This is a genomic window from Commensalibacter sp. Nvir (genome assembly GCF_963921845.1).
GTDB lineage: Bacteria > Pseudomonadota > Alphaproteobacteria > Acetobacterales > Acetobacteraceae > Commensalibacter.
Genome location: NZ_CAWUGZ010000040.1, coordinates 1 through 52,417 on the forward strand (window position 1 = coordinate 1; position 52,417 = coordinate 52,417).

A 52,417-nucleotide genomic window follows, 5' to 3' on the forward strand; every position below is an offset into this window, starting at 1 on the left:
ACATAATGTTTAGTTTTTCTGTAGGTATTAACCCCCCAAAAACCACTCAACGCGCTGACAATTGCACCTAAGACTGAGCCCACAAAACACCATATGGCGATCCGGGCAACAGCTTGGGCTGCTTGGTCCATTTTTTCTTTGAGCTTGGACTTAAAGTCAGCAAAATCTTGTTTTGCTTGGTTAATTTTATCTTTAAGTTGATCAATTTTTTGATTAGTTGTGTCGACTGCCTGTTGACGATAATACATGAAATTATCAACGATTTGTCTAGCTTCTTGAGCATTGTAAGACGTATTAGAAGCAATTGCTTTGGCAACATCGTCACGATTTATAGCTTGATTAATTTTTTCTGAACGTTGTTTGATTTGGTTCATTAAGTCAGAGAGGATACGATCGCTATCATTAGGAGAAACAGCAATATCCTTTAACGCTTGCATTGCATCGTTCTTCGTATGTTCAAATTGGGATTTTAGGTAATTCGGTTGCAATGTAGGAATATTGGTGTCTCTAAGGGCTTGTAATGCTTTGCTATCCAAATTCATGTTTGGCAGATCAAGATTTATATTAAATTGCTTTAATATATCACTACCTGCACCAAAAGTTTCTTTAAGCCCTTTTGCAGAAACAGAGCCAATTCCCTCGGCGGCACTTCCAGTTGCAGAAGCAATCGATCCGATTGTATTCCCAACCATGCCAACCATGCTTCCTGCAGAAATCAATCCCAATACCGTTGCAATGACTAAAGAGGTTGCCCAAACCAATACACCGTGTATCATGCCGTCATACCCTGCCAAACGACCAGCTATGAAAGCCCCGCAAACAAGGCTGATCATAACGGACACAATCCACCAAACCATAACGAGGGTATGAGAGCCGCTAAGCACATCATCTGATTGAAAGGACATCATTGATATTCCAAGACCCGTGCCCAATACAGATAATAACAGGGACACCGCCATTACAATAAATAGTCCTGCAATGACGCTTCCCCAAGATATACGATTTTTTAAATGATGCTCATTTAAAGGTTCCATTATTATCTCCGCTATTATTGTAAATACAACTTATAAAATAATATAAATAGCGAAAATTTACTGTTTTATTTAATATTAAAATATTCAATTTTTTAAATTGTGTTTGTTTTACCACGAATTGTTAATAATTAATTAATAATTTTAATATTTTTTTAATAAAATTGCTGTTTTTATTATAAATAAACCTTATGGAACAGACAAATGTTTTTTTATTTTCAGCGAATACTTTAAGTATTATTATTTTTCTAATTTTTAAAAATAAAATAAGGAAAAAAATAAAAAAAATAAGCTGTGTTGAAATTTCTTTCCCCACAATTTCAACCCATAATGGTGCCCAAAAGAAGAGTTGAACTTCCACGATCTTCCGATCACAGGTACCTGAAACCTGCGCGTCTACCAATTCCGCCATTTGGGCATATTTATATTTTGCAAAGGATATTACTACTGTTGAATATAAAAATGTCAATATATTATAGTTCTATTATTTATTTCGTACTGTGTTAAAGAAGTAATTATTATAAAATAGAATTTTTAGCTCTAGGAGCCTTCTTGTGGGTGAAATACGTAAAATAGCAACTGTAATTGGTATGAATTCATTTGTTGAGGACTATTTAATTGAGCGATTAGCAAAGGAAAATTATAGTATTCGTTTTGCTGTTCCACAACCTAGTAAAATAAAAAGGCAAAAAATTTTTGGCAAGGTTGGACAAATTACTCCGCTTTTTTTATCGCCTAGCAAAGAGCGGACAATTGTTCGGGCTATTGAAGGTGCAGAATTGGTTATTAATTTATTCGAAGCAAACCGCAGCGATACCTATAACTTAATGCACGAAAAAAATGTAAATTTTGTCAAACAACTTGCTAAGTTGTGTTCAGCATCTGGCGTACGTAAAGTGTTCCACTTTTCAGTTTTAGGTGCTTCCGAGAATAGTAAATCTACGTATTTGTCAAGCAAATTTGAGGGAGAACAAAATGTTATCAAAGAATTTGAAAATGCCTTTATTTTGCGTCCTAGTATTATATTTGGCCCAGGAGATAGTTTTTTAAATAAATTATGTCAAATTATTAGTTATTTACCAGTCGTGCCTGTTTATAATGTTAATACAAGACTACAACCAGTTTATGCCGGTGACATTGCCGATGCAGTTTGTCAACTATCAAAAAAAAGCAAATTAAATACCCAAATATTGAACTTAGCAGGTTCTGAAACGTATACTAATAGAGAGCTGGTGACTTTGCTGATCCATTGGTTGCATCGATCAAATAATATAAGTGGATTAACACCAACTTTTATAAGGCTAATGTCATATTTTTTACAATATATGCCAGGAAAACTTATTTCTCCTGAACTTTTAAATATGATGGAATATGATTCTTGTCTTGATAATTTGAAAAATGATTTAATACAATTAAGAATTGTACCCAAATCCTTAAATCTTATTATACCTACCTATTTAACTTGCTATAGACCCGATAATGATTTGAAAAATATGAAAAAACTACTTCATTAGATTGAACAATAAATAGGTTACATCAAATTACTAATGTAAAAGAGTCTAATAGGTCAGTACTACTGTCTTTTTTTTTAACTTAAGATAAAATAAATATTAGACATAATCTATTTATTTAGTATCGGTAGAAGTATGTCTAATAAAATGTTAAAATTCATTTTCCTTAAACAGCGTCAGCCAAAAAAGCGTCCTGCTGAACAGCGAAAACGTGATTTTTTCGAAATCTACCGTCGTTTTACTAAAAAACAAGCTATGGAGCAGGCAAGTCGATGCTCACAATGTGGAGTGCCCTATTGTTCAACTAAATGTCCAGTATCAAATTACATACCTAATTGGTTAAAATTAACTACAGAGGGTCGCTTCGAAGAAGCGTTTGCGATTTCAAGTGAAACAAATAGTTTTCCTGAAATTTGTGGACGCATTTGTCCTCAAGACCGTTTATGTGAGGGAAATTGTGTTATCGAATCTGGTTTTAACAGCGTAACCATAGGAGCAGTGGAGGCGTTCATAACCGACAATGCTTTTAAACATGGTTTAATAAAGCCAATTATCCCCCAAAAAGAACTCAATAAATCAATTGGTATTATTGGTGCAGGGCCTTGTGGCATGGCAGCTGCCAACATATTAAGGCAAAAAGGTTATAGAGTTGCTATCTACGATCGTTATGATCGTGCTGGTGGATTAATGACCTATGGGATACCTACATTTAAATTAGAAAAAAATATCGTTCAGCGTCGACAAAAACAGCTCGAACAATCTGGAGTAGATTTCCATTTTAATACCGTAGTCACAAGTAAATCAGGGATTGGAAGTATATCGTTTAAAGAGTTGTATGGAATATACGATGCAGTTTTCATTGCTACGGGAACTTATAAAAAAAAGGATATGTGGGTACCAGGTTCTAAATTACCAGGTGTTGTTCAAGCTCTAGATTATCTGATAGCGTCTCAAAAAACTCAATTATCAACGGACATGAATGCTAAAAATAAACATGTGATCGTCATAGGTGGTGGCGATACTGCTATGGATTGCTTGCGTACAGCCATTCGACAAGGAGCTAAATCGGTTAAATGCATGTATCGTCGCGATGAGGCGACTATGCCAGGTTCCAAAATGGAGGTAAAGAATGCCAAAGAGGAAGGTGTAGAGTTTATTTGGCAAGCAATACCTGAGACATTTATTGGGGGAAACTGTGTACAATCCATTACAGCGTTAAGAACGGAGTTAGAAGTTTCCGAATTAGATAATCAACAGACCGTTAAACCTATCGAAAATACTTCGTTTAACTTGCCTGTTGATATGGTTATCAAGGCTTTGGGCTTTGCTCCTGAACCTATATCCGATCTATGGGATATCAACGATTTATCGTTGAATAAATATGGAAATATATTAATTACTAACCCCCCTTGCATGACGTCTATACCAGGTGTCTTTGCTGGAGGCGATATTGTTAGAGGCGCTAGTTTGGCGGTATGGGCTATAAAAGATGGGCAAGATGCAGCACATCAAATAAGTCAATGGTTAGAAAATCCGACCTTTAAAAAAAGTAAACTACTTTAACTCTAATAAAATTAGGTGAAAACAGAAATTAAATGGATACATATTTTACCCCTGGGCGAGAATAAATGATGCATGAAAATTTTATAAACAAAAGGTTGAAAAACGAAAAAATACTTAAAGAAGTATATTCTGTTAATCAGGAGCATGATGCTTGCGGGGTCGGACTGATAGCTGCATTGGATGGAAAAAAAAGACGCACAGTTGTTGAGGCTGGAATAACTGCGTTGAAGGCTCTGTGGCATCGTGGGGCGATTGATGCCGATGGCAAAACAGGTGATGGGGCAGGGATACATATTGAAATATCTCAAGATTTTTTTTCAAATTCTATTCGAAATGGACATAATCCTGTTCACCATGGTAGTTTGGCAGTCGGAATGGTTTTTTTGCCCAAAAACGATCTTGACAGTCAGGAATGTTGTAGACAAATTATTGAAACAGAAATCATCTCTTTTGGTTATTCTATTTATGGGTGGAGGCAAGTGCCCATCAATACAGAATGTATTGGCGAAAAAGCAAATGCGACACGACCTGAAATTGAACAAATCTTAATTAATAATATCAAAAATCACTCTGAAGACGAATTTGAACAAAATCTTTATATTATTCGTCGAAAAATTGAAAAAAAAGCAATTGAAAATTATGCAGATCTTTACATCTGTTCGTTATCTTGTCGATCAGTTATTTATAAAGGGATGTTTTTAGCTGAAAATCTTACTGATTTTTATCCAGATCTTTTAGACGAACGCTTTGTTAGTCGTTTTGCCATTTACCACCAACGTTATTCAACCAATACATTTCCTACTTGGAAACTGGCTCAACCTTTTAGGAAAATTGCTCATAACGGAGAAATCAATACGTTATCAGGTAATATAAATTGGATGAAAAGCCATGAAACTCGGCTTTCTTATCCCACTTTAGACCCTTATATCAAAGCTCTTAAACCCGTTATACAATCCAATGGCTCAGACACAGCTGCTTTGGATAATGTTTTTGAATTGCTAACCTTCGCTGGAAGAGATGCGCCCACTGTCAAAGCATTACTTATTCCCCCTGCTTTAACAACACAAGAAGATTTAAGTCAAGATGTTCAAGATATGTATGGCTATTCCAATGCAGTTATGGAACCATGGGATGGACCTGCAGCTTTGTGTGGCACTGATGGAAATTGGGTGATTGCTGGGCTTGATAGAAACGGTTTGAGGCCACTAAGGTATACTATAACTACTGATAATTTATTAATACTGGGTTCAGAAACAGGAATGATTCGAATACCTGAACATAAAATAATTGAAAAGGGTCGATTAGGACCCGGTGAAACAATGGGTTTTGATATGCGAACTGCAGAGCTATTCAAACCTAAAGATATAACGCAATATTTGATAAAAAAACAAAATTATGGGGAATGGGTAAAAAATATACAGCCTATCACGGATATTGTTAAAACAATTATCACAAAAGACCAACTCATTCCCAGTGATGAATTGCATAGGAGGCAACTTGCAGTAGGCATTACCATTGAAGATTTAGAAATGATATTGCAACCTATGGTTGACAATGGTCAAGAAGCGATTGGTTCTATGGGAGATGATACGCCTTTGTCTGTTTTAAGCGAACGGTATAGAGGGTTGTCTCATTATTTTCGCCAACGATTTAGTCAAGTAACGAACCCCCCCATTGATAGCTTACGGGAAACCCCTGTAATGTCATTAAATACAAGACTTGGCAATTTAGGAAATATCTTAGACCAGTCTTCAGAACAATGTCGTATGCTCAAATTGCCCAGTCCTGTCCTAAGCACAGGAGAATTTAAAGCCTTACAAAATTTCTGTGATACATCAGGTTTTACGATTAATTGCAATTTTAGCGTAAATGGAGGAGAAGCAGAATTAAGACAAGCCTTGAAACGTATCTGTTTAGAGGCTGAGGTCGCGGTGAGATCGGGATGTACCCACGTTTTTTTAACCGATGAAAAACAAACAAAGGAAATGGCGCAGGTTCCGATGATTTTGGCGACTGCTGCTGTTCATACCCATCTTGTCCGACAATCTCTTAGAACATTTACTTCTTTGAATGTTAGATCTGCAGATACATTAGATGTTCATTCTTTTGCTGTTTTAATTGGCGTAGGTGCAACGACAGTAAACGCTTATTTAGCACAAGAGTGTATTATAGAAAGACACAAAAAAGGTATTTATGGCAGTAAAACATTAGAAGAATGTTTTTTGAATTACCGTAGTGCTATAAATAAAGGTTTGTTGAAAATTATGGCCAAACTCGGTATTTCTGTAATTGCTTCTTATCGAGGAGGATATAATTTTGAAGCCATCGGCCTTTCTAGAGCATTAGTGGCTGAATTTTTCCCTGGAATGTCATCTCGTATTTCAGGTATCGGACTTTCGGGAATTGCCTATAATGTAGAAACTTTTCATAAAAAAGCTTGGGATTTAAATAGAAAAATGCTTTCTATTGGTGGGCTTTATACTTGGAGGAAACAAGGTGAAAAGCATATTTTAAGTGGCAATGTTATTAAGTTAATACAAGAAGCAGTTAAAAAAAATAGTTGGTCCATTTATCAAAAGTATCTCGAAGAAATACAAAAAATTTCACCTATAGCGTTACGGGATTTATTAGATTTTAGATCATTAGGTCAACCTATTCCAAACGAAACAGTCGAAAGCATAACACAATTAAGAAAACGCTTAATATCCCCTGGCATTTCTTTGGGAGCGCTAAGTCCCGAAGCTCATGAAACTTTGGCTATTGCCATGAATCGTATGGGAGCTCGATCCAATTCAGGTGAGGGTGGTGAAGATGTCAGTCGATTCAAACCACGCATGAATGGAGATAATGCTTCTTCTGCGATAAAACAAATTGCATCGGGAAGGTTTGGCGTTACGGCTGAATATTTAACTAACTGTCGCGAAATTGAAATTAAAATTGCACAAGGTGCTAAGCCGGGTGAGGGGGGACAATTACCGGGTTTTAAAGTTACAAGTTTAATTGGTAATCTTAGGCATGCCGTGCCTGGTGTAACATTGATTTCACCCCCTCCTCACCATGATATCTATTCTATAGAAGATTTAGCACAATTAATTTACGATTTAAAACAAATTAATCCTGAGGCTACAGTAACTGTCAAACTTGTTGCAGCTTCAGGTATCGGTACAATTGCTGCCGGTGTGGCAAAAGCAAAAGCGGATACTATTTTAATTTCGGGTCATAATGGAGGCACGGGTGCATCTCCTCTGTCATCTATTAAATATGGGGGTATTCCCTGGGAAATGGGATTAGCTGAAACCCATCAAGTTTTAATGCTGAATAATTTGCGTCATCGAATTACTTTACGGGTGGACGGTGGTATTCATACAGGGAGAGATGTGGTAATAGCGGCAATGCTTGGGGCTGAAGAATTTGGTATTGGAACCCTTAGTTTAATCGCTATGGGATGTATGATGGTTAGACAATGCCATTCAAATACCTGTCCTGTAGGCATCTGTACTCAAGATGAAAATTTGCGTAAAAAATTCGTTCACGATGGTGTTGAACGAGTTATGAATTTATTTTCCTTTATCGCCGAAGAGATGCGCAATATTTTAGCTTCTTTAGGATTTTCATCGTTAAATGAGATTATTGGCCGCACTGATTTGTTGAGTCAGGTTTCAAGAGGAGGGTCATTTCTTGATGATTTGGATCTTAATTCTTTGTTAGCTAAAGTTGATCCAGGACCTTATAAAACGTATTGTACCCGTAAAGGTAGAAATGAAGTACCTGAGAGTTTAGATGCTCAGATGATTGTAGATGCTAATCCATTGTTCGAACATGGGGAAAAAATGCAATTACGCTATAATGTAAATAATACTCACCGAGCAATAGGAACGAAAATCTCTTCAATGATTACCCGTCGTTTTGGAATGAAAGGATTAGCACAGGATCATTTAACCATACAATTAAGCGGTTCTGCTGGACAGTCGTTAGGGGCATTCGCTGTTCAAGGGATCAAATTAAAAGTTTTAGGAGATGCCAATGATTATGTTGGTAAAGGGTTGTCGGGGGCTACAATTGTTATAAGGCAAGCTCTAGATTCCAATTTAGTCTCACATCGTAATGTTATTATAGGGAATACAGTTTTATATGGAGCTACAGCGGGATATCTTTTTGCTGCAGGGATCGCAGGAGAACGATTTGCTGTACGTAACTCTGGAGCTACTGCTGTAGTAGAAGGGTGTGGTTCAAACGGATGCGAATACATGACCGGAGGTACGGTCGTAATTCTTGGAGAGATTGGTTCTAATTTTGGTGCAGGTTTTACGGGAGGGATGGCTTTTGTATATGATCCTGAAAATCAATTTGAAAAAAATGTTAATCCGTCCACTTTAAAATGGCAAAGAATTTCTGAAGAAAAATATGAAATGAAGCTCAAAAAACTTATTCAAAAATATGCTAAAGAAACAGAGAGTACTTACGCGATTTCATTGCTTCATAAATGGTCAATGACACTTCAACATTTTTGGCATGTAATTCCTATAGAGTATGCCAAAGCCATTGATTTCAAATTCCAAGAGGATAATTAAATACTGCTCTTTTTATAATTTTTAAGAGAATACTGTGCACAAAACTTGGGAATAACTTATTCTCATTTTATAAAGAGTATGATAAGGAAGTTTATAGAAAAGAGCGCATCTTTATCGCTTGTTGTCTTGATACGAAACTTGGCTGTCTTATAAATACGTCACGTATTTTTACAAATTTTTGTCGGAGAGTAAACGTACATGCCAGTTACCGGTCTGGCTACCGTTTTATTATCAACAGCGGTACTTTTAGTCATTGTAAGTGCTGTACAGCCTATGGCTAAACGCCTAGAATTGTCTGAGACGGTATTATTGGCTATCGTTGGAATAATTTTAGGTGGTGCAGCGGATCTAGTTTTACGCAGTTCTCAAATACATTTTTTTGACACTGCAGCAGAAATGTTGCTTGATTTTCCAATAAATAGTGAAGGTTTTTTATTAATATTTCTTCCTATTTTAGTATTTCAAGCTGGATTAGCCATTGATGTTCGACGACTTTATCATGATATTGGGACCGTATTATTATTAGCTATTGTTGCTGTTGTATTTTCAACAGCTATGATTGGTTTGGCACTATATCCATTCTCAGGCATGCCTATGATTGTTTGTCTGTTGATAGGGTCAATTGTTGCAACTACCGATCCATCCGCAGTTGCTGGTATATTCAGAGAAATTGGTGCTGCTACCCGCTTAACGCGTTTGGTTGAAGGTGAATCTTTACTAAACGACGCCGCTGCTATATCAATATTTTCCACATTGATTGCTGCAGTTATAGCGCATAAAGAAGTTCATTTTTTTAGTTCTGCAATAAGTATTCTTATATCATTCGCTGGGGCAATTCTTGCGGGTTATATATTTGCTCGACTATCTCTATGGATGATTGTTGCATTAGGATCGACCTCAGGAAGGGCTGCTGAAATTACCCTTACCGTTGCTTTACCCTATATTTCATATATTGCTTGTGATGAGATCATTGGATTTTCAGGTGTAGTTGCGGCTGCCACGGCAGGGCTGACTTTATCAGCATATGGACCGTCTACTTTTAGACCACAGACGTGGCGCTTTCTCAATGAAATTTGGCAGCAAATTGTATTCTGGGCAGGTTCATTACTTTTCGTATTAGCCTCTATGTTGGTTCCAAGACTTTTAATCGGTATGACTAAGTGGGACTGTGTTTTAGTTTTAGTAGCCATTATTGCTGGCTTAATTGCTAGAGGGATAGTTATTTTTGGATTATTGCCCATTTTATCTGCTACCAAATTATCTCCTCCTATTTCAACCCCTTTCAAAGCGACAATGGTATGGGGCGGATTGCGTGGGGCAATTACTTTGGCACTCGCATTAGCGGTAACAGAAAATGAATTGATTTCGACACCAATTTCACATTTCGTTGGAATAATTGCAACAGGCTTTGTTTTGATCACGTTATTAGTGAATGGCACAACCCTAAGAGCCGTAGTTGTATATTTTCGTTTGGATGAGTTAACACCCATTGATCAGGCTGTAAGGCACCAAATTTTAAGCATAAGTTTGGGGCGAGTTAGGGACAAAACTAGAAGGATAGCCAATGAATTTGGCTTTGCTAATCAAGTTATACGCTATGTTATAGAGGATCTTGATCGGAGGATAGAAGAAGAACAAGAGGCCAATACATTTGACACGGCTTTAGGAAATAGGGAAAGAATAGCCTTAGCATTAATTACCATTGCCACACAAGAACGATCAATATTACTTGATCTTTTTCGAATGCAAGGCTTACCAAGGAGAGTAATGGAGACCTTGGTTCGTTCAGCCGAAGCTACTATTGATGGGGCATGGCAAGAAGGGCGATATGGTTATGTAACAGCAATGCACAAGCGTTTGCATCCCCCTCTAAGATTTCGAATTGCTCAATATATTCATCGAAAATTGCATATCGATAAACCACTTATGTATTGTATGATGGAGCGTTTCGAAATTTTACTTGTATCTCGATTTGTTTCGATATCTCTAACACGGTTTGTAAAACGCCGCATTGAACCAGACTTAGGCACACGGGTTGCTGAAATTATTTCTGAAGTCTTAGAACGCCAAAATCGTATGCTGGATGATGCTTTGGAAACCATGAGAATGCATTATCAAGGGTATGTCGAAGCTCTTGAATCTCGATTTTTGAAACTTGTGGCCTTAAGGCTTGAAAGAGAAGAGTACGATAGTCTTTTGGGTGAATCAATGATCAGTGACGAATTGTATTCGGAACTCGACAAATTAACTGAAAAAAGATTTGAACGTTATAATCGACGCCTGCAATTTAATTTAAAAAGTGGTATTGAAAAAAGAGTACGTGAGCTCCCTTGTTTAAGAGATGTTCCACAGGCGGTTTTGTACGATTTAAGTATGTCAATGTCTATTTGTTTTGTTTTCCCCGGTGAAATTATTTTCAAAAGGGGGCAAATAGTTCGTAACGTCTATTTCATCAGTAGTGGACTCTTTGAAACACATGTTGAAAGTAAAGCTTTTTTATACGGCATCGGTGATGTATTGGGAGCAAATGAATATATTTACAATCGAAGGTTATCTTCAATTTACCGTTCGTTACGATTTGGTTATTTATTAATTATGCGTGTAGATGTTTTTAAACGTTTATTAATGGATTATCCCGTGGTTAAACAAAACCTAATTCAAATTGATCATGCTAGACATCGTCCAAATGATGAATTAAATGAAGGAATAAAAACACCTTTACTAACTTATGATCCTAATACTTCAACTTCGAATGAAACTTTAATGATTAGTCGCCAGAGTCCTACTGAAGTTGATAAAAAATAAATAAACTTAAAACTACATTTAATAAATGAGCTAATCTGCACTTAAAAAAATATTATTTTTCCTGCACAAGATTGGAAACCATGGAAATTTGTTTATTTTATAATGAAACTTGTTGATTACTCTACAAATTTTGATTTTTAAAATTAAATAAAATGAATAAATTAAATCGCAACAAACTTTATAGCTTTGAAAAATAGTAAATATATTTATTATTCAATTGTATTAATTTTTATGTTTGGCAATAAACGAACTAGATGTTCCTACAAAAAAATATATTTTGGATCAATGTGTTGCCAATATTCAATACTTAAGTTTCTACAAAAAAACTGAAAATTAAGAATAAAAAAATAAAATAACGAACAAACATTAATCCTTATAGTGAGACTTGAAAGTTTAGTTTTTAATATAAATCAATTTATTATTAAAAAATATTATGTATTAATCAATTGAAAGTCTTTCATTTTGTATTTAAAATTTAAAACCAAAGACATACCATTTATCAAAAGCTATTAACTATTGAGCTTATCATTTTGCAATTTTAGTTATAATGTATATAACTTTAGTATCAGCAAGATTTAATAATAGTCATAATTTCATGGGCCGCAGCTTCCGAGGGAGAATTGTTTCCTGGTGCTTGTAAGGTTTGAATTACTTCTGCAAATCCTTCATATTGACAAAGTTTAAGACGATCATCCATCATTATATTATATAATGTGTCGGCTAATACTGACGGTTTACACCGTTCTTGAAGCAGTTCAGGCACAATTTCTCGTCCTGCTAAAAGATTAACAATACAAACAAAGGGTACTTTAATCAGTTTTTTTGCAATAATTGCTGTTAACATATTCACTCGGTAGGCAACGACCATAGGAGTTTTAAATAAAGCCAGTTCGAGCGTACTAGTACCAGATTTGGTTAAGGCTATGTCGGCAACCGTATAGGCATCTAATTTATCGCTGGCATCTGAGATAATTAAAGGTTGAATTGGCCAGTTTTGAACAAGATGTTTCACTTTTTTTTCTGCCAATGGGGAAGTAGGTATAATCGCTATCAATTCAGATAGTTTTAATCTTAATAAGAAAAAAGTTTTTTCAAATATAGGAAGTAATTTTGGTAACTCGGATCGTCTACTGCCTGGCATTAAAAGCAATATAGGTTGTTTTGTAGAAATATTATATTTTTCCTTAAATGCATTAGTATTGCCTGCTTGCGTATTGTTTTCTAACACTGGATGACCAACGAAACTACTATTTAACTTCCATTTAAGAAAAAAATCTTTTTCAAAAGGAAATAAACATAGAAGTTTATCCCACAATCCTGGAAATTTTTTGACCCTATTTTCATGCCATGCCCAAACTTGAGGGGCCACATAATGCACGCGTTTAATACCCATATGTTTAAGTTTTTTGAGAAGTCTCAGTGAAAAAGCTGGGCTATCTATGGTAACAACAACATGTGGGTTAAGGGTTCTAATACTTTCTTTGGCTTGGGTAAGGAGCCTTAACAATTTGTAAAGTTTAGGCAAAACCTCAATGAAGCCCATAACAGCGAGCTCATCCATAGGAAACAACTGTAGTTGTCCTTGTTTTTTCATCTGTGAGCCGCCCACACCAAAAAAAGTGATATGTGGATGCTGCTTCCTCAATGATTTCATAAGCTTGGCGCCTATATCATCACCACTGGTTTCACCTGCCAGTATCCATATTTTTAGGTTTTTATCAGTTTGCATAGGTATTTTTAACAATTATATAGCAAAGTAGGTTCAATTTGCGGTTTATCAATAACGACAAGCTTATTTTCTCGATAAGCTCTGTAAAAGCAACTTCTGCGACCCGTATGACAGGCCACCCCTTTTTGATTAACAATTAATAACAATGCGTCCCCATCGCAATCAAGACGCATTTCAATTAACGTTTGCGTTTGCCCTGATGTTTCACCTTTTCGCCAAAGCTTTTTTCTGCTACGAGAGTAATAACAGACTTGATGAGTGGTTAACGTTTCAATAATAGATTCTTCATTCATCCAAGCCATCATTAATACTTCTTTACTGTCAACTTGTTGGGCAATCGCAGCGACAAGTTTATCTTGATTAAATTTGATTTCTAGTAACAAAGCTGAATAATCAGGTTTAGTCATAGGTTGACCTTTGGTTAAACATAACGAGCAAGAGTTTGGATTGTATAGGGATATATGAAATCGTCAAAGACTAAAAACATTTTGTTTATTACTTCTACACGCCTTGGCGATGCGGTTATCTCCACAGGTCTTCTGAATTATTTGTTAAAAAAATATCCTTATGCCTCTTTTACAATAGCTTGTGGTCCCGTAGCGGCTGGGCTTTTTGAAGCCATGCCTCAAAAAGAAAAAATACTTATCGTAGAAAAAAAAAGATTTGATTTTCATTGGCTCATTTTATGGTCAAAATTGGTATGGAAGGTTTGGGATTTAATTGTTGATTTGCGAGGGTCAGGCCTTAGCTTTTTTCTATACGCAAAGCAAAAAAAAATTATTAAAGGGGGTAGAATTAAAGAATATCGTGTTGATTATTTAGCTAAACTTTTTAATATTGTTCCTACGCCGTTGCCAAGCGTTTGGTATGGTGAAAAAGATTACAAATTAGCTTCGCAAACTTTACCTAATAACCATTTTTATATAGCTCTTGCTCCTACAGCAAATTGGATAGGAAAAATTTGGCCTATCGATAATTTTATTCAACTGGCTATTCTTTTAAAAGAAAAATATTTAGACGTTCGCTTTGTCATTTTATATGGTCCTGGCCCTCAAGAACAAGCTATGGCAAAACCATTGCTAAATGCAAATTTACCCGTTATAGACGCAGGTGGCCGGTATACATTACCTCAAGTTTCTGCTTTATTATCTCGATGCGCTGGTTTTATTGGGAATGATTCAGGACTTATGCATCTGGCTTCAGCGTGTAGTATACCTGTCTTGGGATTATTTGGTCCAAGTAAAATTTCTGAATATGCACCAGCAGGAAGATTTTCCCGATCCATTGTTGCTAAGGGTAAAGAAGGTGCGGGTAAGATGAGTGATTTATCCGTGTATGACGTTTACAATGAATTTATATCTCTCATTGAGCAAACGCGTTAAAATTAGCAGGTAAAGCGATTAAAATGAGTGGTTTGTTACATAATGAATAATTCAAATAATCTTTCTATTGCTCATATAATGTCTGGGGCGCAACATGGTGGAGCTGAATTGTTCTATGAACGTTTATGTATCGCTCAATACCAACAAGGACTAAATATACTACCCATCATAAGAAAAAACCCTGCTAGAAAGCAGAGATTAGAGCATATGGGTTTAGAACCCTATGAAGCACATTTTAGAAGCCAATTTGATTTTTTGACACGTTATAAAATTAAAAAGAAACTAGAAAATTTTTCTCCGGATGTTGCGGTGGCATGGATGAATCGAGCCGCATGTTTATTGCCAAAAGGAAACTGGGTAAATATTGGTAGGTTAGGGGGTTTTTATAATCTTAAATATTATAAAAACTGCGACTATCTTGTGGGAAATACGCATGGAATAGTTAAATGGATTATTCAACAGGGATGGCCTAAAAATTATGTTCACTACGTTCCTAATTTTGCTAGAGATTTCCCGACCACTCTACCAACAAGACCTAAAATTATCCCCAAAAATGTTCCTTTTATATTGGCACTAGGTCGTTTGCATCGCAACAAAGGTTTTGATGTTTTACTAAACGCATTATCTCATATTAACGATGCTTATCTAATTATTGCAGGTGAAGGAGAGGAGCGGAAAAATTTAGAAAATTTGATAACTTCATTGAACCTCAGCCACCGCGTGTCTTTACCAGGGTGGGTCAACGATATTGCTCCTTTAATCAAGGCATGCGATGTTTTAGTATGTCCGTCAAGACACGAACCTTTGGGGAATGTGGTACTTGAAGGATTTGCTGCAGAGAAACCTGTGGTTGCTATGGCCTCTCAAGGTCCAAAAGAACTAATTACTCATGGACATAACGGGTTGTTAAGCAAGATGGAAGATGAGTTTTCAATGGCTGAGGCTATTCAGCTCATAATTAAAGATCCTGCGAAGGGAGCCGCAATAGCACATTATGGACGAAAACATTTTGAAGAACATTTTAGTAAAAAAGCTGTTTTAAATTTATGGAAATTGTTTTTTATGAAAGTAAAAGATAACGTATGTGCGGCATAGCCGGAATAGCGCTCAGACCCCATCAGACCATTAAAGAATGGCAAAAGAAAGCGTTAGTTCAAGCTTTACGTCATCGTGGTCCAGATGGACAGGGTGAATGGACAACAAACACTGCTGTGTTAATTCATACCCGCCTATCCATTGTTGATGTCGAGCATGGCAAACAACCTTTATTAAACAATAATCAATTTGCTACTGTCGTTAATGGTGAAATTTATAACGATCCTGAATTAAGAAATTTAAATAAAAATTATAATTTTTTAACCAAAAGCGATAGCGAATGCGTTATTCCTTTGTGGGAAAAATTTCATGAAGAGTATACTGAGAAATTAAGAGGAATGTATGCTGTAGCGCTTGTCGATAACGGCCGAGGAGTTGTGGTGTTAAGCCGTGATCCTTTTGGTATTAAGCCATTGTATTATACTTGTACAGATAAAGGCATAGCTTTTGCCTCTAAACCACAAGCGTTATTGAAAGCTGGATTTGCTAAAGCAAAAATTGATTTTTCTGCATTAAGCACCCTCTTACAACTGCAATTTTATTCTGGCAGTAATACCATTTTTCAAGGGATTAAGCGTTTAGCTCCAGGTGAAAATTTGATTATTAAGGATGGAGAAATCATAAAAAAATTACAAAAGCCCGTTGTTAACTTTGAAAAACGTAAAATTTTCGATGTTAAACCTGCTTTAGACGAACTGGATGAAGTTTTGACAAAGAGTGTTGAAGTCCATCAACGTGCTGATGTGCCTTTAGGATTATTTTTATCAAGCGGGATCGATAGCTCAATTTTATTAAAACTAATGCAGCGTCTAGGTAGAGAAAAACGTTTATGTGCTTGGACAGCTCGTTTTGAAACCAATAAAGAACCCGGTGGTGTTGATGAAAGTAAGCAAGCTGCGCTGTTAGCTAAGGAGGTAGGAGCCCAGCACCATATATTTTCTATTACTCAGCAACAAGTTTGGCAGTATTTGCCCCAAATTGTCAATTGTATGGATGATCCAGCTTTTGATTACGCGATTATACCTACTTGGTTTTTAGCAAAAGACGCTAGTCAATCGGTCAAAGTTATTCTATCTGGAGAAGGGGGAGATGAACTTTTTGCCGGCTATGGTCGATATCGCAAAGTTTCAAGACCTTTCTGGTTGGGTGGAAAAAAACTTTATTCCAAACCCATATTTTATAATACCAGTCTTTTGAAATTTTCTAACGCGCAATGGAGAAATAAAATCCGTGACATGGAACAAAAGAGTTTAAATTTTGACCTTACCCGACTTACGCAAGCACAATGGCTCGATATAAACACTTGGTTGCCTGACGATCTCTTATTAAAACTTGATCGGTGTCTGATGGCTCACGGTGTGGAAGGGCGTGTTCCTTTCCTTGATAAGAAGGTGGCTGAGTTTTCTTTTCGTTTAGCCGATACGCTAAAAATTAATCAAGGAAAAGGCAAGTGGATTTTGAGAAAATGGTTAGAAAAAAATTTCCCATCGGCCGAACCTTTTGCGCCGAAACAAGGGTTTACAGTTCCCATAGGGTTATGGATTGAACAAAATGCTTTAACTTTGGCTCCTTTAGTGGCTAAACAACAAGGAATAAAAGCTATTTTTGACACAACACAAATTTTGAAATTATTTGAAAAAGCATCTGGTCGTAAGGAACGCCATATGGCATGGAATATATTGTGTTATGCCTTGTGGCATAAAATATATATTATGGGCTATTCTCCTATGGGTTCAACCTGTGAACTCTTAGCAGCTTAGGAAGGTTTTGGGATAATGCATTATGATTTAATATTAAAAAATGGAACGTGTATTTTCCCTTGGGGCCAAGAAAAAACGAATATAGGTGTTAAGGCAGGTAAAATATACTCTTTATCAACAAAAAATGAAGATGAAGCCACGCATTTATTAAATGTGGAACATTGCTTTGTTTTGCCTGGATTAATTGATTGTCATGTTCATTTTCGCGAACCCGGTAATGCTTTAGTTGAATCCATCGAAACAGGAACCAGGGCTGCAGCTTTAGGAGGACTCACCGGTGTATTGGACATGCCTAACACAACACCACCCATTACAACAATGGAAATGATTCAATGGAAGCAAAAACGAGCTTTAGAAACCAGTTGGGTTAATTATGGATTTTACGTCGGTGCAACGCATAACAATATTCAAGAGCTCGCTCGATTAGAAACCCAAATGGGTGTATGTGGTGTTAAAGTGTATGCCGGGTCATCAACGGGTGATTTAATGGTTGAAGACGATCCCAGTATAGAAGCTATTATGTTGAGCAGTCGTCGTCGGGTTTATTTCCATGCTGAAGATGAATATCGATTAAGAGAACGAAAGAAACTTTTTTGTGTGGGTATGCCTTATGAAAATCATCCGTTATGGCGTGATGAAGAATGTGCATTTCTAGCGACTAGACGAATTGTCGCATTAGCGAAAAAGACAGGCCGGCCCGCCCATATTTTGCATACAACCACTCAAGAAGAGTTGGAATGGCTGGAACATTATAAAGCAATTGCTACCATAGAGGTATTGGTGAATCATTTAACTCAGATTGCACCAGAATGTTACCAACATCTTAAAGGTATGGCGGTCATGAATCCCCCCATTCGGGATAAACGACATTATAATGCTGCTTGGGCGGCTGTACAAAACGGCGTCGTTGACATTCTATCGTCTGATCATGCACCACACGATCCTACTGCTAAGACAAAACCGTGGCTATGTTGCCCTTCAGGGATGCCAGGGGTGCAAACCATTGTTCCTCTCATGCTTAATCATGTTAATGAAAATAAAATTTCTCTATCTAGATTAGTAGATCTTATGGCTGCTAATCCAGCTCGATTATATAGGGTACCTACTAAGGGGCGTATACAAGTAGGGTATGATGCTGATTTCACTGTAGTAGATATGAATAAAACACGTACTATAACCAATGATTGGATTGTTTCACCGGCTGGGTGGACCCCTTATGATCAAAAAAAAGTAAAAGGATGGCCGGTTGCAACAATTGTTAAAGGGAGTATTGTAATGCAAGATGATGCCATCATTGGACAGCCTCATGGTCAACTCATTCAATTTGAGGCATAAATATCCAACTATTCATTACCATAACTAAAAAAGAGTTTTTTCAATGAAACACAAAAAACTAATGTTATCTATCATCGCTGCTTGCAATTTGGGATTGACCGCATCGGCATTTGCTCAAGAATGGATGAGCAGTTGTGGACAAGAACCTAAAGCCCCTACTGTAAATACTTCAACAATAAACAATTATAATAACAGCATAGAAAATTTTAATGCTTATAATAAAGCAATTCGTGCTTATTATAGTTGTATAGCAAAATTAGCTCATGATAAACAACTTGCAATCAGTCAAAAAGCAAAAAGCGACATGGATTTTTATCAAAAAGCATCTTCGGACATCAGAACTAGAATAACCGCCACTCTCACAAAATTACAAAATGAGATTAAAACAGGTGGTCAAAAGATAGGTATTAAAAAGTCAAGTTAAATTAAAAATTTGATTTCAGACTTTTAAAAAATACAAGGAGAAAATTTTAGTGAATAAGGAATTGGAAAAAGAGATTAAAGCTGAATTAAGGGCAGAGCGTTATCAAGCACTTTTTCGCCGTTACAAATTATTAATTATTGCATTAGTCATTATTGTTTTTTTGGTTATTGGAATATGGCAATTTGTTGTATGGCGTAAAAATAGATCTCTTGAACAAGCCTCTACTCATTATTTCAATATTGTCCAACTTCTTAACACTATTGATGGTCAGCCTGTATCTTCAGCTAGTAAAACTCAAGCGTTGGCAGAGTTGGAAAAACATACCAGTCAGTTTCCACAATCTATTAAAACGCTTGCTCAATTCGAACAGGCAAATTTACTAAAGGAACAAAGTAAACGACAAGAGGCATTAAAACTGTGGACGCAAATTAGTAAAGATCTATCCGTAAGACCCGAATTTAGAAGTTTAGCAGAACTGTTTTGGATACAGAACCAACTTGATGACGTCAAACCAGAACAATTACGTGGAAAAATTAGTGAGCTTTTGGGACAACAAACCCCTTGGAATAGTTTAATAAAAGAATGTGAAGCTTTATTAGATCTAAAAACAGGAAATGCTCAAAAAGCTACGCAAATTTTTGGACAACTTTCTTCTGATCCAAATGTCTCTCCAGGTGTTCAACAAAGAGCACGAATGCTGATGCAAATCATCGCAATGAAGAAAATTATTCAGTGATAAGGACCATCAATGAAAAGCCAATGTTTTAACGATAAATCGAGCTTATCACGCAGATCTTTTTTATGTGCAACGGGGGGAAGTTTATTTCTTTCTGCTTGCGGTCATAAAGATCATAAATATATATTGGCAGGTACACGTATAAACGTTTTTAGCTCGGGCGCAGGATTGATGGTCGATATGGACGACCATACACCGATTACAATTTCCCCACCAATAACAGAAACCAAATGGATGCTCGAAGGGCGTGTACCAAGCCATGCTTCCATACATAGCGCCATTGGTGGGGTACGAAAACAGTGGAGTTGCAGAATAGGTTCTGGTAATTTTGAACCCAGTTTTTTATCCTACGTTGCTCTTGGTTCAAAAGGTAGGGGAATTATCAATACCACCCCTGTTGTTGAAAACAATCGATTTTATACGGTTGACGCCATTGGAAAAGTGACTGCGTTTGACTGGAGGACGCAAAAAATAATTTGGCGTATGGACCCTAGAAAAAAAGGATCAAAATCAAGCAATTTAGGCGGAGGAATTGGTCTAACGGATGAAGCACTTTATGTAGTTGACGGGGTAGCCGAAACTTTAAAGCTGGACAAACATACGGGTAAAATCATTTGGCGTGTAAATGTGGGGACGCCTGGTCGTTCTGCCCCAACTATTGTAAACAACCAAGTGTTTTTTGGTACCATTAATGGAAGTTTATTTTGTTTAGACACGAAAACTGGCAATCAAATTTGGTCTTATCAAACCGATAATGTACAAACAAAAATTTTTGGGCAACCTGCACCTGCGTATTATGATGGAATAATAGTAGCTGGTTTTGGTTCAGGCGATTTAGTTGCACTGCGTGCAGAAACCGGTGAAGAAATTTGGACGGATACCCTAGGTAAAGGAGGACGAGACAGTTCAACCGATTTTAACGCAGTTAGTGCGTTACCAGTAATTGTTGACGGCACGGTTTATGCGATAAGTGTTGGGTCTGTATTGGTAGCAATGGATGTTCGTTCAGGTAGACGGTTGTGGGAGAGAGAAGCTGCAGGACAAAATGCACTGGTTATCAATCAAGATTGGTTGTTTGTTCTTTCACTTGATCAACAATTGGCTTGCCTTGATCGCATTACTGGCCGAGTACGCTGGGTTACGCAATTGCGTCGGTTTAAAAAAATAAAAAAATCAAAAGGACCCATTGCCTGGTATGGTCCTTTTTTAGGAGGCGGGCAACTCATCTGCATCAGTGATTGTTTTGAAAATGGTATCATTACCGTTGATCCTGCGACAGGAAAGGTGACAAAAATTATAAAAACAGATATTGTTCCAGCTTTTGCCCCATTAATTGTCAACAAACATTTGTTGGTTGTTGGTCAAGACGGTAAATTAACTGCATTTGGTTAGGAAACAATTCAGGTGTCATTATCCACTAAATCTTTGCCTATTATCGTTATTGCTGGACGCCCTAATGTTGGCAAATCTACACTTTTTAACCGTTTGGCTGGTAGGCGTTATGCCATTGTCAGCGATCAACCTGGGGTAACGAGAGATCGAAAATCTGTTGATATTATTCTCAGAGATCGTCCAGTCACGTTGGTCGATACAGCAGGGTGGGAAGAAGATGATCCAGAAACACTATTTGGACGCATGAAACATTCCTCAGAACAAGCCGTTATCAATGCAGATATTATTGTGTTTTGTGTGGATGCTAGGGCTGGAATTACCCCAGCTGATGAACATTTTGTCCATTGGCTAAGAAAACAAGATCGTAAAATTGTCCTTGTCGCAAATAAAGCTGAAGGTCATGCCGGGAATTTAGCCGCTCTTGAAATGTATAGTTTTGGTCTGGGGGAACCCATACCCGTTTCGGCAGAGCATGGTGAAGGAATGGTAGATCTCATTGATGCCCTCACGGACAATTTACCCGCACAAGAATTATTTGATAACACCGAAAAAAATGAAAAAAAACCTTTGAAAATGGCTATTGTTGGCCGTCCGAATGCTGGAAAGTCGACTTTGATTAACCAACTATCAGGCGAACAAAGGGTGATTACAGGACCAGAAGCAGGCCTAACAAGAGACTCTATTTCTGTTTACTTAAAAGACAAACAAGGCGAGATTGAACTTGTTGACACCGCGGGACTTCGAAAAAAAGCACGTATAGATGAATCCCTTGAGAAAATGTCTGTTTCCTCCAGCATTGAAGCCCTAAAAATGGCCGAAGTGGTAGTGTTGGTAATTGATGCTGAGTTAGGGTTGCAAGAACAAGATCTCCAAATTGCTCGACTTATTGAACGAGAAGGACGTTGCTGCGTTTTAGCATTAAATAAATGGGATAAATTAAAAAATAAGGAAGCTGTAAAAAAAGAAATTGTTGATCGTATAGAAATTTCTTTGTCACAAATGAATGGTATTTCTGTTGTAACCTTCTCGGCACTTACAGGAAAAAATACTCATAAATTAATCCCTGCCGTTCGTAAGGCATATGAAATATGGAATAAACGCATAGCGACTGGGGCCTTAAATCGTTGGTTTGAAGAGGCTTTATCTAAACACACACCACCTATGGTTGATGGCAAACGATTAAAAATACGTTATATTACGCAAATTAAGGCTAGACCGCCGACGTTTATTTTATTTGGGACTCGCACCTCTAAACTTCCTGTTGATTATCAACGGTATTTGGTAAACAGCATGAGAAGCCATTTCGAAATGCCAGGCACACCTATTCGATTGCAATTAAGAGATAGCAAAAATCCTTACGTTTCTGAAAAAAATTAATTTTCTATATTAAAAAAGTTAACATAGCAATTATAACTAATTATTGTAAAACAAATCCTATCTTATTTTGATCTATTCGTTTAAATCGAAAAAAAGTTTGGTATTTAATATAATTTTGTTAAATCTCTGAAAAATAATATTTTTTTTGCACAAATTGTGTTAACATCAACACGATTTAACCATAGTTTAGCCCTAATGATTATATGATGTAACGGTTGAATTCAAGTCGATAACAAAGGTCTAACGTTTTAGCAAAAGGATATATAATATGTTTAATACCAAACTATATCTGTCCGCAATGGTTGCAAGTGCCTTGAGTATTGGGAGTATAGGAACAGTCATCGCCCAACCCGTTGACGCCCCTCCACCCCCACCTTTTCATAAACCTTCCATGTTTGGACCCGAGGTTGGTCCTCTTGGAATGATTTTTAGAGGAGTAAATTTAAACAAAGATCAAAAAGATCGTATTCATGACATTTTGAACAAAGCTAAATCTGAAGAAGAAAATGACCGCGCAGCTATGGAAGCTATCCATAATCAACTTGCCAACATGTTACTTTCAACAGACAAAGTGACTGAAGACACTTTAAAACCTATTATGGATAAACAAGATACTCTTGAACAATCTATGAAAGCAAGGCAATTAAAAACCCTTTTAGCTCTTAGAGATGTCTTTACTCCTGATCAATTAAATCAAGCAAAAATGCGTTATGAAAAATTTAGAGAAATTAAAGGCCAAATGAAACAATTGCATATGAAAATGCACAATTTGGACGGAGATATGTCTCAAGAGTCTTAAACTTTATATGAATGGTTTTCAAATCGCCTGGTATGCAGTTTATACAGGCGATTTTTATATGCGTAATAATATAATTACTACTTTTATTACGTTCTAGGGCTTTAAATATTTTTATTTAAAATTTAAGGAATTAACTTATATTTTTAGTAATTAGAGCACTACTAAAAATATCGAGGTCAAAATATTATGCTAATTATCTTTTTTTATTTTTTATTTGGATATTTTTTGATACTTTACGTTCACAATATGCTAAAGAAAAAAAAAGAACTGAATATTTTTTCTTCATTCATAATCATTATAAAAAGCTTTGCATTGTCTTTTTTGTTATTTTTAATAATTGGAATTGGATTGACTGTTTTTTTGCTTTTGGCAGTAGGGTTATTGCTTAAGCTATGAATCTTTAGTGCTTTTATGATCTTGTATTTCACAAATTGTGTTATATTTTCAATATTCATAATGTTTGCTTTAAAATTTTTTTATAAAAAATCTTATATATAAATTCCTGAATATAGTTTTTATTGACAAGCTTTTTTTAATTTACTAGTCTACTGATAACGCATAAAAACGTCACCTCGCGAAGGTTCGCGCAGTGACGCATTTTTTATTGCTCAAATTGCATAAGGATACCGCACGTGTTTGATCGTTTATCTGGTAAATTTTCTGGTGTATTTGATGGATTGTCAAAACGTGGGGCTTTGTCTAAAGAAGATGTTAACGAAGCCATGCGTGAAATTCGCCTGGCTATGTTAGAGGCTGATGTTGCCTTACCTGTGGTTAAAGATTTTGTAAACCGTGTTGAAGAAAAATCCGTCGGACAGGAAGTTTTACATAATATTTCTCCAGGACAAGCTATTGCAAAAATTGTTAACGATGCGTTGATCGAATCTTTAGGAGGTTCTGGGGCAGTTGCTTTAAATTTAAATGCCGTTTCTCCGATACCTTTTTTAATGGTTGGATTACAGGGGTCTGGTAAAACAACGACTTCTGCAAAAATTGCCTATTATCTTAGCCGGAAAGAAAGAAAAAAAATATTATTGGCTAGTTTGGATACTTATCGACCTGCGGCACAACTGCAATTGCAACAGCTTGCCCAGCAAGTAAAAGTTTCTTCTTTACCTATTATTGACAAACAAAATCCAGTTGACATTGCTGAACGCGCAATGGAAGTAGGTCGCCGCGAAGGGTACGATATTGTCATTTTGGATACAGCTGGAAGACTGTCTATAGATGAAATTCTGATGCAAGAAGTCCAAACTATAAGAGACATTGTCAGCCCTGCTGAAACGTTATTGGTTGTCGATGCAATGACTGGACAAGATGCTGTTCATACCGCCAAAAGTTTTAATGAAAAAGTAGGTGTGACAGGCGTTATTATGACGCGCATGGATGGTGATGCCCGTGGTGGTGGTGCATTATCCATGCGGGCAGTGACGGGTGCCCCTATTAAATTAGTAGGGGTCGGTGAAAAGATTGACGCTTTGCAAGAATTTCATCCTGAACGCGTTGCAAGTCGTATTTTAGGTTTGGGCGATATTGCTGGCTTGGTCGAAAAAGCCAGTGAAACGCTTGATCAAGAAGAAAACGAACGTCTTGCCAAAAAAATGCTTAAAGGAAAGTTTGATTTGAATGATTATTCTGCTCAAATTTCTCAAATAAATAAAATGGGTTCTCTTTCAAACATTATGGATATGATCCCCGGTATGGGAAAAATGAAAGAAAAGCTTGGTAATAAAGATTTAGACACCTCGATCTTCAAACGTCATCAAGCCATCATCTCATCTATGACTAAACATGAACGAAAACAACCTGCAATCATAAAAGCTTCAAGAAAAAAAAGAATTGCAGCAGGATCAGGCACTAGCGTTCAAGAAGTTAATAAATTGTTAAAACAATATGATCAAATGGCTTCTATGATGAAGCGGTTTAATAAACTTGGCGTTAAAGGATTGATGCGCCAAGGGTTATCCGCGCTTTTACCTAAAGGAATGAACCCACCTTCTGGTGGTGGCATGAACCGATAAATTTTTCTTAATTATAATTTGATATGTGGAGATAAACATTCAATGAGCCTTAAAATTCGTCTGTCCCGTGCGGGATCAAAAAAACGTCCTTACTATCACATTGTTATTGCGGATAGTCGTTCACCCCGTGACGGTCGTTTTATTGAAAAAGTTGGATCTTATAATCCAATGTTACCCGCAGACCATATGGACAGAGTACGTCTCACCAATGAAAGAATTACACATTGGCTCTCTCAAGGCGCAAAAGCAACCGACCGTGTAGCTCGCTTTTTAGGAAAAGCTGGATTAAGTGATAATTTTGTTTATCATGAACAACCTAAACAATCTTTGCCAAAGAAAAAAGCACAAGAGCGTGCAGAAGCCGCTGCAAAGAAAAATGAAACTACGGCGAGTGTTTAAGTTATTTAATAGGTCATAAAAGTGACACGCTTGATGGATGGGCCATTAATTCACGTAGGAACAATAGGTAAACCGCACGGTGTTGGTGGTCATGTACATGTGCATTCTCATATGGAAAACTCCAAAGATTTGCAACGTTTTGGCGAGTTGGTGGATGACCAGGGATGCTGTTGGTTTTTGACGTGGCTTCACAAGAATGTTGCCGTGTTATACGATGCTGATCATAAACCTGTAACCCATAGGGACGAAGCTGAAAAACTGGTTAATCGCAAATTATTTGTGCATAAAAACCATTTACCTGTGCTGGAAAAAGAGGAGTATTACTTTAATGACCTGATTGGTTTAACTGCCAAAATATTAACCGATAAAGGAAAAAAGAACCCTTTAGGTAAAGTGGTCATTATTCATGATTACGGGGCAGGCGTAAGTCTCGAAATAAAAGATTTACATGATCATTCGTTTCTTATTCCTTTTACTAAAAAATGTGTCCCTACTATCAATATCAAAGAAGGATACATTATTGTAATTTTACCTAATGAAGTTGAAGTTCCATATGCTGTCGATGGAAAAAGTCAATGACATGGCAGGTTGATATTCTAACGCTGTTTCCTGAAATGTTTCCTGGATTTTTAGAATTTTCATTGTCAGGAAAAGCTCTAAATCGTGGCGAATGGAGTTTTTGCACACATGCTTTGCGTAATTTCGGATTAGGAAACCATAAAGCTGTTGATGACACCCCATTTGGAGGGGGTGCAGGTATGGTCATACGACCCGATGTCTTGAGTTTCGCTTTGGAAGCAACACAACCTAAAGACAACCGGCCTATGGTGTATCTCTCTCCAAAAGGTAAATTATTAACTCAAGCATCAATTCAGCATTACGCTTCAGGTCCAGGGGTGTATCTTATCTGTGGTCGCTACGAAGGGATTGATGATAGGGTGTTAAGGCATTACCCTATCGAAGAGGTGTCCATTGGGGATTATATTCTTTCAGGTGGTGAACCAGCTGCGTTAATTTTTATGGATGCATGCATTCGTTTATTACCAGGCGTTATGGGATCTTTGCAAAGTGGTGTAGAAGAAAGTTTTTCTAAAGGGTTATTGGAATATCCTCATTACACCAAACCGGCTGTTTGGGAAGGTAAACATGTCCCAGATATCCTTAAATCTGGAAATCATCAAGCAATTGCCTTATGGAGAGAAAAACAAGCACAGTTAATTACTCAGGAGCGTAGACCGGACTTATGGGAAAGGGTCGCTAACGTTAACAAATAATTTTTTCTAAAATGTTAGAGTTGTTACTCAAGACATTAAACTAAAGTTAATATCTTGCAAATATAAGGAATAAGATTAATGAATATTATTGAAACATATGAATCTGAGGAAATAGCTCGTTTATCCTCAGAGCGAAGCATTCCTGAATTCTTTCCAGGGGACACCATTCGTGTCGATGTGAAAGTTGTTGAAGGTGAGCGTAAGCGTATTCAAGCGTACGAAGGTGTTGTTATCGCTCGTTCAAACAAAGGATTAAACAGTAATTTTACCGTTCGCAAAATATCAAATGGTGAAGGGGTCGAACGTGTATTTCCATTATACTCTCCTACAATTTCAGCTTTGACTGTGATACGTCATGGTCATGTACGTCGTGCGAAATTATATTATTTACGCGGTCGTAGCGGTAAATCTGCACGTATTGCTGAGCGCAGCCGAGACGTAAAGAAAGTTGTTACCGCTCAAAATTGATATTTAATTCTAGTAAAAAATATTAATTTCTTTTTTTCGTTTATAATATTTATTGTTTTTTACAAAATTATTATCTGGTATTTTTATAAAAAAATACCAGATAGTTTATTTATATCATTGTTTAGAGAAAATGACGTATGTATGCACTTATCTGATAACTTATCAAATAAGTATAGAGTTAAATAATTTTTAGACAACTCTCTGCTATATTTTTCAGTGCTTACTATTTTAATTTAAAAATTAGTAATTCAAAAGCCATTGTTAAGGTAACCGATATAATTTAAGACAATTCGTGCGCCTTCCTTACAATTATTAATTAAGCTTACTTCCACATTTCATAGGTAAAATCAATTATAAAAAAAGAAAAACAAGTTTTAAGATAAAATAGTAGAGTAACTTTCAGAGTTTGTTCCATTACCTGGTGGATATCTTAGTATTTTTTACATACCAGTAATGATATTTTAGACGCGTTATCTCAAGCATGCGCTTTTCTTTAAATTGCTTAATAAAAATGCAAGACAAGGAACGGCGAACAAAAAGTTATTTGAAGAAGTGGCATCTTTGATTCGCTCTTGGTATGCTTAAGTGGCGGTTGGTTGCTGGCATGTTGCTCACTTTCTGCAGGTCGGTTCTCATAATTATACAAAATTTACGCTGCTAAGCTTAAGCTATAAATAATGGGCAACAATCGTAATAAAACGCCAACAACAATTGCGGGTGGCGCACAGACTCAGCATCTAGAGTATTACATTTTTTTTTATTATACCAAAATTGTCTATAATATTTTAATCGTCAGCGATGACGAACTGATTTCTCATATACGTGTTTTTTACAGCACGAGTAAAAATGGTGGTTGAGCCACAACAAGTTGTCTGAGATTTGCCACGACAATAGCTCAAAGAGATAACCTAAAAGGTAAATATATCAGCATGATGGTAAGCGACAAAAATGTTGAAATAGGTTATTGTAGTCAACTACTTGCAGGTTAAGAATGGAAAGAAGATATATCGCCCGCATATAATAATTCTTTTATATTGCTATCTTTACCCCATACCTAAAAACTGACGTGATAAGTAAAGGTTTTTACATAGAATAACGAAAGAGAACATACTCATATGTTCCTCAAGATATTCTAAATTGACGTCTTTGTTGACAATATTTTTGAGGAAAATGCTATTGCTATTTTATTATTCGAGAATTGGTTTCTAAGTCTGCTTATTGATTTGTTTATGGAGGTCTAATAGACGATTTTTGAAGGTTTGCTTTGACACGTGTATCTTTATTTTGCTCGTGATGTGCAACAATGATTTTTATTAAAAGCCTATTCGTTACGGAAAATATGGATAACGTTGTAAGTTTATAAAAAGTGATCGTGTTGCCAAACGTTAGCCTAACAACCTTCTCCTATCAACGTGATAAATCCTACCTTACCCCCATTACAAGTTGGGTTGTTGTTTGTAATGTTTATAAACTTCTTAGAGCATAAATTTTTCTTTTTGACATCGTTCTGATATGAAATTAAATGTCATAAAAACAAAGCAAAGGAATGAATATCACAAAAAAATGAATAATCGATGACACATAATTCTTTTTATACCGTCAAATTTTTGTATGATTCAAATCATGATCTAGGGAAGGTGTGAAAGGAAATATCATGCGTTGTATTGACTCCCTCCGGATTGAAAATAATCGATTGAAATGGCGTTATAATGGGCTCAGCCTCCATATCATTCCATGGGGTGAGAACGGATTACGCGTGATCGCAGGCTATGACGGGACCCTGGATGCGGTTCCTTTATCTGCGCTACTTGACATTGAAGATCACCCCGCAATTTTTAGTGAATCCGAGACTGCGATTACAATCCAGAATGGGACGATTTCGGCGCGAATTGATATGCAAGGGAGATTGGAATTCAGAGACCAATCCGGTAAGCTATTATTAAAAGAAATGTGGCGTCAACGCGATACGAGGAACACTTTTTGGTCCGCTGGATCCGAGTATCCCGAAACAATCAGTGCTTTGAAACTTCCTGGGCGTGATTTTAAACCTTTGGCAGGCAATGCCTCGCAAATTACGGTATCTTTTGAATCTGATCCCGATTAACGAATATATGGCATGGGACAATACCAACACCCTTTTTTAAATGTTAAAGGATGTACGCTTGAACTGGCCCAACGAAATTCACAAGCATCGGTGCCCTTTATGCTATCCAGTTTGGGCTATGGGTTTTTATGGAATAACCCTGCCGTTGGTGACGTAACCTTTGGGCGCAATGTCACTCGGTGGACATCTCGTGCCGCCACTTATATGGATTACTGGATCACAGCAGGCGATTCTCCAGCGACACTGCTGCATAATTATACTCGGGTTACGGGAACCGTTCCCATCTTGCCTGACTACGGATTGGGTTTATGGCAGTCCAAACTCCGGTATCGGACACAAGAGGAATTATTGCAGGTCGCTAGAGACTATTATCGCCGAAGAATTCCACTTTCCGTTATTATCGTGGATTTTTTTCACTGGCCGGTTCAAGGAGATTGGCAATTTGATAGCAAGGAATGGCCTGATCCTTACGCTATGACTCAGGAACTCAAAGCCATGGGCATTGAACTCATGGTATCGGTATGGCCTACAGTGGATTATCGGTGCAAGCATTTTACAGAAATGAATGAAAAAGGCTATTTAGTAAATACACTTAAAGGCATGAACATTACGTTTGATTGTCTCGGGAATTCCCGTTTTATTGATGTTACCCATCCCGATGCCAGAGATTTTATCTGGAAAAAATGTCGAGAAAACTATCTCAAAAAAGGCGTTCGTTTATTTTGGCTTGATGAAGCCGAGCCTGAATATGTTGAATATGATTTTGATAATTTTAGGTATCATATCGGGGATACACTTGAAAAAGGCAACAGTTACCCCTTGCATTACGCCCAAGCTTTTTATGAAGGCTGGCTAGCTGAAGGCGAAACCAACCCCGTTAGCCTTGTGCGCTGTGCATGGGCGGGAAGTCAACGCTATGGGGCCTTGGTATGGTCCGGTGATATTCAGTCTTCATGGGATTCAATGCGCAGCCAGCTGTGTGCAGGGTTGAGCATGGGGTTGGCGGGAATCCCGTGGTGGACTACCGATATTGGTGGATTTCATGGTGGCCATGTGGACGATCCCAATTTTCACGAATTGTTAACCCGGTGGTTTCAATGGGCGGTATTTTGTCCGGTGTTACGCATGCACGGGTATCGCGATCCTATAACCGAACCTGAAACCCCGTTTAGAGAAGGCATTCCCCAATGCGACACGGGTGCTGGTAACGAATTGTGGAGTTTTGGGGAAAAAACCTACGCTATTCTGGTTCGATTTACCACATTGCGCGAAAAATTGCGTCCTTATATTCGAGATTTGATGCAGCAGGCCCACCAGACAGGTGCACCCTTAATGCGCCCTATGTTTTATCACTATAGTACCCAAGCATTAAGTTGGACGATTGAAGACCAATATCTCTTTGGTCGCGATGTTCTCGTTGCACCTGTCATGAAGGCCCATCAAAACCAGCGCCAGGTTTGGTTACCAGAAGGAGAGACATGGGTGGATATGAATTCTGGTCAAGTCTTCAATGGTGGAGGTTTCATTGATGTTGCAACCCCATTAGAAATCATCCCTATATTTATACGACAAAACAGTCCCGTCCTTGGATATCTCGATCACCAATACTAACCTGAGCATAAACGATGGCCCTTCATGTTACGGATGATCTAGCGATTGATCCGGTCGCTAATGATGAGATCCAATTAACACTTTTGGAAAAAATCAGTTATGGATGTGGGGACGCTGGAGGGACCATTGTAACCAGTTTAATCTCAAACTTCCTCACATTTTTCTACACTGATATTTTTTTACTTACTCCGGCTATTGTGGGAACTTTGTTTCTGGTTTTACGCGTAATGGATGCCATTTCTGACCCACTTATTGGGATTATCGCCGATAGAAACCATTCAAAAAAAGGGCAATTTCTTCCTTTTGTGCTTTGGACGGCAGTGCCCCTAGGACTAATTTTAGTCCTAACCTTTACCGTGCCCGATATTGGGGCTAAATGGAAAATTTTCTATGCATTTGCAACCTATTTTGCGTTGGCTTTTTTATACTCATTAAACAACGTTCCGTATTGTGCACTGATCACTAGACTCACTACTCATCCACAAGAATTAATAACTTGTCAATCTTATCGCTTTATACTATGTGGCAGTGCGGGTTTTGTCGTGACCGTAGGACTACCGGTTATGGTTTCATGGTTGGGTCAAGGCGATCGGGCTAAAGGCTATCAGTTTGGCGTGGGCTTGCTATCCATGGCGGCAGTGGTGTGCTTTATAATATGCTATTGCGGGGTAACTGAACGCATTTCGACGTCGACAAACCAGGCGTTTAGCGTGAAAGCCAGCTTAAAGAGTATTGCTAAAAATGATCAATTAATACTTACCTTTGTCATGTCTCTTCTTTTGATCAGTATCTTTAATACCAAAGGGGGCGCTGCGCTTTATTTTATTACCTATGTTTTACATGGTGATGCGGAATATACGTCGTTATTTTTCGGTATGGCTACATTGGGAGGGGTCGTCGGCTCTGTTGTAGTAACGTATTTTACACGATATTTTGAAATCCGCCGCATTTATTTTGTGGTTAATATCATCTTAGCTATAGCGCACTTTGGCGTTTGGTTTGTACCCGCCTACAATACCACCGTCTGGTTATTACTAGTTTTTTGCTGTTGTGTCGTGATGGGGTTTATCCTGCCAATGCATTTCACGTTGGTGGCTTTCGCAGATCAATATGGCAGATGGAAATCGGGAACCCGTGCTTCGGGAATGAGCTTTGCCTTTAATCTTTTTTTTGTAAAACTAGCCTGGGCGGTTGCTGGAGTGATCCTCAGCGTCACGCTAAGCCTAATTTCTTATCGAGCTGGAGTCGATCATCAAACCCCTTTATCGTTGTTCGGGATAAAGCTACTTTCTACGGTAATTCCTGGTGTGCTTCATATGCTCTTGGCAATTGTCGTTTATTTTTTTCGTATTGATAATGCAATGGAAACAAAAATGCGTCAGGAGATGGCTTTGCAACCTTAAATTTAGGATAAATTTGAATACAATTTTATATAAAAATTAAGTAGAGTTAATGCTCATTAAATCTAAAATGATTGAATGACCAAAGCATTATACTGACTCTTCACTAACGAAGTACAATCAAGCAACCCTAATGTATTGCATTAAACCTATGAGTGAAATCATAAAATAAATTAGCACAAACATTGCCATTTAAGAGCCGTGGGCTAGGCACAGAATGAAAATAATAAAAGGGGATTTGTGGGTAACACTTTAAAAGCAATGCATTCATTAAAGAATCAAAGACTTATGGGTAAATGAAGCTCAGCGAATAGAGACGTATTTAATACGTCTCCTTAACGACGATCACCCAGACTTTTCTAAGAGTTACAACAGTAAGTTTAGTTTAAACGAAGCAAAACAAGTCAAAACGCTATATCAGCGTATAAAAGGTAAGGGTTGACACCATTATACCTATATAATCGCGATAAAAAGCCGCGATCTTAAAATCCTTCACGTTCAATACGTTTTCGTTCCATTTTTCGGGCACGTCTAACTGCCTCTGCAGATTCCCGAGCACGTTTTTCTGATGGTTTTTCATAATGACGTCTTAACTTCATTTCACGAAAAATCCCTTCGCGTTGCATCTTCTTTTTTAAAGCTTTCAACGCTTGATCAATATTATTATCCCGAACCAGAACCTGCACTTGGTTGTCATCTCCTACATTATGTAATTAAAGTAACAAAGTTTAATGATAAATAATTGCAGTAATCGTCATGATTAAAGCGATCGTGTTCAAGACCTATACTCTATTTTGATGAAAAAAGAAATAAAATATTGTATCATCTTCGAGTTTTTTGAGAATTTAAAGAGAGGTTTTTTGAAACATACGTTGATTAGTAAAGTGCCACTTTCAAAACCAGGCGAAGAACTTCTTTTTCTTAAAGAAAAAAAGTTACGATTAATACAAGATATTCTTTTTTTTATTCATTATGAAGCGACAAAGCTCATGAAGCCTGTGCTTAAATTTTATCATATTGGGCATGCACACCATCGACTTATCCAATTTATTTGCAATTATCCAGGAATAAGTATTGGAGAAGTACGTACATTATTGGGTATTACGAAACAAAGTTTAAATCGTGTGTTAAACGAACTGGTAAAGTTGAACTACGTTGAAATTAACATTGATCAAAACGATAAACGAAAAAAAAGACTTTATTTAACAAAAAAAGGACAAATCATAGAACACAAATTATTTTTAATCCCCAGACAACAGTTTCTCAGAGCGTTTAAAGATCCTCAAAACAATAACCATATTGAAGGATTTCAACAAATTCTCTATTCCATGTTAAACTCGGACGACAAAAATCTGCTTAACCATTGTCACTATCCTAGTTAAAGCGAGAAAATAATGTGTGATAAAGATAACCCTCTTTCTTCTATGGAAAATATCTTACATGTATTGATTATTGATGATGATCAACGGTTAAGAATATTACTCAAACGTTACTTAAGCGAAAATGGATTTAGAGTTAGTGGAGCATGTTCAGCCAAGGAAGCAAGAAATTTACTAGATTTTATTAAACCAGATGCACTTATCCTTGACATTTCAATGCCAGGAGAAGACGGTTTGGAACTTACTAATTTTTTAAGAGAAAACGGGAACGATCTTTTAATTATATTGTTAACGGCCAGAGGTGATCCAGAAGACAGAATAATTGGTCTAGAAGCAGGTGCGGACGACTATTTAGGTAAACCATTTGAGCCAAAAGAACTTTTGTTAAGGCTTAAATCTCATTTTAGAAAAAAATCTAATGTTTCTAAAGAACTTAAGCTTAGCCCAATACGGCTTGGTTCTATGGAATTTGATCCTGTACTTAATGTTCTTAAGACAAAAACAGGGCTCGTTCATCTAACAAGTGGTGAAATTGATCTTTTGAGGATTTTTGCTTCACATCCTAATACAATTTTATCTCGAGAAAAAATAATGAAACAAATAGGATTGGAAGAAATAGGAGAACGAGCGGTTGATGTACAAGTAACGCGTTTAAGAAAAAGAATAGAAATTGATCCAAAATGTCCGAAATATTTACATACGGTTAGAGGAAAAGGGTATATCTTAAAACCTTATTTTTGAAAAAAATGATTAGGCACTCGAGAAACATACAAAACATTTCTTTCTATAAATATATTATAGAGAAAACAGCAAGGCGTTTACTTCCTCGATCCTTACTGAGCAGATCTTTAATCATCATCACTATTCCTTTAATTATTATTCAAATTATTTCCATAACACTTTTTTATGGTAATTTTATTAGCACTGTCTCACGAAGGTTATCTGATTCATTGACCAATGAAATTAGTTTTGTCGTAAATCAATTGGATAGTGCGCCGGAAGTTAACTATGTATCTATCATTCAAAACGCTAAAACTTTTTTATCATTCAATGTAACCTGGCATCCCCATACACAACTAGATTCTCCTAAATTAAAAAAACATTATAATCCAGAGCCTATCAATGAATTCTTGCATAACTCTTTAAAAAATCGTTTGAATAAACCTTATACTACAGATTGGGATAGTAACGAGGACCAACTCATTATTTATGTTCAACTCGTAAATGGATTGGTTAAAATTTCAGTACCTAAAAAAAGAATGTTCGCAGGAGATATTTGGCTTTTTATAGTCTGGGTAGTAGGTAGTGGCATCATATCCTTTTTAATTGCTGGTATTTTAGCCTGGGTGCAATATCGAGCTATAAGACATTTATCCAAAGCGTTAGATAAATTTGGTAAGGGAAGAGACCCTGGCCATTTGATGCCTGTGGGTTCTAAAGAGTTAAGAAGAGCAACGGCAGCATTTAATGTAATGAGAGAGCGTATACAACGGTTTATCAAACAACGAACGGTTATTCTTGCGAGTGTATCTCATGATTTGCGTACTCCTCTAACGCGCCTGCGATTAAGCCTCGCTATGATCCCCCAGACAGGATTGATTAAGGCAAAAGAAATAGAAAATGACGTTAAAAATATGATTTCTGATATCGAAGAAATGGAACATATGATTTCTGGTTATTTATCTTTCGCACGGGGGGAGGGAACTGAGGAACTCAGCATGACTGACGTCATGCTTTTAGTAAAAGAAGTTATTCATGCTTCTCTTCGAAGCGACAAAACATTTATTTCAATTAATTTGCCACATTCATTGTCCGCTATACCTTTGAGAGCAGGAAGTATACGACGCGTCCTTAACAATATTTTGGATAATGCACAACAACACGGGGGAAAGATCAAGTTTTCGGTAATGGAGACAAAACAATCTCTCTATTTTATTGTTGAAGACGATGGCCCAGGAATACCCTATGATAATAGAGAAGAGGTATTTATACCGTTTAAATCACATAGTGCTCTAAATGGTAGTGGCTTAGGTTTGGCAATAGCTAAAAATATTATTCAAAGTCATGGGGGAGATATTATTTTATCGGATAGTCTTTCACTAGGAGGTCTAAAAGTACATATTACACTACCAAAATAATAAATATTTAAAATTGCTTATTGAAGAGTATTGCCAGAGCTTCCAGGACCCGTTCCCATAGCAGGATTGCTTCCGAAGGGCCCTGAACCTGAAGGACCAAATGTACTCCCCATTCCCATAGCACTCAAAGGTGAATATTGACCGATATTACCAAAAAATTCTCCCCAAAAATTTCTTTTTGTTCCAGGTGTTGGCGTCGTTTCGGCAACCATGGTCACCGATTTTGCGTCTTTTTTCCCTAAATTTTCAATTTTTGTTAAGGTCCCTTTTTGATCGAAATACAAAGAAAGCACACGTTGTTTACTAATACCTGGGTAAGAAAGAGGTACTACTTTGGTCATCATAGAAATATATATCCAATTATTAGGATCGAAAGTTGCATAAGTTGTAGGCGATCCCAATATTTCAATTGCATCCGCTTTACTAGTACTGCCAATTTGTAAGGATTTGATATCGTTTTCACTAATAACACTCCCCCTCGGTAATGGAGAAGGCGCCAGTAACGAACAAGCCGAAACTCCCGAAATTACGGTCGTAAGCCATAGCGCTAAAAGAGATTTTTTAACATTATGGAACATGACATTATTATAAAGTCTATGTCTGCGTAGCTCTGAACTAAAGCGGAATAGCATGATTGATTAATATTCCTCAAATTGAGTATAAACTGATAAACAATCTTAATAAACCATGGGTATTGCAGTTTCTGTAAAACTTCAACTAAAATATTTGATGAGAAAAGAATTATGAACGAATGTTGCGAGTTTTCAAGAAATTATATTTTCCGAAATTTGAAGAGCAAATCGAATACAATGATCATTGAAGCCGATCATAAAGAAATGCAAGCGTTAGCACACAGATTTTCAATTCCAAAAATTAAAAATTTAAAATGTTTTTATCAGTTTAACTATCTTAATGAAAAAAATATATTAGTAAGCGGTAATCTCAAAGCTATTATCATACAATATTGCGTCCTAACTCTTGAAGAGTTAGAGGAAAAAATAGAAGAGAAATTTGAGTTACTATTGGTTCCTAAAGAAAAAATAATGAATAATCTTGAAAGCATTGAGGATCCCGATCTTGTTCCCTATAGTAATAATTGTATAGATCTTGGTGAAATTACTGCAGAACAATTGGCTTTATGCATCAATCCTTACCCGCATAAAGTCAAAACAAATGATGAACTTTTTTTTACAGATGATGAATTAAAAAATGAATCAAAAAATAATTCTTTTGCTATCTTAGCTAATCTACAAAATAAAGTTTGAAAAGCAATATTGTTTATAGAATTTTACTTGTTATTTAATATGAGCCAAACTATTTACTTAGTAAACAAGCCTACTGTTAAGTTTTTATTCGCTCTTGCTTAAATGGACTTAATCTGTTAAAAAGCTGGCTTCATTGAATAGTTTATACCATTATTCAATCTCACTATTTTGTTTTAAAAGTAAAGGTTAGGAGGAACTAATGGCCGTTCCTAAAAGAAAAACGTCACCCTCGCGCCGCGGTATGCGTCGCAGTCACCATGCCTTACGTTCAGAGGCACATTTAGAATGTCCAAATTGTGGTGAACTAAAGCGCCCACATCATGTTTGCAGCCACTGCGGACACTATGATGGTCGCGAAGTAGTTGCAGCTGGAAAAGCTTTAAAAGTAGCAGTGCGCTTATAGATTTGAAAGAATACAAGTAAAGTTATTTTTTGGTTTAAATTATTCTCTAAGCATTTCCAACATAACTTTGCAACGTATAACCCGTACTCAATGAGCCAAGAAGTAAACCATATAACAAAAATGAATTTTGATCTTGCCATTGATGCTATGGGAGGAGATAATGCTCCAGAAGTTATTGTCAAAGGCCTTAGTACTACCGCCATACGTCATCCAGACGTAAAAATACTTCTTATTGGAGATCAAAATCAACTTAAACCTTTATTACATAAATATCCTAAAGTATCCAGTATTTGTACTTTAAGACATACATCTATTGTTGTTCCTATGGATATGAAACCTACTTTGGCATTAAAACTGCGTAATTCCTCAATGCGAATGGCTATGGAAAGCGTAGCATGTAAGGAATCAAGAGGTGTAGTTTCTGCTGGTAATAGTGGGGCAATGCTTGCTCTTGCACAAATTATTATTAAAACAATGACAGGTATTTTGCGTCCAGCAATGGCCGCGATCAGCCCTACGGCTAAGGGCGATATTGTAATGCTTGACTTAGGGGCTAATGTTTCTTGTGATAGTAGGAATTTAGTTGATTTTGCGGTGCTTGGTTACGCCTTTGCCAAAGCAGTACTCGGACTGCCAAAGCCCATGATTGGACTTCTCAATGTAGGTTCCGAGGAGGTAAAGGGTAATGAACACTTGAAAATTGCTGCTGAAATCCTACGCAATAGTTCGTTATCTGACCATTTTCACGGTTTTATTGAAGGTCACGATATTACCGCTGGTACAACCGATGTTGTAGTGACGGATGGATTTACTGGAAATATTGCTTTGAAAACAGGAGAGGGTGCTTTAAAGCTTGCTTTTCAATTGTTGAAAGAAGTTTATTCTTCGAGTATTAGGGGAAAGCTAGGCTATTTAATGGTAAAACCAGGGCTAGAACGTATGAAAGAATGGCTAGACCCAAGGCGTTATAATGGAGCCGTATTTGTTGGACTAAACGGTGTTGTAGTAAAATCTCATGGTGGGGCAGATGAAACGAGTTTTGCCTCTGCCGTTGATGTTGCTATGGACATGATAAAACATGGCTTTTACGATGAAATATTAAATGCTTTAGCTCAGGTTAATCCTAAAAAAACTTTCGAATAGTTAACTTTAATATTCCAATTCAAAAACGCTAAGGTTTCAGATGTTATATCGTTCACGTCTCATTGGATTTGGAAGTTATCTTCCTAAAAATATCATTACTAATAACGATTTGTCCAAAAAAATTGACACTTCAGACGAGTGGATACGCGCGCGTACTGGTATCCGTCAAAGACACATTGTTTCAAACGAAACATGTACTTCTATGGCCTGCTGCGCAGCCGAGCAAGCTTTACGCTATGCTAATTTGTCAATACATGATATAGACGCGGTCATTGTGGCTACTAGCACACCTGATGCTCTTTTTCCTACAACTGCCGTTATGGTGCAAAAAGAATTAGGCATGAAAAAAGGGTTTGCGTTTGATGTGTCGTCTGCCTGTTCTGGATTTATTTTTGCTCTTTCTGTTGCTGATAATTTCATTAAAACCGGTCAAGCCAAAAATATTATTTTAATTGGTAGTGAAGTTTATTCACGCATTTTAGATTGGTCGGATCGAAGAACATGTGTTCTTTTTGGCGATGGTGCAGGCGCTGTTATTTTAACCGCTGTTAAACCGCAAGAAAATAATGGCATTTTAGGTATCTACCTTCATACGGATGGTCAGTATTCAGAATTACTTTATGTTGAAGGCTCTCCAACTGCTCAACAACAAAACTGTTATGTAAGGATGAATGGTAAAGAGGTTTTTAGACAGGCAGTAAATAAACTTTCCGAAGTAGTTGATGAAGCGCTAATTAAAAATAATTTAAAACATAAAGATATTGACTGGCTCGTTCCTCATCAAGCTAACTTAAGAATAATTAATGGTATGGGTAAAAAGTTGAAGCTTGCCCCTGAACGTGTAATTGTAACGGTTGACAAGCACGCTAATACATCTGCTGCCTCCATCCCTCTCGCGTTAAATGTAGCCATTCGAGATAAACGTATTAAAAGTGGTGATTTAGTTATCATGGAAACCTTAGGAGGGGGATTGAGTTGGGGATCAGCTTTAGTGCGTATCTAAATCCGTAAAGAATCACTAACATGACTTTTACCTGTTATTTTGTTTAATTTTTAAAATTGATATTCATATGAACACTCTTACACGCGCAGGATTGATCGAAAAACTATACAGTCATGTAGGTCTTTCAAGAAACGAGTCCGCACAAATATTAGAAGATATTTTGGAAAGAATTATGTCCACACTTGAAAAAGGTGATTCAGTTAAAATCAGCGGGTTTGGAACCTTTTCTGTCCGAAAAAAAGGCACTCGAGTGGGGCGAAACCCTAAAACAGGTAAAGAAGTCACCATAGATCCAAGATTAGTATTATCCTTTCGACCTAGTCAAATACTAAAAAAAAATGTTAATAAAGGAATGATGCAAAAATAAGTCAGAGAGGTTTTTTAATATGGCCAATGATGACGTTTACGATGATCTAGAGCAGACACAATCACTTAAATATAAAAACTTATCCATTGCACATTTAACTGAAAAAGCACCTACAGTTAAAGAGCCAAATGCATTCCGAACCATAAGCGAAGTTTCAGAAAAATTACATGTTCCACAACATGTACTGCGATTTTGGGAATCACGCTTTAAACAAATTGCTCCCTTAAAACGTAATGGGGGAAGACGGTATTATCGAAGCGAAGATATAGTTTTACTTAAGCGTATTTCAGATTTGCTTTACGTACAAGGCTATACAGTTAAAGGTGTTCAACGTATGTTGGAAAACGGTGAATTAAATTCCGCACCACAACAAGAAATACAGTCACTTGAAAAAAATTTAGATGCTCAACTTGAAACAAAATCATCAGACGGAAATAAAAAAACAATGTCTGATTCTATATTACAAAATCAACTCGATACACTAAAAAAAAGAAATTTGGAACTTAATCAATTTTTACAAATAGTACTTGAGGAATTGCATGCGCTAAGAAAAACTTTAAATAGCATAAATTAAAGGTTGCTAAATAGTCTAAGGGTTGGTATATGGCGTTTACTTTATAGCGGGCAGTAGCGCAGCCTGGTAGCGCATCAGTCTGGGGGACTGGAGGTCGTGGGTTCGAATCCCGCCTGCCCGATATACTATGTTAAGGTTCACTTTTATCTCGTAAAGTCCAATTATTCCATAGCATAATTAAAGCTGCCATCAAGGCAGGGCCTACGAATAAACCAATCATTCCCCAGGTCTCTAATCCTCCAACAATTCCAATAAGCACCCATATAAAAGGCAATTTTGTTGCACCGCCAATAAGTGTGGGTCGAATAAAATGATCCGAAATAAAGACAACGATACAACCAATAATCAACACACAAAGTGCAGACCATGGCGAAAGTTGTAAAAAAGCTGTTCCCGAAACAAATAAAATTGCAAATATCGGACAAAAGGGAATCATCGCTGAAACAGCGGTAATAATACCAAAAAGTGCAGAATGAGGGATAGACATAAAATAATAAATTATTCCTAGAACAACGCCTTGTCCTAAGCCTACCAAAATCAATCCAGATACGGTTCCATGAATAGACAATATCATTTGCTGGGCGATTGTCTCTCCCTGTTTACCAAATAACCTTCGCGAGCCTCGCAAACATTGTTGAGCAATATGTTCCCCATCTCTAAATATAAAAAATAAAGTTAACATAGAAAAAAAGAATAACAATCCTCTATGCACAAGTTGAGAGCCTATTTTTTGGGTGACATAGACACCATGACTATAATGTAAATTAGATAAAAGCAACGAAACCATTTTGGGGTGAGAAAGATTGTCTACCCACCATTTATAAATAAAATTTTTAGCAAAAGGCAATTTTGATATCCACAAAGGAGGCTCTACCCCTTGATGACTTACATGGATTATCCAAAGTATTATAGCCTGAATGTCTTTACTTCCCTCTATAAGAAGAACGGTAAGAGGTAAAATAAACAATAAAGAAATAAAACATGAAAAGATAAACGGAAGAATAAATGTATTGGATGTAGACAGCCATTTTTTTTTTGTTTTTTGATAAAGAGGCCAACACGCAATCGCAAAAATAACTGCCCAAATTAATGAAGGTATAAATGACTTGATAGTGTAAAGACCCAATAAAAAAAGAAGAATAATTAAACACGTTTGAGCCAAAGTTTGATTATGAATTTGTTCAGCAAGACTAAGTTGTCGAGTCAATTTTAATTCAGAATTTTTGCTTTTTGGTATTAGCATCTAAAATAAACCTACGTTAATGGGTATGAGGGTGAATAACAAAATTAGCAAACGCTTGTATAAATGCAGCTTCCTTTAACGAATCATAGCGTCCTGTTAGCCCACCATGACCAGAATCCATATTCATTTTAAGCAATATCGGTTCATTCGATTGATTATATTCTCTTAACTTAGCAACCCATTTGGCTGGTTCCCAATACGTAACTCTCGGATCGGTTAATCCACCTACCGCCAAAATTGCAGGATAGTTTTGTTTTTTGATCGTATCATAAGGCGAATAACTAGCAATGTATTCGTAAGCATGTCTGTTTTCGATAGGATTACCCCATTCTGGCCATTCTGGAGGGGTTAAAGGCAACAAACAGTCGGACATTGTATTAAGCACATCTACAAAGGGTACCTCAGCTATGATTCCTGCAAATAAATCTGGCCTTAGATTAGCAATGTAACCCATTACCATACCTCCTGCAGACCGACCATTGGCCACAATAGACTTTGGCTTGGTCCAATTTTGTTGGACAAGGTAGTCTGCACAAGTAATAAAGTCTGTAAAGCTTTTTGTTTTATTAAATTTTCGCCCGTCTAAAAACCATTTCCACCCTTTTTCTGACCCACCTCTTATATGGGCTATGGCATAAACCCATCCTTGCTGAATATAATTCATGGCATCGTTGGAAAAAGTTGGATCAATCGCATACCCATAAGCCCCATAACCATAAAGCAATAAGGGGTTTCCACCATTTTGTTTGATGTCTTTACGATAAGCAACAGTTATAGGAATAGTTTCTCCATCTGCTGCTTCTGCCCATAAACGCTCGGTCATATAGTCATTGGTCGAAAAAGGAATATTAAATTGTTGCGTTTTAATAATCTCATCATGTTGCGTTAATACGTGATAGGATTTCCAGATTTTAGGACAAATTAGCGATTCAAATGTATACAGAATGGCGTCTGAATTTGGGTTAAGTATGTCTATAAGCGAGAGCGTATACGCTGAACCATCACCCGAAATGTATTCTGTTTGACCCAACTTATTCATTATAACAATGCGCAAACTAGCTTCATAGCGTTCTAACCAAACAAAATAATCACTATAGGCAATGGCATTTAAAACAAATTGTTTTGGTTGATGAGGGAGCCACTCTTGCCACATTAGTTTAGTAAAACCATCATGAGTAACGCAATCGGGGATGGGCATCCTCATAAACTTAAAATTATAAGCTCCATCCGCATTGGTTTTAATAATGAAATGATTATTCCAATCAAAAACTTCATACTGTAAACCTCGTTTCCTTTTTTTAAAACACATAGGTTGAGCAGTAGGATTATTTTGAGCAATTAACCAAACTTCGTCGGTATCATGAGTACGTGCGATTAGATAAATCCATTTATTACTTAAACTTCGACGAATATTAAGAAAATATCCTGAATCCTTTTCTTCATACACTAAACTATTTTTACCTGATAAAATTTCATGACGAAAAATTTTAGTAGGCCGTCCTAATGCATCCCTGTAGATCCAAAAAACATATTGACTGCAAGACGAAAATGTAAATTCTCCCGTTGAATTTTGAATATTGGTCTTAAATGTAGGTTGCATTTCTATTGATTGAAGATGAATTTCCCAAATTTCTGAACCATTATTATCTTGTGCATACGCCAGCCATTGATGATCCGGACTATGTTGTACATGAGAAATTTTTATATAATCATTGGTATGAGGTATAAGATTTGGATTTAACAGAATTTGCTCTTGTTGAGTGAATTGCTTTTTTCTACAATAAAGTGAGAATTCTAAATTTTTTTGATATTTCGAATAATAAAGCCATTCACCATCTTTTAGCTCTATAGAACATTCATTATCAAAAACTCTTTCTTTCATCTGCAGAAAAAGTGTTTCTTGTAGGTTTTTCGTTTCCTCCATTATCAAGTTTGTATATTTGTTTTCTGCCTCCAGATGTTGTTTGATTTCTTTATTTAAGCAGCGGGGATCGGATAAAACATTTTGCCAATTCTTGTCTTTTAGCCAAAAATAACTATCGTTACGTTCATAAGAAAATTGTTTTATTATTTTTGTTTTTTTTACTGCAATAGGCGGTTTATATTTCATTAAGCTATACGATCATTGTTGATTATTATAAGTATTTATCGGTACACATTTAATATATAAATTGATTAAATTGTTAACACCCACAGTCAATGTCTTTACTGTAAACTTACTATATTATACATAGCGTATAATTTTAATTTAAACGACTAGTATTGGATTATTTTGAAAATTTTATAAAGAATATTAAAATGAAAAAAAACGCTATACTTTGTGTAGGAGCAGGACTTTCTGGAGCCACCATCGCCCGTCTACTGGCAGAAAAAGATTACATCGTAGACATTGTTGAAGAACGAAATCATACGGCGGGTAATTGCTATACAGAACGAGACAAACATACAGGAATTATGATTCATACCTATGGACCTCATATTTTTCATACAGACAAGGAACATGTTTGGAATTTCGTTAACCAATATTGCACGATGATGCCTTATATTAATCGCGTAAAAACAACGATCAAAGATCAAGTTTATTCTTTACCTATTAATCTGCACACAATAAATCAATTTTTTTGCAAAGCTTTTTTACCGGATGAAGCGAGAAAATTTATTGAAAAAAAGGCAAATCGTTCTATTTTTGAGCCTAAAAATTTTGAAGAACAAGCTTTAAAATTCGTTGGGAAAGAAATTTATGAGACCTTTTTTAAAGGTTATTCGACCAAACAATGGGGCCTAGATCCAAAAGAATTGCCCGCATCTATTTTAAAACGTTTACCTATACGATTTAACTATAACGATAGCTATTTTAGTCATCGTTACCAGGGCATACCCAGAGATGGTTACAGCAATTTAATAAACAATATTCTTGACCATCCTAACATAACGCTTCATCTTCACACACATTTTGATCAATCTTCAGCTAAAGAGTATTCTCATGTATTTTACAGTGGACCATTGGATGCCTATTTTAAATACCGAGAAGGGCATTTAGCCTATAGGACGCTTGATTTTAAAAGTTTCACGCACAAAGGCGATTATTTAGGCACTGCCGTTATGAATTATGGAGAAGAAACTGTTCCTTTTACACGAATTACAGAACATAAATATTTCTCGCCTTGGGAACATCATGAAGAGTCAGTATGCTATAGAGAATACAGTCGTAATTGCGAAAAAGGGGATTTGCCCTATTATCCCATACGCTTAGTGGGTAAAATGGATGTTTTGGAGCGATACACAATATTGGCCAATAAAGAACAAAATGTAACCTTTGTAGGACGCTTAGGTACCTATCGCTATTTGGATATGGATGTAACTATTGCCGAAGCATTGGAGGCTGCTCGTGAGTTTTTGCATAAAAAAAGAACGTAATTACTTGAAAAAATCTTATTTTGCAGAATTAGATATTTATAGACTTCTTGTCAATTGAATCGGATAAATAGAGCTAAAAGGGTTCTAATTAGAGGTTTTGTTGATCTTTTTTAAGGTTTTTATAAACCCAAATCAAAAAAATAAAATGTTGAAACCTATTTCTTAAAGTTATGTAGCCTAGGTAATTTCCAAATTTATGACACATGAAAAGCAATTTATTAATTACGTATTAACGCTATCTTGCCCCAATAGGCCAGGTATTGTGGCAGCAATATCAACGCAATTATATAATGCCAACGCAAATATCATTGAATCACAACAACACGATGATTCTTCAGGCCGTTTTTTTATGCGTGTCGTTTTTTCATTAAAAAATAGTTCTGAAATATATGCATGGCTCAATTCGCGCCTTGAAGCACTGGCACAACACTTTACTATGACGTGGTTACTTCACAATTCTACTAAGAAGCGAAAAGTTTTGCTTATGCTTTCTAAGTTCGACCATTGTTTAGTTGATTTGCTTTATCGTTGGCGCATTGGTGAACTAAATATCGAGCCTACCGCTATTGTTTCAAATTATCCAAAAGAAAATTATTCCCATATAGATCTTCGAAATATTCCGTTTTTTTACTTACCTATTGACTCAAATAATAAAAGCAAACAAGAAAACGAAGTGTGGAATATCTTTCGAAATACGCATACGGAATTAATTATATTGGCACGTTATATGCAAATTTTGTCAGCGGAATTTATTAAAAAAATACCCGGTCAATGCATCAATATTCATCATTCTTTTTTACCTGGTTTTAAAGGAGCAAAGGCTTATCATCAAGCGTTCACCCGGGGTGTCAAGCTGATTGGAGCTACTGCGCATTACGTTACAGAAGCCTTAGATGAAGGGCCCATCATTGAACAGGACGTTGAACGCGTCAGTCATCGAGATCAACCTGAGGATCTAATTCGAAAAGGAAGAGATATCGAAAAACGAGTCCTTGCCAAAGCTATACGATACCATAGCGAAGACAGAGTACTATTAAATGGAAACAAAACCGTAGTCTTTACCGATTAATTAAGGAAAAAGTTTTCCACACATACCGTGCTTCAAATTTTGTCCTTCTTCACTCCTTGATGGTATCAGTCCAATACGCAAAAAAAGATCAATTAAAACCAAGTTAACGTTAAACTTAAAATTCCTAGTGGTTAGGACTTGTTGATACACCTCTTCGATGGGAAGTAATATAAATTCACTAACTTCACCATCATTGGGAACTGGACGAAAATGATCAGGAAGCCATAAATCATAGCAATAGATTACATCTCTTCGTAATCCTTCAGGCCTATTGGTGCTATAACTGATTATAGTTTGAAAATGCGCTTCGTTAACCAATTCGTTGGGTATATTCGCTTCTTCACTGGCTTCTTTCAATAAAGCACTCTTATGATCATGTCCAGCAGGAATTCCACCTGCAACCATATGATCCAATTTGTTAGGGTCAAGCCTCTTACTTGCAGAGCGTTTTCCTACCCATAAAAAGATTCCAGAGGGTTTCTTAACTAAACCATTTAAATGGACCCCACTGCCAATAAGACCTAAAAAGGGTAAAATGCTTCGATCAATTATTCCAATAGGTTTATCATAAGGTGTGGGGTAAACATCAAACGCTTCATTCATTCCCGATACGTATCTATCTTGAATGAGTCGGTTCCCAAAATCTTCTAAGGATAAATGTTGAGAAAGAGATACAATGGAGTCTGTATTTAATTTTGCCCCATACCGTTGCAGTATATTGATTTTTTCGATGCTAACCCATCCTATAAGGGCGTTAAACGCTCTAAGGGGAAGATAGTGCTGGTTTAAAAAAGCGTCATTGCAAAAGTATATGTGATCTAAAAATGCTTTATATTCAGAATGTTGCATAGCAATACTAACAAGTTATCAAAGGTAGGGAAAAGAGTAAATTTTAAAAGCCTCATAAAACGATATATAAATCTTTATAATCATTTATATTACCCTCTCAAAAAATCTGTAGCACAATTAGGTATGTTCAAAAAATTAATTTATCACCTCATCAATAAAATAAACTCACGGTCAGGTTGGAAGACTTTAGTCGAATTGTTGTCTTATCTATGGCCAAAAAACCAACCGATTATGAGATTAAGACTGGTTCTTGCGACGTTGTTAATGATCACTGCTAAGATAAGTTCTTTGTTGGTGCCATTACTTTATAGCCAAATTATCGATCGTTTATCAAACAAAGGAACCTCAAGTTTTTTTTATGTAACGTTTTGGATTATTTTGGGTTACGGATTGATTCGTATTTTGTCCAGTTTATGCTCAGAATTAAAAGATACAGTATTTGCTCCTCTACGGTATCGAGTGATGCGTACGATAACGGTAAAATGTTTTGAGCACATGCATGCTCTTTCATTAAATTTTCATCTTAATCGTCAAACTGGTGCCATTACCCGTGCAATCGAAAGGGGAAGCGAAGGGATTGAAACCGTCTTACGAGTAGGGGTATTTAGTATCGTACCTACTCTTATTGAAACCGTTCTAGTCGTGATAGTTATCGCTCATGTCTATAGTTGGTATTACACACTCGTCGTATGTACAGCCATTATTGCCTACATTTTATTTACGTTATTTTTTACATCGTGGCGGATCAACATAAGACGTAAAATGAACGAAATCAATAACGAAGCCAACAATCGTGCCTTAGACAGCTTATTAAACTATGAGACCGTAAAATACTTTGGAAATGAAACGCACGAAATAAAAAAATATGATGCTTCTTTATTACGCTACGAGAAAGCATCCATTAAAACTCAAGTTACGTTAAATGGATTGAATTTTGGTCAAGCGTTTATTATTGCACTAGCCCTAACGCTGTTAATGCTTATGGCTGCGTACGATTTAAAAATTGGCCTATTTACATTGGGTAAATTTGTCCTCATCAATACGTATCTTCTTCAACTTTACCAACCTCTGAATTTTCTAGGCAGTATTTATTCTAACTTACGACAATCCATTGTAGATTTAGAAAATATGTTCGCATTGTTGGCAATCAAACCTGAAATTCATTCTCATAATAAATCCCTTGTTTTACCTTCTGATTTTGAAAAAACAGGACCTGTTGGGATCAAAGTGATGAACGTTTCATTCGGTTACGATTCATCAAGAACGATCTTGCGTCATCTCAATTTTACCATTGATCCGGGCAAACAAGTGGCTATTGTGGGTCCTACCGGAGCAGGAAAATCCACTTTAAGTCGTTTATTATTTCGTTTTTATGATGTTACAGAGGGCGAAATTTTAATTGAAAACATCAATATAAACGATTACCAACTAGCAAGCTTGAGGGCATCTATTGGCATAGTCCCCCAAGATACAGTCTTGTTTAATGACACCATTGGATATAATATTTCGTACGGAAATTTAAAAGCGTCTTCCAAAGCGATTGAAAACGCAGCAAAGCTCGCTCAGATAGATCATTTTATTCGAACTTTGCCTCTAGGATACGATACATTAGTGGGGGAAAGAGGCTTAAAACTTTCTGGTGGAGAAAAACAACGAATTGCTATCGCGCGAACCCTTTTAAAAAACCCTAGAATTTTAATTCTCGACGAAGCAACAAGCGCCCTTGACAGCCATACAGAACAAGAAATTCAAAGCGCTTTGCAAAATATTTCTAAAGGTCGAACGGTGGTAACCATTGCGCATAGACTATCCACCATTGTTAACGCAGACCTTATCCTGGTCATGATGAACGGGCAAATTATTGAACGTGGAACCCATGATTTTTTAATTGCTAAAAATGGTTTTTATGCCAATATGTGGACTATCCAAGCAAAACAAAAAGAAGACTAATTTATTTCTAGTCTTTTTTAAAGTTTTATTGTAGAAAAGGGCCTAAGGTCTTGACTCATGTATCATTTTTCGCCATTAGGGCATAGTTAAGTCAATGTTATTGTTGCCACGCACTTTTTAAGTGCCGGCTTTTATTACCTGAGGATAAACATAATGTCTCGCCGTTGCCACATCACAGGCAAAGGCGTGTTGACAGGAAACAATGTCAGTCACGCCAATAATAAAAATCGCCGTCGTTTCTTGCCAAATTTGCAAGATTATTCCCTTTTGTCTGATATCTTAGGACAACGTATTCATTTGCGTGCTACCAATCATGGACTACGTACCGTAGAACACAATGGGGGTCTGGATAAGTTTCTACTCAGCACTCCGAATCGCAAGCTAACCGAAGAAGCGATGGTTATTAAACGTCGTATTCTGCAAGCGCAAGCAAAAAAGCAAGCTACTACTACCTAATTTATCAAAGCACGCTGTTAGTCCTATTGGACCCTCTTTCATAATCTTAAAGAGGGTGTTTTGCATGGTATCGAATTTAGTTTCGATATGCTATAATTCTATTCCTTTTTCTTCATATTTTCTTCGTTTGTGGAGGTTACCCCTTTGTCCGCCCAATCTGAGCTTTCAAAAATTCGTAATATAGGTATAACTGCACATATTGATGCAGGTAAAACAACAACAACCGAACGGATTCTGTACTATACTGGTGTTTCCCACAAGATTGGTGAGGTTCACGAGGGAAACACTACAACCGATTATATGGATCAAGAACGGGAACGAGGTATTACCATTACCTCTGCCGCTGTGACGTGCGAATGGAAAAACCATCGCATCAATATTATCGATACCCCTGGTCACATTGATTTCAATATTGAAGTGAATCGTTCGCTTCGCGTGCTTGACGGTGCTGTATTTATTATTGAAGGCGTTGCAGGGGTTCAACCCCAATCTGAGACCAATTGGCGCCTTGCGGATCGGTACAAAGTTCCCCGTATTATTTTTATTAATAAATTGGATAGAACGGGTGCGAACTTCGATTACGCTTTTAGTACCCTTAAAGAAAAACTGGACATAATTGCTATACCTTTACAATTTCCAATTGGGGCTGAAGAAAACCTCAAAGGTATTGTGGATCTTGTTGAAATGAAAGCAATTATTTGGGAAGGTGACGATCTTGGTGCTAAATACGACGTTATCGAAATTCCTGAAGAGCTAAAAGAAAAAGCTACAGAATGGCGTCAAAACCTACTTGATTCGGTATTGGCGGTTGATGATTCGGCCATGGAAGAATATTTTGATAAAGGCGATGTCTCCACAGAAGTTTTAAAGAAATGTATTAAAAAAGGTACAATTTCTGGTGAATTTCGTCCGGTTCTTTGTGGATCTTCTTTCAAAAACAAAGGGGTGCAACCTCTACTTGACGCCATTATAGACTATTTACCTGCGCCAAACGACGTCGAGGGTATACGTATTGCACCGCCAGAAGACGAAGAGATAGATGAGAATAATTTACCTATTATCCCTGTAGATCCAGAAGGTAAATTTGCTGGACTAGCGTTTAAAATTATCAATGATAAATATGGTTCACTGACTTTTGTTCGTGTTTATCGTGGTGTTCTTCGTTCAGGGGATACCGTATTTAACACTACACACGGTCATAAAGAACGTATTGGTCGTATTTTTCAAATGCATGCGGATAAGCGTTTAGAACTCAAAGAAGTGCATGCGGGTGATATCGCTGCGTTTGTTGGTTTGAAAGATACCAAAACAGGGGATACCTTAGCAGATCCCAGCGATCCTGTTGTGTTAGAGCGTATGCAATTTCCAGTACCTGTTATTGACATTTCTGTAGAACCAAAAACAAAAGAAGCGGTTGAAAAAATGACGATCGCTTTGCAAAAGCTTGCTTCAGAAGATCCTTCATTGCAATTGAAAACAGACCAAGAAACCGGTCAAACCATTCTTTCTGGAATGGGGGAACTGCATCTTGATATTATTATTGACCGTTTGAGACGTGAGTACGGGGTTGATGCGAATATTGGCGCACCTCAAGTTGCGTATCGTGAAACGATATCCCAAACCCATACCGAAATCTACACACACAAAAAGCAATCCGGTGGTGCAGGTCAATACGCTGAAGTCAAAATTATTTTCGAACCTACCAAACGGAATGAAGGAATTATATTCGAAAATAAAATTGTTGGAGGTGCCATTCCTAGGGAATATATTCCTGCAGTGGATAAAGGAATAAGAAATCAAAGTTCAACCGGTGTGCTTGCTGGATTTCCTACTGTTGACTTTAAATTTACCCTTGTGGATGGTAAATACCATGATGTTGACTCTTCAGCATTGGCGTTTGAAATTGCAGGTAAGGCTTGTTTCCGTGAAGGTATGAAAAAAGCTGGCCCTGTTATCTTAGAACCGATTATGGATGTTGAAGTGACAACACCGAATGATCACGTAGGAGACGTAGTAGGGGATTTAAATCGTCGTCGTGGGATGATCCAAAGTCAAGAAACTGCGGGAAGTACGGTCATGGTAAGGGCTTTTGTGCCTCTGAAAGAAATGTTTGGGTATATTTCTGATTTGCGCTCTATGACCAAAGGTCGTGCGTCGTTTACCATGCAGTTCCATCATTATGATCCAGTCCCTCGCAACGTAGCTGATGAAATTATTAATCACTCTGCATAAAAACAACGCAACTGCTTAGTTAAAAACCGTATACAATTTCTTGTATACGGTTTTTTATACTTCGTCAGGATTACAGCGTATTTAAAAAATTTTTATACAGAAAGATACCAATCATATATTTAACGATGAGTTTGTTCATTAT

Annotated in this window: 43 protein-coding genes, 2 tRNA genes and 1 pseudogene; 37 read left to right on the forward strand and 9 right to left on the reverse strand. The window is 36.8% G+C overall.

The features are described from left to right. Nucleotides 1-1,034, reverse strand: a pseudogene (locus AABE15_RS03105) (hypothetical protein); the annotation flags it as partial. 328 nt (nucleotides 1,035-1,362) lie between these two features. Next, a tRNA-Leu gene (locus AABE15_RS03110) sits at nucleotides 1,363-1,449 on the reverse strand. Nucleotides 1,450-1,585: 136 nt separating this feature from the next. Here AABE15_RS03110 and AABE15_RS03115 point away from each other — a divergent pair. The 4 genes from AABE15_RS03115 to AABE15_RS03130 all read left to right on the forward strand — a co-directional run bounded on the left by AABE15_RS03115 (nucleotide 1,586) and on the right by AABE15_RS03130 (nucleotide 11,481). Continuing rightward, nucleotides 1,586-2,545 carry a complex I NDUFA9 subunit family protein gene (locus tag AABE15_RS03115; RefSeq protein WP_338329821.1) on the forward strand — a complete coding sequence of 320 codons (960 nt, stop codon included), beginning with the start codon at nucleotides 1,586-1,588 and terminating at the stop codon, nucleotides 2,543-2,545. 132 nt (nucleotides 2,546-2,677) lie between these two features. Then, nucleotides 2,678-4,105, forward strand: a complete 1,428-nt coding sequence (locus AABE15_RS03120) for an NAD(P)-dependent oxidoreductase (RefSeq protein WP_338329822.1) — start codon at nucleotides 2,678-2,680, stop codon at nucleotides 4,103-4,105. Nucleotides 4,106-4,170: 65 nt separating this feature from the next. Then, nucleotides 4,171-8,676, forward strand: a complete 4,506-nt coding sequence (gene gltB / locus AABE15_RS03125) for a glutamate synthase large subunit (RefSeq protein ID WP_338329823.1) — start codon at nucleotides 4,171-4,173, stop codon at nucleotides 8,674-8,676. A 198-nt stretch (nucleotides 8,677-8,874) separates the two neighbouring features. Continuing rightward, nucleotides 8,875-11,481, forward strand: a complete 2,607-nt coding sequence (locus tag AABE15_RS03130; protein ID WP_338329824.1) for a cation:proton antiporter — start codon at nucleotides 8,875-8,877, stop codon at nucleotides 11,479-11,481. A gap of 565 nt (nucleotides 11,482-12,046) precedes the next feature. Here AABE15_RS03130 and lpxB read toward each other — a convergent pair. Further along, nucleotides 12,047-13,210, reverse strand: a complete 1,164-nt coding sequence (gene lpxB / locus AABE15_RS03135) for a lipid-A-disaccharide synthase (protein WP_338329825.1) — start codon at nucleotides 13,208-13,210, stop codon at nucleotides 12,047-12,049. A gap of 8 nt (nucleotides 13,211-13,218) precedes the next feature. Then, nucleotides 13,219-13,617 carry a phosphoribosyl-AMP cyclohydrolase gene (gene hisI, locus AABE15_RS03140; protein WP_338329826.1) on the reverse strand — a complete coding sequence of 133 codons (399 nt, stop codon included), beginning with the start codon at nucleotides 13,615-13,617 and terminating at the stop codon, nucleotides 13,219-13,221. Nucleotides 13,618-13,671: 54 nt separating this feature from the next. Between hisI and AABE15_RS03145 the strand changes: the two genes are divergently transcribed. From AABE15_RS03145 to AABE15_RS03230, 18 genes are all read left to right on the forward strand, one after another. Beyond that, complete coding sequence (locus AABE15_RS03145) at nucleotides 13,672-14,592, forward strand: glycosyltransferase family 9 protein (protein ID WP_338329827.1); 921 nt, start codon at nucleotides 13,672-13,674, stop codon at nucleotides 14,590-14,592. Between the two features lie 42 nt (nucleotides 14,593-14,634). After that, on the forward strand, nucleotides 14,635-15,687 hold the full coding sequence (locus tag AABE15_RS03150) for a glycosyltransferase (RefSeq protein WP_338329828.1): 1,053 nt from the start codon (nucleotides 14,635-14,637) through the stop codon (nucleotides 15,685-15,687). Continuing rightward, on the forward strand, nucleotides 15,675-17,447 hold the full coding sequence (gene asnB, locus AABE15_RS03155; RefSeq protein ID WP_338329829.1) for an asparagine synthase (glutamine-hydrolyzing): 1,773 nt from the start codon (nucleotides 15,675-15,677) through the stop codon (nucleotides 17,445-17,447). Before AABE15_RS03150 ends, asnB begins: the two co-directional genes overlap by 13 nt. A 15-nt stretch (nucleotides 17,448-17,462) precedes the next feature. Beyond that, nucleotides 17,463-18,782, forward strand: coding sequence for a dihydroorotase (locus AABE15_RS03160; protein WP_338329830.1), 1,320 nt, complete (start codon nucleotides 17,463-17,465; stop codon nucleotides 18,780-18,782). 43 nt (nucleotides 18,783-18,825) lie between these two features. Then, the gene (locus AABE15_RS03165; protein WP_338329831.1) at nucleotides 18,826-19,206 is read left to right on the forward strand and encodes a hypothetical protein; all 381 of its coding nucleotides are present in this window, start codon (nucleotides 18,826-18,828) and stop codon (nucleotides 19,204-19,206) included. Between the two features lie 49 nt (nucleotides 19,207-19,255). Continuing rightward, complete coding sequence (locus AABE15_RS03170; protein ID WP_338329832.1) at nucleotides 19,256-19,942, forward strand: hypothetical protein; 687 nt, start codon at nucleotides 19,256-19,258, stop codon at nucleotides 19,940-19,942. A 12-nt stretch (nucleotides 19,943-19,954) separates the two neighbouring features. Further along, complete coding sequence (locus AABE15_RS03175; RefSeq protein WP_338329833.1) at nucleotides 19,955-21,334, forward strand: PQQ-binding-like beta-propeller repeat protein; 1,380 nt, start codon at nucleotides 19,955-19,957, stop codon at nucleotides 21,332-21,334. Between the two features lie 12 nt (nucleotides 21,335-21,346). Continuing rightward, nucleotides 21,347-22,711 carry a ribosome biogenesis GTPase Der gene (gene der, locus AABE15_RS03180; RefSeq protein ID WP_338329834.1) on the forward strand — a complete coding sequence of 455 codons (1,365 nt, stop codon included), beginning with the start codon at nucleotides 21,347-21,349 and terminating at the stop codon, nucleotides 22,709-22,711. Between the two features lie 268 nt (nucleotides 22,712-22,979). Continuing rightward, nucleotides 22,980-23,510, forward strand: coding sequence for a periplasmic heavy metal sensor (locus AABE15_RS03185; RefSeq protein WP_338329835.1), 531 nt, complete (start codon nucleotides 22,980-22,982; stop codon nucleotides 23,508-23,510). Between the two features lie 632 nt (nucleotides 23,511-24,142). Then, nucleotides 24,143-25,531 (forward strand): signal recognition particle protein, encoded by a 1,389-nt coding sequence (gene ffh / locus AABE15_RS03190; RefSeq protein ID WP_338329836.1) that lies wholly within the window; start codon nucleotides 24,143-24,145, stop codon nucleotides 25,529-25,531. A 42-nt stretch (nucleotides 25,532-25,573) separates the two neighbouring features. Further along, nucleotides 25,574-25,930, forward strand: a complete 357-nt coding sequence (gene rpsP, locus AABE15_RS03195) for a 30S ribosomal protein S16 (RefSeq protein WP_338329837.1) — start codon at nucleotides 25,574-25,576, stop codon at nucleotides 25,928-25,930. 21 nt (nucleotides 25,931-25,951) lie between these two features. Continuing rightward, on the forward strand, nucleotides 25,952-26,509 hold the full coding sequence (gene rimM / locus AABE15_RS03200; protein WP_338329838.1) for a ribosome maturation factor RimM: 558 nt from the start codon (nucleotides 25,952-25,954) through the stop codon (nucleotides 26,507-26,509). Further along, entirely contained in the window at nucleotides 26,506-27,204 is a 699-nt protein-coding gene (gene trmD / locus AABE15_RS03205) for a tRNA (guanosine(37)-N1)-methyltransferase TrmD (RefSeq protein WP_338329839.1), read from the forward strand. The genes rimM and trmD overlap by 4 nt, the downstream gene beginning before the upstream one ends. A 78-nt stretch (nucleotides 27,205-27,282) precedes the next feature. Further along, nucleotides 27,283-27,672, forward strand: coding sequence for a 50S ribosomal protein L19 (gene rplS / locus AABE15_RS03210; RefSeq protein ID WP_338329840.1), 390 nt, complete (start codon nucleotides 27,283-27,285; stop codon nucleotides 27,670-27,672). Between the two features lie 677 nt (nucleotides 27,673-28,349). Next, complete coding sequence (locus tag AABE15_RS03215; RefSeq protein ID WP_338329841.1) at nucleotides 28,350-28,529, forward strand: hypothetical protein; 180 nt, start codon at nucleotides 28,350-28,352, stop codon at nucleotides 28,527-28,529. A gap of 797 nt (nucleotides 28,530-29,326) precedes the next feature. Next, nucleotides 29,327-29,776 (forward strand): hypothetical protein, encoded by a 450-nt coding sequence (locus AABE15_RS03220; RefSeq protein WP_338329842.1) that lies wholly within the window; start codon nucleotides 29,327-29,329, stop codon nucleotides 29,774-29,776. 12 nt (nucleotides 29,777-29,788) lie between these two features. Next, nucleotides 29,789-31,387, forward strand: a complete 1,599-nt coding sequence (locus tag AABE15_RS03225; protein WP_338329843.1) for a TIM-barrel domain-containing protein — start codon at nucleotides 29,789-29,791, stop codon at nucleotides 31,385-31,387. A 14-nt stretch (nucleotides 31,388-31,401) separates the two neighbouring features. Then, a complete protein-coding gene (locus AABE15_RS03230) occupies nucleotides 31,402-32,790 on the forward strand; it encodes an MFS transporter (protein ID WP_338329844.1) in 1,389 nt (462 codons plus the stop codon). Nucleotides 32,791-33,269: 479 nt separating this feature from the next. Here AABE15_RS03230 and rpsU read toward each other — a convergent pair whose 3' ends face one another. Then, nucleotides 33,270-33,473 carry a 30S ribosomal protein S21 gene (rpsU, locus tag AABE15_RS03235; RefSeq protein ID WP_338329845.1) on the reverse strand — a complete coding sequence of 68 codons (204 nt, stop codon included), beginning with the start codon at nucleotides 33,471-33,473 and terminating at the stop codon, nucleotides 33,270-33,272. Nucleotides 33,474-33,647: 174 nt separating this feature from the next. On the opposite strand from rpsU, the gene AABE15_RS03240 reads away from it, so the two are divergent. From AABE15_RS03240 to AABE15_RS03250, 3 genes are read left to right on the forward strand one after another with little or no spacing between them, the layout of a single operon-like run. Then, a complete protein-coding gene (locus tag AABE15_RS03240; RefSeq protein ID WP_338329846.1) occupies nucleotides 33,648-34,169 on the forward strand; it encodes a MarR family transcriptional regulator in 522 nt (173 codons plus the stop codon). Nucleotides 34,170-34,181: 12 nt separating this feature from the next. Beyond that, entirely contained in the window at nucleotides 34,182-34,907 is a 726-nt protein-coding gene (locus AABE15_RS03245; protein ID WP_338329847.1) for a response regulator, read from the forward strand. A 5-nt stretch (nucleotides 34,908-34,912) separates the two neighbouring features. Beyond that, nucleotides 34,913-36,304, forward strand: a complete 1,392-nt coding sequence (locus tag AABE15_RS03250) for an ATP-binding protein (protein WP_338329848.1) — start codon at nucleotides 34,913-34,915, stop codon at nucleotides 36,302-36,304. Between the two features lie 17 nt (nucleotides 36,305-36,321). Here AABE15_RS03250 and AABE15_RS03255 read toward each other — a convergent pair whose 3' ends face one another. Next, complete coding sequence (locus AABE15_RS03255; RefSeq protein ID WP_338329849.1) at nucleotides 36,322-36,936, reverse strand: outer membrane protein assembly factor BamE; 615 nt, start codon at nucleotides 36,934-36,936, stop codon at nucleotides 36,322-36,324. A 177-nt stretch (nucleotides 36,937-37,113) separates the two neighbouring features. Between AABE15_RS03255 and AABE15_RS03260 the strand changes: the two genes are divergently transcribed. The 7 genes from AABE15_RS03260 to AABE15_RS03290 all read left to right on the forward strand — a co-directional run bounded on the left by AABE15_RS03260 (nucleotide 37,114) and on the right by AABE15_RS03290 (nucleotide 41,180). Then, nucleotides 37,114-37,569, forward strand: a complete 456-nt coding sequence (locus AABE15_RS03260; RefSeq protein ID WP_338329850.1) for a YceD family protein — start codon at nucleotides 37,114-37,116, stop codon at nucleotides 37,567-37,569. Between the two features lie 199 nt (nucleotides 37,570-37,768). Next, nucleotides 37,769-37,972: a 50S ribosomal protein L32 gene (gene rpmF / locus AABE15_RS03265; RefSeq protein ID WP_338329851.1), complete on the forward strand. Its 204-nt coding sequence runs from the start codon at nucleotides 37,769-37,771 to the stop codon at nucleotides 37,970-37,972. 90 nt (nucleotides 37,973-38,062) lie between these two features. After that, the gene (gene plsX / locus AABE15_RS03270; protein ID WP_338329852.1) at nucleotides 38,063-39,115 is read left to right on the forward strand and encodes a phosphate acyltransferase PlsX; all 1,053 of its coding nucleotides are present in this window, start codon (nucleotides 38,063-38,065) and stop codon (nucleotides 39,113-39,115) included. A gap of 40 nt (nucleotides 39,116-39,155) precedes the next feature. Beyond that, nucleotides 39,156-40,118, forward strand: a complete 963-nt coding sequence (locus AABE15_RS03275) for a beta-ketoacyl-ACP synthase III (RefSeq protein ID WP_338329853.1) — start codon at nucleotides 39,156-39,158, stop codon at nucleotides 40,116-40,118. Between the two features lie 67 nt (nucleotides 40,119-40,185). Beyond that, a complete protein-coding gene (locus AABE15_RS03280; protein WP_338329854.1) occupies nucleotides 40,186-40,485 on the forward strand; it encodes an integration host factor subunit alpha in 300 nt (99 codons plus the stop codon). Between the two features lie 19 nt (nucleotides 40,486-40,504). Then, a complete protein-coding gene (locus AABE15_RS09235) occupies nucleotides 40,505-41,059 on the forward strand; it encodes a MerR family transcriptional regulator (RefSeq protein WP_408870245.1) in 555 nt (184 codons plus the stop codon). A gap of 47 nt (nucleotides 41,060-41,106) precedes the next feature. Further along, nucleotides 41,107-41,180: transfer RNA gene (locus AABE15_RS03290), tRNA-Pro, on the forward strand. A gap of 9 nt (nucleotides 41,181-41,189) precedes the next feature. On the opposite strand, the gene AABE15_RS03295 is transcribed toward AABE15_RS03290, so the two are convergent. Together AABE15_RS03295 and AABE15_RS03300 are read right to left on the reverse strand one after the other, a co-directional pair. Continuing rightward, on the reverse strand, nucleotides 41,190-42,302 hold the full coding sequence (locus AABE15_RS03295) for an AI-2E family transporter (protein ID WP_338329855.1): 1,113 nt from the start codon (nucleotides 42,300-42,302) through the stop codon (nucleotides 41,190-41,192). Between the two features lie 16 nt (nucleotides 42,303-42,318). Beyond that, nucleotides 42,319-44,412, reverse strand: a complete 2,094-nt coding sequence (locus AABE15_RS03300; protein ID WP_338329856.1) for a S9 family peptidase — start codon at nucleotides 44,410-44,412, stop codon at nucleotides 42,319-42,321. Between the two features lie 188 nt (nucleotides 44,413-44,600). Here AABE15_RS03300 and glf point away from each other — a divergent pair, with 188 nt between their 5' ends. After that, on the forward strand, nucleotides 44,601-45,719 hold the full coding sequence (gene glf, locus AABE15_RS03305; RefSeq protein ID WP_338329857.1) for a UDP-galactopyranose mutase: 1,119 nt from the start codon (nucleotides 44,601-44,603) through the stop codon (nucleotides 45,717-45,719). A gap of 196 nt (nucleotides 45,720-45,915) precedes the next feature. Then, complete coding sequence (purU, locus tag AABE15_RS03310) at nucleotides 45,916-46,788, forward strand: formyltetrahydrofolate deformylase (RefSeq protein ID WP_338329858.1); 873 nt, start codon at nucleotides 45,916-45,918, stop codon at nucleotides 46,786-46,788. On the opposite strand, the gene AABE15_RS03315 is transcribed toward purU, so the two are convergent. After that, nucleotides 46,789-47,637: an NUDIX domain-containing protein gene (locus AABE15_RS03315; protein ID WP_338329859.1), complete on the reverse strand. Its 849-nt coding sequence runs from the start codon at nucleotides 47,635-47,637 to the stop codon at nucleotides 46,789-46,791. 123 nt (nucleotides 47,638-47,760) lie between these two features. Between AABE15_RS03315 and AABE15_RS03320 the strand changes: the two genes are divergently transcribed. The 3 genes from AABE15_RS03320 (at nucleotide 47,761) to fusA (ending at nucleotide 52,275) form a co-directional block, all read left to right on the forward strand. Continuing rightward, entirely contained in the window at nucleotides 47,761-49,587 is a 1,827-nt protein-coding gene (locus AABE15_RS03320) for an ABC transporter ATP-binding protein/permease (protein ID WP_338329860.1), read from the forward strand. Between the two features lie 153 nt (nucleotides 49,588-49,740). Further along, nucleotides 49,741-50,043: a 50S ribosomal protein L28 gene (rpmB, locus tag AABE15_RS03325; RefSeq protein WP_338329861.1), complete on the forward strand. Its 303-nt coding sequence runs from the start codon at nucleotides 49,741-49,743 to the stop codon at nucleotides 50,041-50,043. 144 nt (nucleotides 50,044-50,187) lie between these two features. Beyond that, nucleotides 50,188-52,275, forward strand: a complete 2,088-nt coding sequence (fusA, locus tag AABE15_RS03330; protein WP_338329862.1) for an elongation factor G — start codon at nucleotides 50,188-50,190, stop codon at nucleotides 52,273-52,275. Nucleotides 52,276-52,417 lie beyond the last annotated feature (142 nt).

Excerpts from the sequence above, each read along its gene's own strand:
- AABE15_RS03120 (WP_338329822.1), top strand. The coding sequence starts at position 2,678 with ATGTCTAATAAAATGTTAAAATTCATTTTCCTTAAACAGCGTCAGCCA.
- gltB (WP_338329823.1), top strand. The coding sequence starts at position 4,171 with ATGATGCATGAAAATTTTATAAACAAAAGGTTGAAAAACGAAAAAATA.
- AABE15_RS03130 (WP_338329824.1), top strand. The coding sequence starts at position 8,875 with ATGCCAGTTACCGGTCTGGCTACCGTTTTATTATCAACAGCGGTACTT.
- lpxB (WP_338329825.1), bottom strand. The coding sequence starts at position 13,210 with ATGCAAACTGATAAAAACCTAAAAATATGGATACTGGCAGGTGAAACC.
- hisI (WP_338329826.1), bottom strand. The coding sequence starts at position 13,617 with ATGACTAAACCTGATTATTCAGCTTTGTTACTAGAAATCAAATTTAAT.
- AABE15_RS03145 (WP_338329827.1), top strand. The coding sequence starts at position 13,672 with ATGAAATCGTCAAAGACTAAAAACATTTTGTTTATTACTTCTACACGC.
- AABE15_RS03150 (WP_338329828.1), top strand. The coding sequence starts at position 14,635 with ATGAATAATTCAAATAATCTTTCTATTGCTCATATAATGTCTGGGGCG.
- asnB (WP_338329829.1), top strand. The coding sequence starts at position 15,675 with ATGTGCGGCATAGCCGGAATAGCGCTCAGACCCCATCAGACCATTAAA.
- AABE15_RS03160 (WP_338329830.1), top strand. The coding sequence starts at position 17,463 with ATGCATTATGATTTAATATTAAAAAATGGAACGTGTATTTTCCCTTGG.
- AABE15_RS03165 (WP_338329831.1), top strand. The coding sequence starts at position 18,826 with ATGAAACACAAAAAACTAATGTTATCTATCATCGCTGCTTGCAATTTG.
- AABE15_RS03175 (WP_338329833.1), top strand. The coding sequence starts at position 19,955 with ATGAAAAGCCAATGTTTTAACGATAAATCGAGCTTATCACGCAGATCT.
- AABE15_RS03185 (WP_338329835.1), top strand. The coding sequence starts at position 22,980 with ATGTTTAATACCAAACTATATCTGTCCGCAATGGTTGCAAGTGCCTTG.
- rpsP (WP_338329837.1), top strand. The coding sequence starts at position 25,574 with ATGAGCCTTAAAATTCGTCTGTCCCGTGCGGGATCAAAAAAACGTCCT.
- trmD (WP_338329839.1), top strand. The coding sequence starts at position 26,506 with ATGACATGGCAGGTTGATATTCTAACGCTGTTTCCTGAAATGTTTCCT.
- rplS (WP_338329840.1), top strand. The coding sequence starts at position 27,283 with ATGAATATTATTGAAACATATGAATCTGAGGAAATAGCTCGTTTATCC.
- AABE15_RS03215 (WP_338329841.1), top strand. The coding sequence starts at position 28,350 with ATGGGCAACAATCGTAATAAAACGCCAACAACAATTGCGGGTGGCGCA.
- AABE15_RS03220 (WP_338329842.1), top strand. The coding sequence starts at position 29,327 with ATGCGTTGTATTGACTCCCTCCGGATTGAAAATAATCGATTGAAATGG.
- AABE15_RS03225 (WP_338329843.1), top strand. The coding sequence starts at position 29,789 with ATGGGACAATACCAACACCCTTTTTTAAATGTTAAAGGATGTACGCTT.
- AABE15_RS03230 (WP_338329844.1), top strand. The coding sequence starts at position 31,402 with ATGGCCCTTCATGTTACGGATGATCTAGCGATTGATCCGGTCGCTAAT.
- AABE15_RS03245 (WP_338329847.1), top strand. The coding sequence starts at position 34,182 with ATGTGTGATAAAGATAACCCTCTTTCTTCTATGGAAAATATCTTACAT.
- AABE15_RS03250 (WP_338329848.1), top strand. The coding sequence starts at position 34,913 with ATGATTAGGCACTCGAGAAACATACAAAACATTTCTTTCTATAAATAT.
- AABE15_RS03255 (WP_338329849.1), bottom strand. The coding sequence starts at position 36,936 with ATGCTATTCCGCTTTAGTTCAGAGCTACGCAGACATAGACTTTATAAT.
- AABE15_RS03260 (WP_338329850.1), top strand. The coding sequence starts at position 37,114 with ATGATCATTGAAGCCGATCATAAAGAAATGCAAGCGTTAGCACACAGA.
- rpmF (WP_338329851.1), top strand. The coding sequence starts at position 37,769 with ATGGCCGTTCCTAAAAGAAAAACGTCACCCTCGCGCCGCGGTATGCGT.
- plsX (WP_338329852.1), top strand. The coding sequence starts at position 38,063 with ATGAGCCAAGAAGTAAACCATATAACAAAAATGAATTTTGATCTTGCC.
- AABE15_RS03275 (WP_338329853.1), top strand. The coding sequence starts at position 39,156 with ATGTTATATCGTTCACGTCTCATTGGATTTGGAAGTTATCTTCCTAAA.
- AABE15_RS03280 (WP_338329854.1), top strand. The coding sequence starts at position 40,186 with ATGAACACTCTTACACGCGCAGGATTGATCGAAAAACTATACAGTCAT.
- AABE15_RS09235 (WP_408870245.1), top strand. The coding sequence starts at position 40,505 with ATGGCCAATGATGACGTTTACGATGATCTAGAGCAGACACAATCACTT.
- AABE15_RS03295 (WP_338329855.1), bottom strand. The coding sequence starts at position 42,302 with ATGCTAATACCAAAAAGCAAAAATTCTGAATTAAAATTGACTCGACAA.
- AABE15_RS03300 (WP_338329856.1), bottom strand. The coding sequence starts at position 44,412 with ATGAAATATAAACCGCCTATTGCAGTAAAAAAAACAAAAATAATAAAA.
- glf (WP_338329857.1), top strand. The coding sequence starts at position 44,601 with ATGAAAAAAAACGCTATACTTTGTGTAGGAGCAGGACTTTCTGGAGCC.
- purU (WP_338329858.1), top strand. The coding sequence starts at position 45,916 with ATGACACATGAAAAGCAATTTATTAATTACGTATTAACGCTATCTTGC.
- AABE15_RS03315 (WP_338329859.1), bottom strand. The coding sequence starts at position 47,637 with ATGCAACATTCTGAATATAAAGCATTTTTAGATCACATATACTTTTGC.
- AABE15_RS03320 (WP_338329860.1), top strand. The coding sequence starts at position 47,761 with ATGTTCAAAAAATTAATTTATCACCTCATCAATAAAATAAACTCACGG.
- rpmB (WP_338329861.1), top strand. The coding sequence starts at position 49,741 with ATGTCTCGCCGTTGCCACATCACAGGCAAAGGCGTGTTGACAGGAAAC.